We start from the raw sequence: 56420 nt of genomic DNA, 5'->3' as shown, positions 1-56420 counted from the left end.
TCATGGCGCCGCCAGTCACGCCCATCATACCGCGCATCATCTGTTCCTGAGCGCCTGCGCTTTGTTCCTTGAGCTGATTGATCTTACCCATGATCTTATTCACTGGGCCAGTAACCTTGTCGATCACCCCGATGGAATACATGAGTTTTTCCAATTTGCCTAATGCGCTCATGATGTCTCGTCTTGATTGAATGCCATACAAATGCCGTTATTCACGGCGGTTTGAAATTGCTCTTGCTCGCGCTGCTCAAGATAAAGCGCCTGCGCCATGGACTCATCCGTTGCGGGTTGTCCTGGGAACCACTTGGCATGAAAGGCCGCCAACTGCCCCAAAGGACTGCGCTTTATTTTTTGGGCGAGCCTTTCAATGGCTTTACCCGCAATTCAACATCCGGCAAGTATTCTTCGATAACCGCAGCCGTGATCGTCATTGGTACACTTGGTATTTGAAGCAAGGATTTCAGACTCTCTTGTTGTTCCGGCTTCACGGCTCCCATCAAGAAGTTCGTACATGCTTGTTTTAAGTTTGCGTTTGGCCGAGTCAATGTAGACTGATACTTGTCATACGCGGCTTGATTTACCTGGAAACAAAAATCCTGGTTATTCACTTCTAAATTGATTTCTTGTTCAAAGGCCATGATCTATTCCTTCAATTGCGCTTGGGTGAGTAAGGTGTAGGAAAATACATTTCCCCATTGCGCTGCACTGGTCAGGCACAGCCCCATGAGGCGTTGAAAGTCTTTCGGGTTGGCGAGTACCTGGCATCCAGCACTCCACCTATCCACGGTGTTTACGGTTTTATCCGCATGGGCGCGGTGGCAGTTGATCCCGAAAAACCCGCGTTGAATGGCGACATCCGTGTCGATGGCATCATCCTGATTGCCGTCCCTGTAGACGCTGACGGGTTTGTTTTGTACCAGCGCCTGGTATTTCCCTTGGTGATAACCAAAGGTCCATAAGCTACGATGCTGCATCGGCACCATCACTGCCGTGCCATCGACATTGAGCGGATGTTGACGGTAGTAGGTGCCGGGATCAGTGGTGCATGGGAACACTTCGAGCTGCCACTGTTCACCCTGTTGATACAGCACACAAAAATAGTCATTGAATGTGTTGGCTCGCGTATTTGCAGTGCGAACCCCAACTAAATTGAGATTCATTTCACCCTCAAACACTTGGTAGTGTTGCCGCTGGAGTGCATCAATCAATTGCTCTGCATGTAACTTCATTACAGATCTCGCACTTCGTCATCGGTGAGATACGGAATGCCGTTGATCTTCACAAAATCTGTCGAAGTCACCACGCCTTTCACCGTCGTTGTGTCTTCTTCGCCACCTTCGGCTTTGAAGTTCAAGACTTCTTCCAATTGCGGCAAGACCCCAAACACTTCGACGTTTTTAGAGCCTGCGGCAACCTCGGCTAAAAAGGAGATATCAAACGGCTCAATACCTTTCCAGCTGCCAGCCTTCTTTGCCACACCTTCAATCAGTAAAAAGTTCTCATGGTCGACTTTGAGTGAAACTTCTGCATCCACCGGACCATCAACAAACCCCTTAGTAATGCCGCGTACTTTTTTTGCTTTGCGACCATCAGTAATTTTGACGGATGCTTCAATCACATGGACCATGGTGTTTCCAATAAAAACATCAAAGTCCTTACCGCCGAGTGTTTTGACTGACATGTGCTATTCCTCTCTATCGAGCATGATCCCCACGAGGATCTCTTGGGGTGAATCAACAGGCTGTACTTTCATGATCACGTTAAGTCGTGTAGGGGTCATAAATGTGAGGCTAATTGCATCATCTTTGGGTTCGCGAATTTCACCAGGGAATTTATCCGAGCCGATATTCATTGACTTCGCCATTTCACGAAGGGGCTGCCCCAGAACGCGCTTGCCATAGGCAATGCCTGTTGGGGAGTTATTTAGACGGCGATTTTTGATTTGATAGATGGCACGAATGCGGACCTGTCTTGCGGCTTTATCAACAATGCGTCCATGTTCGATTTTCTGGAAGTCACCGCCCTCAGCATCCAGCATATTTACATCACCAAAGTAGATACCATCCAGGTCGGTATAAAACTGTGTGCAGGAAAAGCGCAGACTATCCAAGGCAGCCGTCACGGCATTGGTCAGGGGCGCACCTGATTTATCACTGGGGAGCGACATCAATGATAAAGCGCCTGTTTGTACACGCATAGGACTGTCAGCAATGGTCACCGAGCGTTTGCATAATCGACCTGTCACGCCGCCCAGCTCATCACCAAATAGAAGCGGGATCACGGCAACTCTATCGCCAACCACACCATCAATCAGCGATTGGATGGCTTCCCGGTGTTCAGCCCAGGTTTGTCCCGTGGCTTCATCCGCGTCACATCCTGGCGCTGCAACCAAAATTCGAATACGACGCGCATACTTAGACATGATCTCAAGGGCCTTGGCCTGATACGCTTCCACCTCCGCTTTACCTGTCACAGGTGTGGTCACCACAATCATTTCTGGACTTACATCCAAGTCCATTGCCTGGTCAATCGCTGCTAAAATATTATCCCCGGTATTGAGCGGCATCGCCCAGCCAGAGACTAAATCATCGCCATTACGAACCCAAGCAGATAGCTGGCTTTTAAGCGGTGAATCTTGCTCAGATATCAAATCCTCAAAATCCGATTGGGCATTGATGGCAACCACCTGACCAATATTGTGAACCCCAACACCGATAAATAGCGCAGAGCGTTCCACTTCCTTAAGTGCGCCGCTTCCGGTATTGATGGCGGTGACTGAAACTTTACCTTGTGCCATGGTTGATCATCCTCATTTTAAACGCATCGCCTCATCCAACATGTAATTGGTGAGCTGTCGGTGTTCGTTCTCATCCTGTCCCAAGAAAGCACGCTCCGGGATTGGAATGGTCCATTCTTTCTTGGGTGGCTCGTCTCGGATCATTCTTAAAATCAACCCCGCTTGCCGGAAATTTAAGTTGTTCTGTATCCAGCGTATGGTTGGGGTTTTCCAACCTTTACCGCGCTTTTTTCGAATTCTGTAACCCGCCCGGCGCAGTGAAATTGCCTGTGACCTTGTCGCTTGTTCAAGTTCCCCATTTTTGGGGTTGTAACGCTCCAATTGCGCGGCACTCATTTGTTGGTCCACACCTTCTTGATGCAGCCTTGCGACTTGTCCAACCCGGCGATTACCAAACGTGACATCCGCTTGGTTGGGCGTGGTATGCACTTGAATATGCTTACCCAGCTTTTTGAGCATCCGCTGTTTCTTACCATTACTTCGCGCTTGCCAAGCTGAGCCCGTTAGATCTCTCTGGCTGCGTAAGCGTTTTCGACTATCGCGTCGAACTTTACGACCTGCACCGCGCAATATTCGCCTACGCTTTCGAGGGTCCAGCAATAACAGTTCTAGCTGTTTGGTATGATCACCAGCGCTTAACTTAGACGTGATCATCTATGGTACCGATTAATTCAAACTGCTCAGCGATCCAAAGGCTTTGCTCACCAAAGTCATACCGAGTCTCATCCAAGACAAACGGGCCATGGTCATCCATGACCAATTCGATATCCTCCGAAAATTGACTGATCGTGAGTTCCAGCTCAACACTGTTGTCATCGTGTAAGTCCGCACTGAATTCCACATCCGGACTATCATCGCGACTGGCGTGTACTTGCAGCCAGAAACTCACCATCACAGCAACTAACTCAGCAGGCGCAAAGCAAGGGGCAATACTAATGACACCTGAGTAATAAAAGCGTGCAGCAATCAATCCATTTCCTTGGCTCTTTTTACTACATGGCGTAATGCGGCCACCTTCAATCCAAGCATCAAATTCGCCCGGCTTAGCTAATAGACGGCCTTTATACTGGCTCTGCATCAGATACGACGTGAGATGTTGTAACTTGTTTTGACTCATAGCAGCGACACCGTGAATGTGGGGCTGATCCCCTGTAACTTTCGGATCGCCAGCATGGAATTTTCTCGCCAATAAGGTTCGTTATCGCTGGCTTGTAATTGTTGGGCTGCCCGCTGGTCGCGATGGGTTGTCCCAAAGCGGCTGAAAAGAAGTTGCGCTTTTGCCAATGAGTACACCGCATGTTTATAAAGCAGTGGATTTAGCCAGTCTGTCTTATCACCCTGTTGCAGTCTGTATGCACGAAGCAGCTGATTCACATCATGGGTTGCCAGTGTGAGGTGATACACCAACATCTCATCCTTCATACTGAATTCCGTTTCAACCGCGTATTGTTGGATCAACTCTGCCGTATCCAAATCTGGATAAAACCCGTCATTGGTCACAATATGTGAATCAGGGCTTGCCTTTGGCATTGCAGTAAAATCCATCACAATCACCTCATTTAGGGGTGGGCATCAACAACAGCATCAGGCTAATATGCAATCTCTTTTTCCCGTGTGTTGTCGTGCCCACTGGCGGTTGAGTCGGTTAAATATCCAGTTCGATACCGCGTTTACTCGCAATATCTCGGGCGATCTTCTTTACACCAGCCCCTTCATTCAGTTGTTGTGCTTTGACAAAACAATCCAATGCATTGCCATCATTCAATACTGCGGCATGGAGCTTGCCTGCCATCGCATACAATTTGCCACCAACAACCGAGGCAACGCTCCAGCTGTGACTTTCAAACAAACTGATAAAGGTGCAAAAGTGTGACAAGATCCCACTGTGTAAAATGGCTTCACGACCTTGTTCTAATTGGGCATTGCCCGCATCATAAAGTTGGTCAATGACGAAGGTTGGCCAATCTTGCGTCGAGAACTTCGTGGGTAGCTTTTGCTTTTGCGAAACCATCAAGGGCAACCATTCAAAAGCGTCAGACCAACGCTGCAAATCAACCAGCCAGATAAAAACCCAAACCAGAATTGTATTTGGGTGGTCATGGCCTTCATCTCGATAAATGTTGAGATAATTCAGGTAACCGTTTTTCTCCAAGGCAGTGGCCTTGTAAGCGTGTTTTTTCTCCACTTCTGCAATCTGCTTTAAACTGCCCAAATCAGACTCAAGTGCAGCCTTCAACAAGTCATACTGATTCGATGTAGATGGCACTTCCGTGTGCCGCGGTGAAGCTGTATTTTTGGATTTGTCCTGCGCTGCCGTACTTTTCGTCTGACGCGCCTTTGCAATTTGTTGTCTGACTAAGCTCATGTCCATTCCCATTCATCGTCGGAGCCAGCTTTCAGCGTGCGAATTTTTACAGCATCGGACTCAAAGAAAGCGATTTTTTCCAGATCATTGACATAGAAGCAGTCGTTTCGAGATTGGTAATCCTCGACGCGCTTCTTCTTCGGATTGTCGATGATATGCATCCGAGTCGAACCGCTTTGGATCAAATGGCTCAAGTTATCAAAGGCGGTGACCATGATCCCGCGAGGTGGAAAGAAAGGAACTTGAAAAGACATGAGGCCACCATAGGTTTTGATGACCTGAGCCAATTCAATCTTCTCTTTCTCGCTGGGTGTTTCAGCCTGGGAGGCATAGTAGTTACCTTGAGCATGAGCAATCAATTCACTACCAATAATGGCAATCAATCCATCACGCTTGTGCAAAGGGATCGCTTGCTGTAAATCGAACACTGCTTGGTCGAGGTTGGCGTAATCACCACCCAAACCAATACGGATCTGGCTATCAACCTGCCCACTACGAATGGCTAACTCTGGCGCATCTCGGCGAACCAGCTGTAACCATCCAATGTTCAAATCTTCAAGCATGGGATTCGTAGCGAGGTCAGTTTTAGGTGCTGCCTTGATGCCATTCCAACCCACTTTGATGATATCCAGTGCATTGCGTTTTTTTACATGGTTGCGCCAACGCACATGAAAATCAGGATACTTGGCCCAATTATCCATTTGCTGCCATGTCATATGTACATCACATTCAACGGCATAACAGCGATATTCTCGTTCACCTAAACCTGATGGATCATGCGTACTTCGCTCAGCGTCATTATCAGACTCGACGCCAGCACGGCCCGTAATACTGTTATCAATACTCAGTGTGACATCCTTGCCCACCAGTTCATCCACCATTTGAGTGTTGATCCGACGAAGAAATTCTGATGTTTCATACACGCCGTCATAAAGCCTTTGTTCAATGGTTGGCTCGACATTAAACTGCTGGCGCACTGTCTGAACGTTATAACGCTGTGCCAGCCCTTGGGTGGCTGCGCGATATTTCTGTGTTGTTGCCTGTCTCATGCATCTATCCCAGAAAAAATTAAAGTGAATGTGACGAAGACTTAATAAAAGTCACTGCCAAAATCGTCGTGAATGTTTTCTTCTCCGGGAGTATTCCCTGCGCCTTCCTGCTTGGACATTTGGTCAAACTTTTCTGTGAGTGAGTCGAGTTTTTCACTCAGTGTTTTGATTTCTGTTGAGGCATCAAAACTATCGCTGTCCGCTTCTTCTTTGGGTTTGGATGGCGCGTTGATTTGTTGCGTCATTTTCTCAATCGCTTGGGTCATTTTGTCCATGGGTTTAGACAATGCGCTTGATACTGCTTCGGCGAATTCATCGGGTTTCATGTCGTTGTCCTTTTTATGAAAAAGGTTTTGAAAGAAAGAGGGCTTTTTGTGCGGGGTGTTTTTGAGTGTTTCGACTGCCAATTCCATGGGAAAAGAGACATCCGTGTCGTCTGAGGCTTCCGTGTCTCCCCCATCACTCGTAAACTGGGCTCGGGTTGTTCGTGTTGAAGCAGGGTAATCCGTCATGGCTAACCCGGTGAGATAAGTTTGACCCGTCTTCAAAAAGTCCCGGTCAATTTCAACACTGTAATAAACCGCCTGGTCTGCCTGGTTCAGTTTTAATAAAGAAGCATTTGGGCAAAGTACTGCATTGAGAACCGTTTGACCGTCTTTGGATTTCCCTTTAGATAGTGCAATCACATCACCCAACATAGAGCCTTCTAATTCAATACCGAGATCACGCGCTGCCCATGCGCCCCAATCGCCATAGTGGCTGAGGTTGATCCGCGCACCATAAATTGCAGGGTCGTAGGTTTCCACCATGTCGTCGATGTCTTGTTCTGTGATCTCACGCCCATCGACCGTCATCCCTGCCGATGCAATGGTTTGCGGTGTAGTGCGTAAGTCACTGGGCATGGTGTCATCCTTCGTTGAATATTGGTGTTTCGATGATTGCAGTCTGCACCTGTTTTTTTGTTCTCGCCAACGGTTTCATTCCGATAACGGACTAACGCTAAGTGATAGGAATACCTAGGAATTTTTATTCAAGAAATTGCTGGTTTTGCACCTTAAACTCGCAGTATCTGAGAAACCAAAGGTCCATTATGCGCGCACAACCCTATGACGATGATATCCATACCCGTGCCAGACATCTCTATGTTTTTGATGGGTATACCTTTGATGAAATCGCAGAAAAAGAGGGAATGCCAAGCGCAAGAACAATCCGCCGCTGGGCATACAACGGACAATGGGATACCCAATGCCCACTGGTGGATGCTGAGTTAAAGATAGCCAGGCGTATTTGTTTACTTGCAGATAAAGAAGATAAAACAGAGAAGGACTATCGCGAGCTAGATTTTTTAGTCAAACAGCAATGTAAGCTCAATCAATCCAGAAACACCCCGCAAGCAAAACCAGCGGCTCAACCTCACACTGAGCAAGCACAAGACCATTCGCAGAAGAAAAAACGTAAGAAAGCACCAAAGAATGATGTCTCCGGCATTACCAAAGATATGCTGGATGAACTGCGCGAAAATCTACTTTATCCCCATCAGCAGCACTGGTTTGAAAACCAAGACCACCGCACCCGGTTTATCCTCAAACCCCGGCAAATCGGGGCGACTTTCTATTTCTCATTCGAAGCGTTTTACGATGCCGTGGTCAATGGCCGGAACAAAATATTTATCTCCGCCTCCCGTGACCAGGCAGAGATATTCAAGGCAAATATCATCGCACTGTGCCGAGAACATTTTGGTGTTGAGCTGAAAGGATCACCACTTCAACTGAACAACAACGGCCAGACGGTCACACTGTACTTTAAATCCACCAATGCCCGGACAGCACAAAGCGCCAGTGGTGACTTATACATTGATGAGGTGTTTTGGATCCCAAAATACAAAGAGCTGCGCGGATTGGCTCAGGCCATGGCGACCCATCAACAATATCGTGTTACCTATTTTTCAACACCCAGTGTCACCAGTCATGAAGCATACGACCATTGGTGTGGACGCTGGTTTAGAAAAACCATGGCCTGTAATGATCCTGATTTTCAGGTGGATGTCACCCATGACAACCTCAAAGAAGGTAAGCTGTGTGATGATGGCATTTGGCGGCAAATGCTCACGGTTCATGATGTGGTGGACTCTGGCTTTGACCGGATCAGCACCAAGCAATTGCAATCGGAATACTCAGAGGAAGAGTTTAACAACCTCTTTATGGGGCTGTTTATTGATGATGCCCATAGCGCATTTGATATCAATGCACTGATGGAATGTGTCGGGGATGCCAGCCAATGGCGCAATTACGACCCGTTCGCAGAGCGGCCATTCGGGATGCTCCCGGTTGTGATTGGATTTGACCCAGCCAGAACCATTGATAAAGCCACCGTCACCGTGTTGAGTTGCCCCCTGAACTCCGATGATAAGTTCCGTCTACTCAAAACCCTCGACCTCTCTGGCAACAACTTCAAAGCCATGGCTGAAACCATCCGGCAGTTAACCATGCAATTTAACGTGCAGCATATTGGTGTAGATGTCACGGGTATTGGGGCAGGTGTGTTTGAACTGATTCAAGAGTTTTTCCCCAATACGATGCCCATTCACTATAACCCTGAGCTGAAAAACCGCCTGGTGATCAAAGCCCAGCAGGTGATCAATTCCGGTCGTTTTGAATTTGATAGTGACTCTGTGAATGTCTGCGCCAGCTTTATGAATATCCGTAAAAAAGTCCTTGGCGATAAAATCACATACGCGACCAACCGTACCGCCAGTACAGGCCATGCAGACATCGCTTGGTCCATTATGCACGCCATGATTTACGAACCCCTGTCCGGGGATACCACCAGTAAACGAACCACGATAGGGATCGCCGCATGAGCAAACCAAGATTTTCAGTGACCGCAGGGAGTACGCCAAATTACCAAACCATGTCAGGGATGAATGCATTTTCGTTTGGCGACCCAGAACCCTGCCTGGATAACCGATTGACGGAGTACATCGGTGTGTATTCTGATGGCAATGGAATTTATGAACCACCCATTAGCCTGCGGGGCCTCATCAAGTTATTAAGGGTGAACGCCCAGCATGGGCCCATTCTGTTTTTTAAACGCAATATGATATTGAAGTGGTTAGAGCCAAACGAATTGATCAGCCGCAGAACATGCAGTAAGTTCGCGCTTGATTACCTCTATAGCGCCAACGCTTACCTACAAAAAATCACGAATCCATTTGGGAAGATCATCAAGCTAAGACACTTGCCAGCAATCTCGATGCGTTACACCAATGAATCCGGGGTGTATGCCCAAGTGAAAAGCAACGGTGATATTTTGCGATTCAAAAAAGGGGAAGTCATTCATATCAAGGAGTATGACCCCGGTCAGGGAATTTATGGTGTGCCGCAATATTATGGTGGAATACAGTCAGCACTTTTGAGCGAAGATGCAACGCTGTTTCGTCGCAAGTATTACAAGAATGGGGCGCATATGGGCTACGTCTTCGCCATCTCAGACACCAATATGTCCCCAGAAGATGAAACTGAGCTTAAGCAAGCCATCTTAGAAAGCAAAGGCGCAGGCAACTTTCGAAGTCTTTTTATCAATAACCGAGGCGCCCAGGGTAACATCGAAAAATCACTAAAAATCCTACCCATCGGTGATATCGCCACCAAAGATGAGTTCGAGCGTATCCGAAAAATCACGCTGAATGACATGCTCAGTATGCACCGGGCGCAAGAAGCATTGAGTGGGCAAAGCTCTGGGGATAGCCCAGGGTTTGGTGACTTAGAAAAAATCACGAAGTCCTATTACAACAATGAAGTGGTCCCGCTCCAACAAGAGATCATGGGGATCAATGATGAGTTGCCGAGACAGCAGCATATTTCATTTCGACAAGCCCCCTATTCCGACTTACTTGATCCGGAAGAAACAACACAAGAGAACAGTATTTAAATTTAATATCGAAATTTTGATTCAAAAAAGGTGAATGTGATCAGCAGTTTGATTACACTGGTAGAAGACACAGGAGCCAAAATGAGTAGAGCACGTATTCATTGTAATGAGTGTGACAGTAAAGCAACTGTTACCTCAACAAATAAAATATCTAAATTGGTCACCCATCTGTATTGTCAGTGTACAAATGTGTACTGCGGACATACGTTCCGATTGTCTCAGTCATTTGATCACACCATTTCACCCCCGGCAGGAAAACACGAGCAATTGGTTCTGGGACTTCTTCAAGATTTACCCAGTGACAAACGCAAAGAGATCATTAATCAACTCGTCACATAACAGACGATAGGGTGAAACTATATGAGCTGGTTTGATACGCTTGATTGGCTCAAGCAATGTGGACGCTTATTGGTGATTTGTCTGATAGCAGCCGCTGTCCAAATGTACGTTTCAGATAAAAAGTTTACCTTTTTTCACTATCTCATGGGGGTGCTGATGGCAATATTTGGTGCCTACCTAGCAGCTGCATTCTGTGATTGGCGGGGCTTTAGCGAAGAGCTTAAAACAGGTGTCATTGGTGTTGCGGCTTATGCTGCCCCTCACCTCCTAGAAGCACTGAATAAAATCGCTGAAAATCCAAAGCAAGTGATCACCTGGCTTATGAAGGAGAAATGACATGGAATTCTTAATGGACCTATTCACCTCAAGTGGTGTCGGGGCAATCATCGGCACCGTAGGCAGCTGGCTCACCAAGCGAGAAGAGCGTGAATCACTCAAGCTGAAATTCCAACATCAATATAACATGGCCCAGCTCAATGCCAGTCATGCTCTGGAACAAGAAGCCAGCCAACGCGATACCCTACAAACACAAGGTAAAGTGGCCGTCCAAAATATCGAGGCCGAAGCATTCAAGCAAAGTATGCAAGCCTCTCTTGTGAATACTGGAAGCCAACTCGTTGATGGTATCCGAGGACTAATGCGCCCTGCCATAACCATATTTTTATTGGTGATGAGTACATTACTGGCTTTGAAGATCCACGCACTGATTAATGGGTTGGAGACGCTGGGAAATGATGCAATGTTTGAACTGTATCGCCACATCATCATGCAGCTTTTGTTTATGACCTCAACAGCGGTAACTTGGTGGTTTGGGTCGAGGCCAGGAAGAGGTAAAGCAACTTAGAACGTTGCTTTATCTAGAGTGTTTCCTGCAAATATTAGTCAATTAACTATCATTTTGATGAGTTGAAAATTTAATATCAAAATACTGCATAAAATCCATGCCTGGTATCTTCTGTGGATAGTATTCATGATGTAATGAAGATAGTTTTGTTTCTTCAATCAGCTTTTGATATAGAAAATCAACATCACTACAGTTGAAATTAATGTTGATTGACTCAACACCAAAGTCTTTCAGGGAGTGAATAATAAAAATTACAAGCTCCTCAAAAAATTGTCTTTGCTGGATCATGTAATTTTGTACATTGTGAACCGCAAGCCTATCTGGACTAGATAAAACTTCTACGGATTTTGAGAATTCACTAAGAAAAATCTCTTTCCTATCATGAGAAGCTCGTAAGTAGCAGTGCATTGATGCTCTATGATCCATCAAATCACCTACAGAAAATGGATCACCAGATACCTTAAGATAAACAAAATAGGAAGTTATCTGTTCACCAAGGCTAGGGTATAATCTTGCATTGAAATATAGCAACCACTCGATGAACTCTGTTTTTGAGGACTCAAACTCATCATTGTTACCTGGATCAATACACCAATTGCCACGATAAATAAATCTATCAAGCAAGTACAGCACAGATGACTGGTAAGAATAAAGCTCTTTTAAAGATACGTTTAAAAATGAAAATGTTTTAACAGGTATCTCTTCCATCATAGGTTCTTTATAAACTTTAAAAGCTCGCTTTGCTTCTTGTATGCCTTCATATATTTTCGATGCAAGCTTTCGATGTTTGATTGTTGCTGTTAGCTGTCTATTAAATTTATACCAACTCTCCATTTTAAATATACGTGCAACTACTTCTTGAGATTCTTTAGATGAAATATTGTGCAAGCTAGAAATAGAAGATACCAACTCATCGATGGATTCATGAGGATTTTGGAGTGCAACTAGCTCATTAAATGTTATGTAAGACATTAGAATTACTCTTATCGCAACAACTTAAACTTTAAACCGAAACATATATGGGTTGACGGAATCATCTAACTGACTAACTGGGTTATCTGGATTTCCTATTATTTCGTGCTCAAACCCTCTCAACTTTGTTTCCAAAATTAATTTCCTATAAAGGTCTTCAAAGCAATATCCATTTATAATCAATTCAAGCTCGCTCACTGACGTATTCTTTAGCCTTTCAATTACATTTACGAACACTCGTTCAAAAAGTAAGTTATTTTGTATTAAGAAATTTTGTACTTGTGGTTTTACAAAGAGATCCCTTGCCCGAGCAATTTCACTAATGCACAAAGTCGAACCATTTAATTGAATGTAGCTATGGAGGAGAGATTGATGATCAAGTAAATCCATACTTCTGGATATAAAATTTGATTCCAATTGATAAGAAGTAAACTTTACAATTTGATCTGACAAACTTGGCTGTACGATGACCTCCATTGATGAGCGCCAATATTCAATCATTCTTATTTCACTTTCTATGTCTATTTCATCTGAAAGTAGAGACTCTTGAATTTCATATCCAGACTTAGCGTTCTTGGCAAGCTCTTCTATGACATTTATTTTGTGTCGCTTTACTTGTTTTACATCTGAATTCATCAGGGAAATAAGGCGAGGACTCATTAAGCTTTTGCAGTAGCCTACCTTCTTCATCATGAGCTTAACTAGACGTATGTCTTCAAGCAATGTTGATGCCCATATATGGTGTCTTACCGACGCATCAAAATGGTTTTTAAACTTAAACCAGGAAGGATATTTATAAAATGAAGCAATCATCTTTTTTGCATCATTATCACAGACTTTCATTGAAGTAGCGACTTGCTTTATGCTCGCACTCAACAACTCAGCAGGGTTTTCTCTTGAAATCAGATCTTCAAAATTTATATTCATAACTCTTTCACTTTTTTGATAGTTGAGCTGGCTTAAAGAACCAGCTCAACTGCTTCCACCTAGAGGACGAAGACTAATTTCAAGAGTCCCCCTTTGGGCACACTAAAATTGTCAAAAAAGTGTTCGTGTTTAATCTCACCCAGTCTACTATTCAATACAACCTCATGGTAAAACCGCTCTGCATCGAAGCAATCAAAAGCAACATGAACAAAGTTAATTCCATAACTTTTTACTTTCAAAGTTACTTCAAAAATGAATCCCTCGATAAATTCGATATTCTGTGTCAGAAAGTTTTCAATATTTGCAGCTAAAGTACTTGCGCTCATTTCCATGAAAGAAGTAGAAGAAAAGTCAACATAGCCCCTTACCTTGTAGATCTCATCAATATACATTGCATCAGCATCTTTGGTATAACGAACATAACAATGAGTTGATGTCTTATGATCCATTAAGTCCCCAACTTCAAACCTCGTACCAGGGAGCTGCTTATATTCAACAAAACTAAAAACCTGGTCAGCTAATCTAGAGTTCATCCTAATATTTAGAGACTTCAATTTGAGCACAAATCTCAATAGGTAATCATCATGAAGATTTTCCCACTCTGACTTATCAAAATAACAAATACTATTTAATAAATTGAGAAGTGTTAGTTTCTCTTGGCCCAAAGACTGCTTACTTGCTTTTAAAAGTCTTTTTAGGTTTGTAGGAAGTTGTTCTGGCGGAAAACCAACTTTATCTATATAGCCACGTATTACATTTAAACTGTCATACAAGTCATCTACAACAAGCCTACGATAGTAGCTTGCTTCTAATTGGCATTGGAGTTTGTACCAACTGGGCATCTTATAAAGAGATGCAACTCGTTTACGAGCATCTAGTTCTGGTAGGCTGAAATTTTCAGAAAACGTGCTAACAATCTCATCAAGAAATTTTTGTGGATCGTCAAGACATACTAATTCATTAAATGATAAAAAAGACATAGTTTACCCCTTAAGTTCTTAGTGCTGTCCTCTGCCACAACACTCACAAGGTGCAAACTAAAAAGTAAGCTAATTCAAATACTTCTCAGAGGTTTCGCCATAGTAGCATATAAAACCTCTGTGTCAACATTTTAGGTTCAATAATATTTAGTAGAACTTTGAACATTTGCGTAAATTTATCGTAAGTGATTAATTTTGAAATAACACTTCCTAAAATTTTTATTTATGTCCTAGAGGGCTATTAAAATGGCACAGAATAAAAATCAGCATTTTGTTCCTAGGTGCTACCTAAAACAATTTTCAAAAAACTCCGAAGGCATTGGTATTAACCTATACAATATTGAAAGAAAAAAAGTTATTTGCTCTGCTTCTCTCAAAAATCAGTGTTCAAAAAATTATTTCTATGGAAAAGGCCCAGAGCTAGTAGTATTAGAGAACATGATACAATCTATTGAACAATCCTTTGCTTCCACAATAAAAGAAATAACCCTTTCATTAAAACTAACCGTAAAGAATGAGTTCTATCTTAAACGCTTTTGGTTGTTGCAGTATCTCAGGACTGAAGCTGCATCAGAGCGCACTGTTAAAATACAAATAGACATGGTCAAATTGGCTCGAGAAGATCCAAATTCACATGATATAAGTATAAAAAGTGCAGCTCTATTAGCTATGGAAATGTATAAACGGTCTCCATCAATGGTAGATGATATGGAAGTATGTTTGCTGCTTAATAAAACAAAGTTACCATTTATTACGTCTGACGACCCCGCAATTCTCTCAAATAGGTGGCATTTGTATGATACTCGAACCAAGAACTTACCTTATGGTTTATACTCTGCCGGGAACCTACTATTACTTCCAATTACCCCAAATATTTTCTGTTTAGGCTATGACAAAAGTGTGTACTTAGTTTCTCATAAAAATAAACTTTTAAATATTAACGATGAACGAGATGTTGAAGCGATCAATCAACATCAGGTTTTAAATTGCAAAGCAAATTTATATATAAAAGAAGATAGTCATATAGATTTATTAATGGACTCGATTATCAAAACGACTAAACAAAGACCTACTGAAAGGCATGAATCAAAATATGCTCTAATGAAACAGACAAACAATGGTCTTACTCAATATGAGTATGCAGATCCGAATAAAATTTCAGGTAGCCATGAAGCAATGATACAGGGGAGTATTTTAAAAATAGAACCCACATCATGGCCATCACTCTTAAAGCTCAGAGAAAGCGGTAGTGTTTTTACTGATGGTTCGACTGCTGGGTACTTAAGACCAAAACATATTCCTAGTGAAAGAAAGAAGTTTTTCTCTAAAGAAAACATAAAGCTAAAAAAAGCTAAACGACAAATTAGGCGGAACGCTAGAAAGTTCCTCCAAAACTAGGCTATTTATCAGCAGTAACTACCAGAAAAAGTAGAAGATATAGTTATATAATAAAGCCGAGTTATCCATGCTTGGCGGCTGATAACTCGGCCTGGTGCTGGCTTGCTAGCACTGGGTTCCCATTGAATAGAAAGTGTTATTCAGAGCGAAATCCCCCATTTCTGACAAAGCGCGTCACCGATATCCAGTTCTCCATTCTTATATGCCAAAGCAACAGCCTTGAGACTTGAAATAAACTGGATGGCAATATCACGGTCCAAACTGCTTTCCGGATCAAACGCTTCTCTGAATAACTTTTCAATGGGCTCTTTTCCTCGTTCATCATGTTCACAGTCAGAGCAAAGCAGATTGAATTTGCTTAAATGCCAGGTCACTACCAATCGGTTACTTGCACCACAAATCTGACATGTATTTTCGCAAGACTGTTCCTGCTGGGCAGATTGTATGGGTTTAAGCTGCATCGTCCTCTCCTTGACTGATCCGCACAAAAGCTTTGTTGATTTCCAAGTTACTCGATGCACTTCTGGCAAATCGTTCTTCGTGTCCTGGTAAACGCTTGATGACCTCCTGAGACTTCGCTTGAGAACCTGGAACAAACTTGATCACTTCACTCAATGCTCTGCGGCAGATAAATGCGCCCGCGACCTCTTGACCAGAAGCATGTAGCAAACAACCCGAGGAAAATGCTAAGCATATTGCAGGGCGATTCGTTTTTGGGATGATATCGCCATGGAATAAGTGGAATAACCATGAACTCAGTTCGTCAACACGTTTTGTTTCATTCTGCATGGTCACTCTCCTTTTGAGTTTGTCTGACTTTGGCGTCCATTTTGGCTAGAAGGATCACAGTTTCCTTTGTCTGTAATGGGTGAGCGTTGTAGTTGTGATGGTACAAATATGCATTTTCACAGTGACTCACCAGAAAAAGATTCTCGATATCACAGTTCAATCGGTCACCATCTTTGAAACGAACTAGGTCTCTTGATGAAATGTCACCATGATGTTGTCGCCAAACAACACGGTGTTTTAAGTCCCAATGATTTGGCTCTGCCACTTTCACCTCTCTATAGCCATCAACACTGACTCGTTCTGAGCCAACTGGCTTTTTATTCTTGGGAATATTCCCCTTTTGAAAAGTCCCTGAATTAGCTTTCAATAGACCTTTCTTTCCCGCCACCCAAGGTTGATGTCCTGTCATAAACCGACCTGTACGACCAGAACGGATCTTGTGATTCTTTAACGTCGAGCGGATTTGAGCATCCGTTTTATCTAGACCAAACTGAGCGTTAAACTTAATCGTTAATTCATCTACGCAAAGTTTCCGGTATTCCTTTTGTAAAAAGTCGAGTTGCTCTTGTGTGTATCTCATGATGACTTAACCTCCAGCATCACAGGTGCGCTTTCTATCATTCCTTCGTGATAACGTTGTTGAGCATCTAGTGCTAACTTGGCATTCGATACGATATTTTGAGCAACACCCGATATTGCTTTTGAACGAGCAATTTCCATTTGTAGTTCTTCATCGCTTAAATCCTCATCATTTAAGCGTTCCAGCTGAGCAAATAAGTGGTTATTCAAGTCAGTGAGTTTATTTTTCATTGGTATGTCCTCTTTGGTTAAAATCGAACCCATGCTGGTACTGGCTGCACTGGGTTTCCGACAAGCTTGTAATCATCTGTTGTGAAATAGCCTTTGATTTGGTGGCAGTATTCAATCTGGGTTTGTCGCCATTGGCCTTCAATAAAGACCTCAACCACATCACCGGAGTGAAACTCTGTGCCGTTACATTCGATTCGCCCAACTGCATTGATAAAGGCGTTTTTCGATCTCGCTTTTCTTGTCATCGTTATCTCCTCATCAAAAAATCTGGTGGGGGGTTGCGGAAAGAAGTGACAGCAGTAACACACCACATCAAACACACCCACAAGCCCCATATTTACTGGCCTCAGCTCTGTCACTTCAAAAGGTGACATTCAGTAACACAAAAAGTGACAAAACCAGTATTTCTATACTTTTCAGTAATTTATGAATTCACCCTTGTTACATCAAAAAGTGATTTATCTACTGAATTCATCACTTTTGTGTTACTTCTAAATCCCTTATTTGTTACTTTTTCAGTGATAGAAAAAGTCTTTATAAATCATGTGAATAAACTCTATTTTTAAACCCTGTCACTTTTGTTACTTCTTTCCGCAACCCCTCCCCGTTTTATTGTTCAATCTGAAATCAAGTCAAAAAAAACTCTAACTTTTCCTAAATACCCAACATCGCACTGTCTTTTCTAATATCTGGCTGCGCATGGATTTGTTCTGCTCAATGCACTTGTATCGCTTGCTCGTTGGAAGCAGCTTTTTCAGCTCTGATGGATTGATAGTTTCTGTTCGATTTTCCATACACACCTGGTAAAAGTGCGCCAGGTTAATTGCGATTTCTCCATCTGACTTGGAATGGTTCAAACGCTCAGTTGGGACTAAAGGATCTCGATAACCGCGTTGTGGTGGTGCTTCATTGAGTAATTCGTATATTTCCCAGAAACGGGCAATTAATGGATGGTCAGCCTGGAGTGATTGATGCCTTGCTAAGCAGCGGTCTTCAATATGTAATACAGTTTGTGTCAGCTGGTCTTCTGTCATACTTGGGAAGACCAAAGGCAAGCACATCGCAATGGCTATCAATTGTGCATGGTTCTTGATCAATCGTACATTGGTCAGCTTCGGGTTTGCCTTCAACCCTTTTAATGCGCTGTCATAATGCTTGTTCATTTGGGCAAGTATCTTTGACTCCAGCGATAAGGCACGATGCAAGAACCCGCCTAACTCCTTTGTTGTCATTTGTTCGAGTACTGGCGCAAGAAATGCTGTTTCCTGGGTAAAATGCGCCTGAGTAAAGTGAACATGAATGATCCGCTCCATCATGGCTGGACTGGCTTCAATCTGTGCGTTTTGTGCAAAGATTATGGATGCCCGAAATGGTGGTTCCTCTGTATCCGAGCCGCGATTCATTACCCCCATTGAACGAATAGCCCGACCGTTAAATGCGGTTTTCACTTCGTCATAATCAAAGCTAGCTCGCTTTGCATTGTCTTCCGATCGATCTCCTTCTATCAAAACAACAGGCATATTGCTTACCTGCATAAATGCCCTGGCTCTGGCTGCAAATGTCGCTTTGCTAGGGTCGATCCCTTCATGGTCGTTTCTGCCTAAACAACGCCATAGGAATTCAAGGACAGTTGATTTACCTGTTCCTGGTTCACCACTCATTTCTAAAAACGGCCAGCTCTTGTATTGGCTTCGGATCTGCTCTGCAAATAAACTGCCTAGCCAGTAAGCCAACACAGTCATACCATTGGCATGAAACACTTTGTGATACTTCGATAACCAGGTATCTTGGAAAGGATCCGACTCTTCAATACTGAGGCTACTGCTGACCGATTTAATGCTGCGTTTATCCAGGTTAAAAAAACCATGTTGGTTCACGTCAATTCGCTTTCCATTGCGATACGCAAAGTCATTAAAAATATACGCCTGGCATTCTTTGTAATATCCAGTAAAGCTAATTGTTTCGACCTGCTTCACTCGTTTACCAAACCATTTGCGAGTCAGATAATTAAACTCTCTGGACTTACCGATAAAGTTAGCGCCCGCAGCTTTAGCCAATAGCGCCTTATTAAATGATCCCGGTCCTTCAATAGCACTGCCTGGTAAACTGATTTGAACGGGGGAAGAACCATTGGCAAACGCCACCTGGAAGTCATAACTGATCTCACCTGTGTATTGCGCTACACGGCAATAGAGGAAATCGGGTAGAACATTGGATATTTGAGTGATCTTGGCATGGCGCATAAACAACGGTTTGGCATCATCAGTTCCCGGCTCAATACCTTCATGCTCCAAATCACGGCTAAGGTCTTTATTCACATCAATGCAGAAATACGCATGATTAAAGTCCAGTACAGTGAAGTACTGCTTGGTATGTTGATGCCAATACCAAGCTTTATCCATGACAGAGACCGCACCAAATAAGCGGCCACGATAACGGCATTCTTCAACAAACTTAGGCGTGATTTTATTTCGGCGATAAAGGTCATCCCAATCTAGATTACTACCGGTGAGTGCGAGGCCGCTTATCTCTTTTACATTGCGAAGTCGGTCGCGGTGCTTCAACATAAATTCGCGACCAGCCGGATCATCATCCAGCGCCCAAATCCAATGGATCTTTTTTCCGTAATGAGGTCGCATTGAGAGAAAAGGAAAGTTCCCTGCCATCAATGTGGCCGCAACCTTCAACCCACATGAGTGCAATGCAATGGCATGGAATATCCCTTCAACCAAAAAGACTTTATCCCGTGATCCAATTTCCTGTCCTGGGGGTGTCCACCACTCTCCCTTCACAAGGGTTCCGTGATATTCATCAAAGTGTTCATGACTTGAGTCAAAATGCTTTCTTCGACCGGCAATGTTATTTCGTTGCTTTGCCTGTTCCTTGGAAACATCAATCAACCGTTCCCAGTACCGTGTTTTTTCGTCATCGATATAAAAGCGAACCGTTGGAACCGTTCTCGATCTATCTGGCAACTCATAAAGCTCTTGCGTGTACCACCCTTCCATTGCTGTGATATCAAATTGACGGTTATGTTTTAAGTAAGCATCTGCGGTTGCATTTGGTGCAGACTCAGTTTTAGGGAATCGCTTTGTAAACTGGTTAAACAGTTCCGGGTATAACTCACGGACATGTTCAGAGAAGCCACAATTGTTGAGCCGATTACACTTCACGACTCTTGGGTCTTGCTTAGAAACAAACAACTCCTTCTTTCCACAAGATGGGCAGATCCCGTTTTGTAAGTACTTTCCTCGTTCCTTGAATGAAAATTGATGATCATCGAGAAGGCACTGCACAATTTCTTCTTCAAGGACATATTTAGCCATTGTTCGTCTCCCTTATTACCGCTCTGGCGCTTTTTGTGATCTCACAATCGAAATTTCGAAGGTCTGGATCGTACTTGCTCAACCAGCGGTTGATTTCAGAGACAACGTACATTTCACCAATGGGTGTTACATGTGGCTGGGGTGCGTCCGGGTCCATTTGCAGGTATTTGTTCAGTGTATTGCGACTGACACCACACTTTGCGATGAACTCCCTTTTGCTTATTAGTGCATCGTTAGCTATATCAAAAAGCATGTCCTAAACCTTGTTTTAGATTCTGAAAATTGTTATTAATCTAAATATTGATTTTTTGCGCGCCAATTGTCGCGCTTTCACATGATTGACATCGATATTTGAATCATTGATCGATATATCGAGCCTGTCAACGGTATTTTTTAATCTTGATGTCGAATATGGAATGAAATATGGCGGAACTATCTACAGAAAGTTTTTCAAATCAATCGGATAGATTGGACTTTGCATTCAACGAAACAAGAAAAAAAATTGACCCGGATGGAAAGATGACGGCGAAGCAGATGTATTCTTTTCTCGAACTCAGCCAATCAACTTTTTCTGCTTATCGCAATGGCTCAGAACCAAGCGCAACAGTACTTCGCAAACTATCAACGCCATGTGGATTCAATATTCATTGGCTAGCAACAGGTGAAGGTGAGATCTACACACACGAGGCGAATATCTTCGCAGAGAAAAAAGCCCTTGAAGCACTGGGTAAGATAAAACATATCACCGACGGCAAAAATCAAATTATGGTGAATCCCGAATTGTTAACGGGGATCGCACTTCATGACGGACTGAGATTTGATACTGTTTTAAATAATGATATGCCAACCGTTGCCAGTACCAACCACATGGTACTTGTTGATACAAACCAACAAACGGGTGAAGGGCTATTTATTATTGAGTACAAACATCAACGCTTACTACGCCGTATTCAAATCAACTCAGACCAGCAATACGTTTTAACCGCTGATGTGGGTGATACCATTGTCGCCTCACCGAATGACGTCAAAGTCTTGGGTAAAGTGATTTGGAGAGCTGGAGGGATTTAAGATGTCTAGGAAGCTGTTTTACAGGGATGAAAAGAGAGGTGTATACCTTGGGCAGTTTCCCCCTCCGGGGGGATGGAAAGCTGGTAGAAAAGGAGTTCGCCGAGTTCTTTGCCGGATAGAAGATATTTCTCATTTCTCTTTGGATGAGCAAACCAAGTTTCTCATTAACCTCTATGAGCAAAAGCAGTGGGAAATAAAGAATGCCGAGCAGTTAGTTGAACTAGAGAGAAAGCAGAAGAAAAAAGAAAAGAAATGTATGACAATGAAAGCCGCAGCAAAACTGTGGCTTGAAGAAGTTGAAGAGTTAAAAAGCCAAAGAACTTATCAAAGCTATTCCTCTACCATTTCATATTACTTCCAATGTACAGAAGATCACCCGCTCAAACACTTTGATCGAGATAAGAATATCGACTTCTATAAGTTTCTTGAGAAAGAAGCTAGATACAGAAATAAGCCCCTTTCCAAGTCAACACAAAACTACCACATGCGACAGTTGCAGGTCTTTCTTACATGGGCTCATGACAATGAAATGATAGAAAAACCAATCAAGTTGAAGAAAGCGAAAAAGCCCAAACCAGATATGGAAACCTATTCTGTCGAACATCTTCAACAACTCAAGAATCATATCCAAACTCAGCTTAAAACTGAGCAAAGACCTCGTGAACTTTTAAATTTACAAAATCTCATGAGAGCATTTGTAATGGCGACCAATACGTTAATGCGAATTGGGGCAATTGATGCAATGAAAATAGAGTGGATTGATATGAAACGAAGGGTCATTCGAGTAAGAGATAACCCTGAAAGAGGATTTACAAATAAGGGAATGAAGCACCCCAATAAACCAATCAATGACGAACTTTATAAGTTTCTAAAGGAAGATCTCAAACATAGGAAACCAGGTGAAGTTTATTTTCTTGATAATGGTAAAGGAAAGCCTTGGTATGCAGATAGATCAGGGCCTAGTAAATATGCTTCAAAGCAATGCCGAAAATGCGGACTCCCACCAATTAAACCTTATCACTGGGGAATGCGAGCATCAATGATCACTTGGCTTTTAAATAACGGGGCCACGATAACAGATGTGCAAGAACTTGCTGATCACGAGAATATCGAAACAACGATTTCTTATTTCAATACACGAACAGCCAAACAAAAAAGCGCTGTAGATGCCCTTCCAAAAATATAGGTAGTGTCACATTAGGGTCCTCAAAAGTGACATTTTTTAAAGGAGCCTTATAAACAAAGGGCTGGAGCTACCAAAAGCAATGAACTCATAATCGGTAGGTCCCCAGTTCAAGTCTGGGAGGGGCCACCATCTTTCCTTAGTATTCAAGGGCTTGAGCCTTTTCCAAATCAAAAATAAAAAGTGCCAAATCGGTGTTGGTGATTTATGGAATTTACTATTCAATTAACGTTAGATAATTGGAGGAAAGCCACAAATGTATGGTTATCTCTTCCAAACGAAAGCAGTTATAAACCACCTTCACTTACTTGTGTTTCATTCATAGTGATTCTCATGACTGCATTATTCATGATGTATTTCATCCAGAGTTTAAATACTCCTAACTGGGAATCCATCATCATTATTGGTGGTTACTTTTCTTCTCTGTACTGTATTGGTCAAATAACTTCATATAAGTTGAAGTTGAGTAACCTTGAAAAATGTCAGCCATCTGAGAATAGTAGTTACTGGGATAAGCAGCATATTTGCCTTACCGAGCAGCAAATCGTCTGTAAAAGAAGCTCTGGTGATGAGAACTATATTTGTTGGAATGAAGTGTTTGGTATTGTGGATGTTGATAACGTCATCTACATATTGTTAAAAAGCAAATACCATATTTATCTTCCCAAAATAAAGCTTGAAGACCCAGAAGCAGTTCTCCAAAAACTCAAGGAACTTCATACTCAATACAACCAAGATAGTCAGAAGTAGAATCAGTTATGCTTAGCCAGCAGGGTATTCATATCCTTCACCAGCCCAATCAGATCCAACAATACTTGCACAGTATTCACTTTCTCTGAACCCAACCAAACCATTGCGCCTTGTACTTTGGCAAGTACAATCGCTTTATCTGGATATCATTATTGCGTGTTTGTGGAATGCTCATCCCGCAGGGCAACAATGCCGTCATAACAGGGATTGAGTCCATACCATCAATGTATTGGATCAAGCTACACATCCCCGGTTGGGGGATGCTGGTATAGTCCATACTCATGGCCTTGGCCGATAAGCTTAAGTGAGGCGCAAAGCCACAATGTACCTACGCAACCTTTTGCTTCATCTCATTCTTTGCTTGACAACGCTTATCCTCCATTTCCCGCTGAATAATGAAGCAAAAAATAAGTAAATCATGCAAAGAATCGAACTCAACAGGAAAAATTTCACCACTACAGAGGTAGAGCTCGATATAAAATTTCTGATAGAAATCATATCCTTTATGCCCACCCTTGATGTATTTGTCGTGAAATTCCAAGAGAAACCCATTATGATACCTATCGTAGTAGGATCGGTTTGTTTCCTCTGTTTTAATTCTGACATTGGCTATTCGGTCATAAGGTATGTAAATTGTTGAAGTCAAAAAGTGCATCGTTCGTTCGAAAAAAACTGAATCCTCATCGAACAATATTTCCGCACCTTGATTTAGTTGATGAAACAATTTTTGGTACACCATACCTGCGAAAGATATCCCAATAGCAGTAGCAAGAATGAAATATAAACTGAGGTTAAATAGGTTATCCGCTGTTAGCTCATCAATCATCGCCGAAAGTTCTGCCTGATGATAGGCATAGATAGCATAAGCAGTCATCAAACAAAGTAAAACTGAAAGACAAAAAAGAATCAGCTTTTTATGAATGATGCCTGGTATATAGGCATCAAGTCGATGATTTAAGTTTGGCGTGACATTGACAGCTCGCTGGATAAATTCACTTAGAAGTCGTTCACTTTTGCTTGTGTAAGACAAGGGCAGCGTAAAAATACCCTTTCCCCATGTTACCAAATGAATCGATTCGAAGTTGTTATCAATTCGAAAACCAGAAATTGCGTCAAAGTCTACATGGAAATTACGAAAAGTTCTTCTTTGCATCGATGCATCAAATTCGGCTCGAATCTCTTTTTCATCCATTTCAACAATATACATATCAGATATACTAGGATCGTCTTCGCGACGAAATGTATCTTCTATACGAATTGGAGGATGCTGCATAGCGTAAGTCTTTTCTATTGAAAGCGATATATAAACTGTAGACTTTTTATTTAGACATAAAAAATCCCCGCTATATTTACGAGGATTTTTTATTCAATATGAAGTCGATATTTACTTCACAACGGTTAGGTGTGAGCGCTTCGAGGATTTTTTATTTCCTTCCTCTGGTTCATCGTCAGACGTATAATTTCCACCGCCATCGATTGCAGAAAAAGAAGGCTCTGTTGGCTCCACTGGAACATCATTTTCAAGCATTGACTCTTCCGGCTCATCAAAAGTCTCATCTGCTGAAAACATGGTTCCAGCACCATTTTCCTTTGCATAAATCGCCATTACAGCATAAATAGGCGCTACAACGCGCATCGGCTGTCCTCCAAATCGAGCATTAAACTCGATCCCATCATTTCCCATCTGTAATGAGGCAACAGCAGTTGGGTTGATATTCAACACGATTTGCCCATCTTGGACAAACTGCTGAGGGACAATGACACCCGGTTTCGTTGCATCAACAACAATATAAGGGGTACACTCATTGTCGACAATCCACTCGTAGAACGCACGGATCATATATGGGCGATTTGATGTCATCATGGTACTGATACTCCTAAAACTGAACGCCTTGCGTTTAACTACCTGCGCGAATTTCTCGCTCTGCATCGGTGAGAGATGCCAAGAAACTATCTCGTTCAAAAAGTCGAACCATATACGCTTTGAGTTCTTTTGTACCAGAGCCAGAAAGGTCAATGTCTAGCTGTGGCAAACGCCAAAGTAGAGGAGCAAGGTAGCAATCCACCAAGCTAAACTCTTCACTCATAAAGTATGGTGCTTCTGCAAAAATAGGTGCAACACTCATTAAGCCATCACGTAAATCTTCACGTGCCTTTGCAGAATCTGGCGCATTGTCATAGATTTTTTGAGCCAGTGTATACCAGTCTTTTTCAATACGATGCATCATCAGACGGCTTCTGCCTCTTGCTACGGGATAAACAGGCATCAAAGGAGGATGCGGAAAGCGCTCATCCAGATACTCTGTGATAATGTTCGCTTGATACAAACCAAGTTCTCTATCCACCAAAGTTGGAACACAGCCATAAGGGTTAACCTCATGTAATGCTTCCGGCAGATTTGAGGTATCCACTTGATGAATATCGACGCTCACCCCTTTTTCAGCGAGGACAATTCTGACTTGATGACTATACATGTCATTCTGGCCTGAAAAAAGCGTCATTACTGGACGTTTGTTTGCCGCCACAGCCATTCTAGCCTCCAATAAGTTTTCTATATGTTAAACGTAAAAAGGAGCAGAAATGATCTGCTCCATCTTTTATTGTCTCAATGTCTCTTCGGACTTAATGAACATCTCTCCAATATTCTTTCTTAAGCAGATAAGAGAATACAAGGAAAACAAGAAGGAAAACGATAACTTTATAACCAAGCGCTTCACGTTCAAGACGCATTGGTTCACCAACGTATGTCAGGAAATTCGTCAAATCAAGCGCCGCTTGGTTGTACTCATCTGGGCTCATTCTTCCTGTACCATCAGATTCCAAACCGATGAAGCGTTCTTTATTTTCACCGTCAACCAGGGCAGTTTCAAACTTCTTCGTTGGTAATCCTTGAAGTTCCTCAAGTACATGTGGCATCCCAACATTTGGGAAAACAAGGTTGTTGACCCCAAATGGACGAGATGGATCCTTATAAAATGAGATCAGGTAAGAATATACCCAATCAGGCCCTCTCAAGCGCGCTTCAAGTGTCAAATCCGGTGGTGGTGCACCAAACCACTTTGAAGCTTGCTTTGAGTCCATACCATTGGTGATATGGTTACCCACTTTCTCACCAGAAAAAATCAGGTTGTCTTTCCCAATTTCAACCGGAATATCAAGGTCGTTGAACGTTCTTTCATAACGTTGATATTGCATCTGGTGACAGCCGAGACAGTAGTTCATAAACAACTGCGCACCACGCTGTAAAGATGCTTTATCTGTTAAATCAATATCAGCATGAACAACATGTTCATTGTTGCCACCTGCCGCAAATGCAAACCCAGGAACAAGCGCAACGAGTAATAATAATAGCTTTTTCATTAGCGCGTTAACCTCTCAGGCAATGGTTTTGTATCTTCGTTTTTACTGTAAACAAACAATGCAAAGAAGAAGCCAAAATATGTCAGTGTAAATATCTGTGACATCAGCGTAAACATCGGCGTTGGTGCCTGTACACCAAGATAGCCAAGAATCACAAAGCTAATCACAAATTGTACAAGGTTTAACTTATGCAGGACTGAGCGATAGCGGATTGAACGAACCTTACCCCGATCAAACCACGGTAATAATGCGAGTACCGCGATTGCTGCAAACATCAATAATACACCTGCCAATTTGTCTGGGACTGCACGCAAGATCGCATAGAATGGCGTAAAGTACCAGACTGGTGCGATGTGCTCAGGTGTTTTCAGTGGGTTTGCCGCCTCAAAGTTAGGTTTTTCTAGGAAATAACCACCACCTTCTGGCATAAAGAATACGATGTAACAGAAGAAAATAAAGAAGATTGCAACCGCAACAATGTCCTTCACGATGTAATAAGGATAAAATGGGATCGCATCAATGATCGTTTTCCCCTTCTTGTAATAAGGGTGGAATGTAAACTGAGTTGTCTGTGCTTCCTTCGGAACGGTTCCTTCTTTTCGTTTAATCTCAATACCATCGGGGTTATTTGAACCGACTTCATGGAGTGCGATAATGTGTAAGAAAACTAAAATCACAAGTACAAGTGGTAGCGCAATGACATGTAAGGCAAAGAATCGGTTTAAGGTTGCACCTGAAACAACGTAGTCACCCCTGATCCAAAGTGTAATATCGTCCCCAAAGTATGGAATAGCACCAAACAAGGAGATGATCACCTGAGCCCCCCAGTAAGACATTTGTCCCCACGGAAGAAGGTACCCCATGAATGCCTCTGCCATCAGAACAAGATATATCAACATACCAAACAACCACAATAACTCTCGAGGCTTTTGGTATGAACCATACATCATCCCACGGAACATATGCAGGTAGACAACAACAAAAAATGCAGATGCACCTGTTGAGTGAAGATATCGAAGCAACCATCCGTAATCAACATCACGCATGATGTATTCGATAGAACGGAATGCACCATCACCAGATGGCTCATAGTTCATGGTGAGCCATATACCTGTTAATATCTGGTTCACGAGGACAAGGATAGCTAGGGCACCAAAAACATACCAACCATTAAAGTTTTTGGGCGCAGGGTATTGTGCAAGATGCTTGTTCCAAGTTTCTGTCATTGGAATGCGAGCATCAATCCAGTCAACTATTTTTTGAAACATCATGCAGTATCCTCAAGACCGATAACAATCGTGGTATCATTCAAGAATTTATAAGGAGGTATCACGAGATTTGTTGGGGCTGGAACACCTGCAAATACGCGGCCTGCCATATCAAACTTCGAACCATGACAAGGACAGAAGAACCCATCAGGGACTCCTTCCACCTGCTCTTCAAATGTGCCTGGGTAATAACCTGGCGAACAACCTAAATGTGTACAGATACCAACTGCAACAAAGATATCTTCTTTAATCGAACGACCGCGGTTTTTTGCCCAGCTTGGTTGTTGCTCAACTTCTGATGCCGGATCTCTCAGCTTATCTTCGTGCTTCGCTAACCCATCTATCATTTCTTTTGTTCTAGAAATGATCCATACAGGTTTACCTCGCCACTCTACTCGAATCATCTGCCCAGGTTCGATTTTACTGATGTCAGCTTCGACCGGTGCTCCCGCAGACTTTGCCTTTGCACTTGGCATCCAAGATGCAATGAAAGGCACGGCAGCTCCTACGGCACCAGCTCCACCAACTACCGCAGTCGTAACCGTCAAAAATCTGCGGCGGCTGTTATCAACAGGCGCATTGCTCATCCACTTTTCTCCACTTTTTACTTCGATGAAATTGCTTCCAAAGAAGAGTTTCTACAGATGTAGTTTTTGATTATAAAAATACCCGGGATCATAAAGAAAACCCATGACTAAAACAAGGATTTGACAGGGATAATGATCAATATATTTCAATATAAAAAAGAGTTGATACATCACAATAAGACTTATGCCATATATATGTTATAACATTGGTTTTTTTTCACACAAAAATATGAGCAAAATACAGCCAGATTGAATGCCCGGAATAAGTATAGGAAAGGGTATAGAAAACGAGTAAAAAGTCTTAAAGAGAAATAAAAATGCCTGCAAAAATTACAAATAAAGAAAAGCCCGGCGTATGCCAGGCTTCCCACGAATCCAAAAAGATTCTTAACGCTTTGAAAACTGTGGACGCTTACGTGCTTTATGAAGACCCACTTTCTTACGCTCAACGCGACGCGCATCACGCGTGACGTAACCTGCTTTACGCAGAGTTGGACGTAGTGACTCATCATATTGCATCAACGCACGCGTGATGCCGTGACGAATTGCGCCAGCTTGACCCGTTGTACCACCACCAGTAACAGTGATGTGAAGGTCAAACTTCTCAGCCATTTCAACAAGCTCTAATGGTTGACGAACAACCATACGTGCTGTTTCACGACCGAAGAACTCTTCAACAGAGCGATTGTTGATAACGATGTTACCGCTACCAGCTTTTAAGAAAACACGTGCCGTTGAGCTTTTGCGACGACCTGTTCCGTAGTATTGATTATCTGCCATTGTTACGCTCCTCTATTAAAGATCTAGGACTTGAGGTTGTTGAGCTGCATGGTTGTGCTCAGCACCTGCGTACACTTTAAGCTTACGGAACATTGCACGACCTAGAGGGCCTTTAGGCAACATACCTTTTACCGCTTTCTCAATGATCATCTCTGGCTTTTCAGCTTGAAGTGTCGCGAAGTTCGCTTCTTTCAAACCACCAGGATAACCTGAGTGCGAGTAATACATCTTATCGTTGTACTTGTTACCAGTCACTTTCACTTTTTCAGCGTTGATGATAACGATATGATCGCCAGTATCAACGTGAGGCGTGTATTCAGCCTTATGCTTACCACGAAGACGAAGCGCAACTTCTGTTGCAAGACGTCCTAAAGTTTTATCTGCCGCGTCAACGACGAACCAGTCACGTTTTACTGTTTCTGGCTTTGCTACAAACGTTTTCATTTGGAAACACCCAAAATATCTAAATATGTTACACAACGATCCACATAAGTGTAGATCCGTTCGCCATGCCAGTCCCCTTCGAGACAGAATGATGGTCATTCTTAAAGGCTCAAGAACCAACCACCGCATGATATGCAACCGGGGTAGCGCGAGAGTATATACGATGTCTGGTGAAAGATCACCCCTTATTCCGGGAAATGATGGTGTTTTTTACGCCTTTTTTTCTGCATAACAAAACACCATGTCATTGATAAGATCACGTTCAAATTTATGGTAAGTGTTCTCGCGCCAGATATTCGTGTGATTGCATCTCTTTTAACCGGCTGATACATCGATTAAATTCAAAGCTCAGTTGGCCTTGTGTATATAACGCTTCCAGCGGAACATCCGCAGAGAGAATAAGCTTGACGTGGCGTTCATAAAACTCATCAACAAGTGCAATAAATCGCCTTGCCGCATCATCATTTATTGCCCCCATTTGTTTCACATTCTGAATCAAAACAGTATGGTAACAACGGGAGAGCTCCATATAGTCCACTTGACTGCGAGCAGTCTCGCAAATATGAGAGAAATCGAAATAGACAACACCATCACCTGCCATCACCGTGTCAATCATCCGTCCTTCGATCTCAATTCCATGTGTTGTCGTCGTTGATTCAGGCGTGAGCTGTTTAAAATATGTGTGTAAATTATGAATGGCATCTTCATCAGATGGCGCATGAAAAATATCTGCCTTCTCCAATGTTCTCAGGCGGTAATCAATACCACTATCGACATTCACAACTTCTGTATATTTTAAGATAAGGTCGATTGCGGGTAAGAATCGAGCACGTTGAAGGCCATTTCGATAGAGATTTTCCGGCTCAATATTTGAAGTTGCAACAAGCGTGACACCTCTTTTGAACAATTCCTGCATAAGCGTACCAAGCAACATTGCATCAGTAATATCTGAAACAAAAAACTCATCGAAGCAAATGATGTCTGTCTCTTGAGCAAACTTTTCTGCAATCACAGGTAGCGGGTTTTTCTGCCCTTTTAAAGCTTTCATTTCATCATGAACACGATGCATAAAGCGATGGAAGTGAACCCGCATTTTTTTCTCTGTGGGCAAACAGTCATAGAAAGTATCCACGAGGTAAGTTTTTCCACGTCCAACACCGCCCCAAAAATAGAGTCCTTGTAAAGGTTCTTTCTGCTGCTCTTTCCAAAAGAATATCTTTTGAGTAAGTGAATGCTTACTTTCTTTGTTTGATTCTGCAACAAAATCATCGAATAGGCGTTGTAAGTGCTGGACGGCTAGCGCTTGTGCAGGATCGTGATTAAAGTCCTCACGCTGCAAATCTTCCTGATACTTTTCCCACGGAGTTTTGGCTGACATAGACCTTCAGGTAATACAAAATGCTGTAAATATTCCCAATACTAACATGGGTTAGGCAACAGAGCATAAATTCGTTGATCACATTCGCCTAAATTCGTTGTATGATGCAGTCGATATACAATTAAATACATTTTGAATGAAATTAGGAAAAAGGCATGATAGAAGCTCTATATTTTCTTGCGGGGACGCTGATTGGTGTTGTTATCACCGCTATCTACTATGCGCGTTTTCATCAGCAAGCTCAACAACAGACTCAGTTGAAAGAGCAGTTTGAGCAGACCCAAAATGAATTACATGGTTATCGTTCTGATGTCGAAAAGCACCTCCAAGAAACGACCGATTTAATTAAAGAGTTGCAAGGCAACTTTATTGAAGTGACAAAACGCATTGAAGAAACGAAGCAACGTTTGGCATCTCCACCGAAGGTAGAAGATGTTTCCATGTTTTCTCAAGAAGCGGACGAGCTCCTCAAAACACAGCTCTCTAAAAAAGATGCGCCACGTCAATCTCGTCCAAAGCCAGAGACTCAGCCAATCGATTATTCTGCGAATGGTGACAATGAATCAAAAGATGAGCAGTCAGACTTAAAAGTTGAGAAAGAAACGGAACTTTCTTAAATCTTCGTCAGTCTCTTGAAAAACACTGTATGGTTTTAAAAAAGGGAACCGACGAATATGAAAAAACAAGTCAATATCCTTGCGAGCAGCATCCTGAGTGCTGCTTTACTCCTTTCTCCCGCGGTTAGCCATGCGAAGCTCCCCTTTTCATTTGGAAGTTCGGATGAAGTACCTAGCTTGGCACCGATGTTGGAAAAAACAACGCCTGCTGTCGTCAATATCTCTGTCGCAGGTAGCCGAGAAGTCAAACAGAATGTTCCTGACGCATTTCGTTACTTTTTTGGTCCGAGAACACCGCGCCAATATAAACAAGAACAGCCTTTTAAAGGATTAGGTAGTGGTGTCATTATTGATGCTGATGAAGGCTACGTTGTCACAAACAACCACGTTGTCGATGAGGCAGATGAAATTCTAATCACCCTCAAAGACGGTCGTCGTTTTCCAGCGAAGAAACTTGGCAGCGATAAGGAAAGCGATATTGCATTGCTCCAAATTGAAGCCGACAACTTAACCGAAGTGAGGTTAGCAGACTCCGATCAACTTCGCGTTGGCGACTTTGCTGTTGCCATTGGTAATCCATTCGGGCTCGGACAAACGGTCACATCCGGTATCATCAGCGCCCTTGGCCGGAGTGGACTGAATATTGAAGGCTATGAAGATTTTATTCAAACGGATGCCGCGATTAACCGAGGAAACTCAGGTGGTGCACTTGTTGACTTAAAAGGCCAGTTGATTGGCATCAATACAGCAATTATTGGACCTGGTGGCGGTAACGTCGGGATTGGCTTCGCGATACCAGCGAACATGATGAAAAACCTTGTGGATCAGATTATCCAATATGGCGAAGTGAAACGAGGCCACTTAGGGATCACCGGCCAGCCAATCACGCCTGATCTCAAAAAAGCAATGAAGCTCGAAACCAATAAGGGTGCTTTCATTCAGCAAGTCATGAAAGACTCTGCTGCTGAAGAGGCAGGACTAAAACCTGGTGATGTCATCACATCCATCAACGGGAAGAAAATCAACTCGTTCTTCGAACTACGTGCAAAAATCGGTACCATAGGTGCAGGAAAAACGTTAAAGATTGGTATCATCCGTGATGGCGATGAAAAGACCGTCACCGCAACTTTGAAAGAGCCGCAAGGTGGTGCCATGAGCGCAAAACACCTTCACCCAGCATTTGAAGGTGTTCAACTCGATAATGGGAAGACTGGTGATGGCGATAAAGGAATTGAAGTTGTGGATATCAATAAGCGCTCTATCGCTGCGCGTTACGGATTACAAGAGGGAGATGTCATTGTTGCAGTGAACAGAACCCGCGTTACGGATCTCAAAGAGCTTCGCAAAGTTCTTCGTAACACCAAGGGGTTACTGGTATTGAATATCATACGTGAAAACACTGCGTTATTCATTCAACTCCGTTAAAAAGCCTTACCAACCAAATAAGGGCAGCCATGCTGCCCTTCCGCCGAGATCGAAGATTTGATATCCTTAGGCATATTCAATTTTTTGACCCAAATTCATTGTGAAAACGTTTGTTCAGTACCTTCTCCGACCAACAGTATATGGCTTAGCCATCGCCTTTCTGGTACTTGTTTTAGCGCCACAATTTAAGCACCTGAATTTCCTAGAAACAAATCAACATGAACACGATAATCGTCCTTTGTCATTTGCTCACGCGGTCCGACAAGCAGCCCCTGCTGTAGTGAATATTTATACAACCAGCTCAGATACGATCCCTGGTTTTATTCGTCCTGTTCGTCGACAGCGTCAGGAACTTGGTTCCGGTGTCATCATGAGCGAAAATGGCTACATTCTGACCAACCATCATGTTGTGGATAATGCCGATTCAATCAATGTCTATTTGCAAGATGGTCGTCATTTAAATGCAGAAGTCATCGGGACGGATCGACTCACCGACCTAGCTGTATTAAAAGTTGACGCAAATAACCTACCTGTTATCCCTCAAAAAAAGAGGCTTCCACCACAGGTCGGCGACATTGTTCTCGCTATTGGAAACCCATTGAATCTTGGTCAAGCGATCACGCAAGGGATCATCAGTGCAACAGGCCGAAGCAGCCTCAACCCAGATGGGCTTGCAAACTTTATCCAAATGGATGCAGCAATTAACGAAGGTAATTCTGGTGGTGCCTTAATTGATTCAGAAGGTAACCTCGTCGGGATCAATGTCTCAGCATATCAGGATCGTTATCGTGATATTCAAGGTATTTTCTTTGCTGTGCCTTACGAGCTTGCTTCAAAAGTCATGCATAAACTAATTCGATATGGTCGAGTCAGACGAGGATATTTGGGTATGGAGGGGATCCCAATTGATGCTCAGGGACGTGATGCCTTATCCAGTATTACGCAAATTGCTGGGATCCAGGTCAAATTAGTCGAGCGGAACGGTCCTGCTGCTCAAGCTGGTGTGCAAAGCAACGATATTTTACTCAAACTCAATGGCACTCAGATCACATCGCTCACAGAATTTCGTGATACGATTGCCGAAACGCTACCAGATGATAAAGTAACTTTAACAGTGTTGCGAGCAGGAAATTTGATTGAAATAACGGTAATTGTTGGAGAAAGAAGAAGTTAAGTTCTCGGGATACTTATTATCGCTCAATTTAAAATATGAAGCTTGGTGTGTTTGAGTCCACACACCAAACCGAATGGCAAAGTTAGTGTGTATCTCTTCTTAAAATCGACACACCCAATTTCGTCAACTTTTCTTCAATATGTGAATAACCACGATCGATATGATAAATACGATCAACGATTGTCTCACCTTCAGCCAATACACCCGCAATCACGAGACTTGCTGAAGCACGTAAATCTGTCGCCATGACCTGTGCACCAGATAACGGGTGTGGGTCACCACAAATCGCGGTATTGCCTTCCAGGCGAATATTCGCTCCCATTCTCTGAAGCTCCGGCACATGCATGAAGCGATTTTCGAAGATATTTTCGGTAATTGTCGCAACGCCTTGTGCAACAGTATTCAATACTGTGAACTGCGCCTGCATATCCGTTGGAAAGCCAGGGTGTGGTGATGTTTTGATATCCACAGAGTGTAATTCGCGATGATGCATCGAAAGGTGAATATGATCGGCCGAATATTCAACCTGTGCACCAGCTTGAATCAGCTTATCTAACACTGCATCCATGATCACAGCATTCGCACGATGACAAACGATTTCACCATGTGTTGCTGCAGCGGCCACGAGGAATGTTCCGGTTTCAATTCTATCAGGAAGGACACTATGATCAGCACCTGATAGACGCTCAACACCATAAATATGAATGGTGTCTGTACCTGCTCCTTCGATCTTTGCACCCATTCCAATCAAACAGTTGGCGAGGTCGACGACTTCTGGCTCACGGGCGGCGTTTTCAATCACCGTTTCCCCTTCTGCCAAACAAGCAGCCATCATTAAATTTTCTGTCGCACCAACACTCACAATATCCATAAATAAATGAGCACCTTGAAGGCGACCTTGAACAGAGCCCTTTACATAGCCATTTTCAACGGTAATTTGTGCGCCCATTTTTTGCAGCCCTTCAATGTGCAAATTGACAGGTCTTGCGCCTATCGCACAACCACCAGGGAGTGATACTTCTGCATCACCATGTTTAGTAAGCAACGGGCCGAGTACAAGAATGGAAGCCCGCATAGTTTTGACAAGCTCATATGGTGCTTTATGGGTCAATGATGGGCCAGGCTTTAAAATCACTTCTTCCTGTTCAAAAGTGGAACTTATCCCAAGCCCCTCAAGCACAGATAAGCTGGTATCAATGTCTTTCAACATTGGTACATTCGTGATGCGTGATATATCATCGCTCAAGATTGCAGCCATAAGAATCGGGAGTGCAGCATTTTTTGCGCCAGCAATATTCACTTCGCCACGAATTGCTCCACCACCTTGAATCACAAACTGTTGCATAAATGAAGATACCTAATCAGGAAGGAAACATGAGCTTTTTATCACGAGCCCATTGTTCTGGTGTGTAAGTTTTAATACTAACGGCATGCATCGTTCCATCTGCGATTGACTCCATCAATGGCCCGTAAACCAGTTGTTGTTTCTTCACTGGAGAAAGTGACTCGAAGCACTGACCAACAGCGATGATCTCGAAATGACTTCCGTCAGCTTTGATATGAACTTCATCAAGTTCAAGTTTGCCCATCAAGATCTGTTTAATTTCATCAATTTGCATATATCTACCTATCTACTCCGCTAGGGATAACAACACGCTGATCCCACTGACTTCTGCAAGAGATTGAAGCTGCTCAGAAGGATGAAGTAACGTCAATGTTGCGTCTTGTTTTTCACAAACAGAGCTAACATGAACAAACCAGGCAATCCCAGCTGTATCCACATGCGTCAGCTCCGAGATATCCATCACAACGTGACTAACACCATTTTTAAAAGGCGTTAACGCAGGCACTTTGTCCCGCGTTAATTTCCCTGATAATTTATACTGACCAGGTTCATTCTCTATCATAGAGAAATCACTCATCACGCTTTGCTTTCCTCTTTTTTGCTTTGAACAGGTGCTTCTGCTTTTTTCCGAAGTAATGCAATCACACTGTCAATCCCTTTTTGACGGATCAATGTACTCAATTCAGCACGTTTACTATCGAGCAAACTAATCCCTTCAGCAACCATATCAAAGGCTTTCCATTCGCCACTCTTTTTATTCTTGCGAACTTTAAAGTCGATGTTGATATCAGGGCGCCCCTTTTCAACGATCTTGGTCTTAATCGTCACCATTCGCTTGCCTTCAACCGATCGCGTTGGTTCAAATTCAACTTTCTGATCTTTATATTGAGTTAGAACACTTGCATAGGTCGTCACCAAATAATCTTTAAAGACTTTGACAAACTCTGAGCGTTGCTCCTTTGAAGTCTTACTGAGATTTTTTCCGATCACTTTCAGTGCCGCGTATCGGTAATCAACATAAGGAAGAAGCTCTTCTTGGACAATCACACGCATGTAGTTCATGTCTTGACTGATCTTATCCTGCTCTTTTGAAATTCGAGTAAAAGTGTTATCCGCAACGACTCTGACAATATCATACGGATTTTCAGGTGGCTTATTCTCTGAGGCTTGAAGCGAGAGTGACATCAAGCTAAGTACCAAGGCGCTTGCGAAAAACTTTACATACTTTTGCATCTTACTTATCTTCTTTTAAACTAAATAAAAATTGACCAATGAGCTCTTCTAAAACGAGTGCTGATTTCGTATCTTCAATCATGTCACCAGCAGCTAGAATCTCAATATCCTCATCAATAAAACCAGGTTGCAAACCAAGGTATTGCTCTCCAAGAAGCCCGGCGGTGAGAATTGATAAAGAGCTCGTTTCTGGAAACTGGTTGTAAGCTTGGTTGATTTCCATACTGACGACTGGGGAAAAGTCTGACGGATCCAGCTCGATACTTGATACACGACCGACAACAACGCCACCAACTTTCACAGGAGAACGAACTTTTAAACCACCAATATTATCGAACTTTGCTTTAAGAATATAAGTTTCGCCATTTCCTGCCCCGCCGGCATCGGCAACTTGCAGTGCAAGCATGACCATTGCGGCAATCCCCAATGAAACAAATGCACCGACTAAAATTTCTATCCTTTTTGAAGTCATGTTAGGCCCCAAACATAATTGCTGTTAATACAAAATCAAAACCAAGGATTGCTAAAGATGAGTGCACAACCGTTTCTGTTGTTGCACGACTAATCCCCTCCGAAGTCGGAATGGAGTCATAACCCTTATAGAGTGCAATCCAAGTCACGACCAATGCGAAGACAATGCTCTTAATTAGTCCATTCCAAATATCTTCCAAATCGACTGCAGCTTGCATAATTGACCAGAAGCTACCGTCATCAACACCGAGCCATTTTACACCAACGAGGTATCCACCAATAATGCCAACCGCTGAAAAAATAGTCGCCAATAAAGGCATACTGATCACACCAGCCCAAAATCTCGGTGCAATAATCCGTTTTAGTGGGTCAATCGCCATCATTTCCAATGATGACAGCTGTTCTGTTGCTTTCATCAAACCGATTTCTGCTGTTAATGCAGAGCCTGCGCGACCAGCAAATAACAGGCCCGTGACGACTGGCCCTAACTCTCGAAGGAGTGATAATGCAACAAGCGGGCCTAAACTGCTCTCGGCACCAAAATCAACAAGGATTGTATATCCTTGTAAGCCAAGTACCATCCCAATAAACAAGCCAGAAACAACAACAATGATTAACGACAAAAAGCCGACCATGTAAATTTGCTTCATCAACAACGGAAATGACTTGATTGGTGTCGGTTTTGAAACAAGCGCACCGATTAACATAAAGGTCGCACGTCCGACAGAGCCCAGGTTATCCAGTGAATTTGCACCCACTTTCTGGAAAAATGAAATCATGAACGCGCATACTCCAAAAGTTCAGAACTATATTCAGCTGCTGGATAATGAAATGGTACTGGACCATCCGCTTGTCCTTGAAGAAACTGTTGGACAAGTGGGGATTCTTGCTGGCGCAACTCTTCTGGTGTCCCCTGCCCGATAACTTGTTGATTCGCAATGACATAAATATAGTCTGCAATGCTCATCACTTCTTGAACATCGTGTGAGACGACAACAGATGTCAAACCAAGCGCTTGATTGAGTGATTGAATGAGGCGCACAATCACTCCCATAGAAATTGGATCTTGCCCAGCAAATGGCTCATCGTAAAGTATGAGTTCTGGATCAAGGGCAATAGCCCGAGCGAGTGCCGCTCGACGAGCCATCCCGCCTGATAACTCACTGGGCATCAAATCCTTTGCACCGCGTAAGCCGACAGCTTCTAGTTTCATGAGGACCATCGTACGAATGATTTCTTTTGGTAACTTTGTGTGTTCACGAATTGGAAACGCAACATTATCAAAAACGGTCATATCCGTAAACAATGCACCGCTTTGGAAAAGCATACTCATTTTATGGCGAACTTTGTAAAGTTCTGAACGTGCTAGCTCTGGGATATTTTGGCCTTCGAAGCAGATAGTCCCAGAATCTGGACGCAACTGCCCACCGATCAATCGTAATAATGTTGTCTTACCGATACCACTCGGTCCCATAATCGCTGTCACTTTTCCACGAGGGATTTGAAAAGAAACGTTGTTATATATCGTTCTTTCTCCTCGTTTAAAGGTCATATTTTCTATTTCGACGATAGATGTACTTGCCAAAATGTGTTCCTTAAGGAGTACGAATTCGTTCAATTTTCTGCATTTGAACCAATTCGAGTCTATATAATCCTAGTTCAATCAATCGACCGTCATTGGACGACAAAATTACCAATAAGTTTAAGCAGATCTAAAACTTTTGCTTTCTTGGCAAGAAATGCGAAAATACCGCGACTCTAAAGACCAGAAGATGAATATGTTAATTCCTAGCCTAACTCTAATTCTTTCATTTGCTGTACTTATTTGGTGTGCTGATCGCTTTGTATTTGGAGCTTCTGCTCTAGCGAAAAACCTAGGCGCACCACCAATTCTCATTGGTTTAACAATCGTCGCAATGGGTTCGTCCGCACCAGAAATGCTTGTATCAGGTAATGCAGCACTATTGAATAAAACAGATACAGCCGTCGGAAATGCGCTTGGCTCAAATATTACCAATATCCTACTCGTACTTGGATGTACTGCTTTAATTCGCCCTTTGACGATTTCATCCGATTCCCTAAAACGCGAGATGCCAATTTTAATGTTTATCACTGCAATTGCAAGCGTCTTGCTATTTGATGGTGAGTTATCTCGATTTGATGCTGGTGTTTTAGTTTTCCTTTTTCTTCTTTTTACAGTTTATCTATACAGATTATCACGGGCTGGTACACCGGATCCAATGACATCAGAACTCGAAGAAGAGATACCATCCAATGTCAAAACATCTACAGCAGTCATGTGGGTAATTGCCGGTTTAATATTGCTCCCCGCAAGTTCGCACTTTCTTGTGAATTCTGCGGTTGAAATCGCAAAGTTCTTTGGCATGTCAGACTTAGTTATTGGACTGACGATTATCGCCATTGGAACCAGCTTACCTGAATTGGCTGCTTCCATCGCAGGTGCCTTAAAAGGTGAAGATGATATGGCGATTGGAAACATTATTGGTTCAAATATATTTAACCTGCTTGTTGTCCTAGCGATCGGTGGTATGATCACACCATCACCGCTGGACCCAGCAGTCAATCGTGACATTGGCGTGATGATTGCTGCAACTATTTTCATGTTTGTATTGTCCATAGGGATCCGAAACAAAGCAAAGCTCACTCGATTTAACGGCGGATTGTTTTTAGCTGGATTCATTGCATACCAGGCCGTCATTTTAATGAGTATTTAAGCCTAAGCGGAGATCCACCGGAGCTGATTTATGACCACTGAAGATTCTTTTATTACACTCGGCAAAGCCGTTTTAGAAATTGAAAAACAAGCTCTTGAAGAGCTACAGTCTCAAATAAACGACCAATTTGCACAAGCCTGTCAGCTCATTTTTGATTGTCCTTCTCGACTCATTGTTACGGGTGTCGGCAAGTCTGGGCATATTGGTCGCAAAATCGCAGCGACATTCGCCAGTACGGGTACACCTTCTTTTTTCGTGCATTCAGCAGAAGCCAGTCATGGTGATCTCGGTATGATCACTGAAGATGATGTTGTCCTTGCAATCTCTAACTCCGGCGAAACAGCTGAGGTCGTGACGATTATTCCTATCCTCAAACGGCTTGGAACAAAACTGATCTCCATGACTGGGGAACCTGATTCAACACTCGCAAAATCAGCTGATTTTCATATCAATATCAGTGTCAGCAAAGAAGCTTGCCCTCTTGGACTTGCACCAACAGCATCCACTACAGCCACGTTAGCTATGGGTGATGCGATGGCTGTGGCTTTGTTAGAGAAACGAGGTTTTTCACAAGACGATTTTGCGCGCTCTCATCCTGGGGGCAGCTTAGGGAAAAGACTTCTTCTTCGTCTGGAAGATATGATGCACACTGGTTGCGGTGTACCAAAAGTCACAGAGTCCGTCACAATCAAAGATGCTTTATTAGAAATCTCATCGAAAGGCCTCGGGATGACGTCTATTGTTGATGATAAAGGACATCTACTCGGACTTTTTACGGATGGGGACTTGCGTCGCATTCTAGATAAAAGAATTAATATTCATGAAACCCCCATTCGTGATGTCATGACGAAGCAGTGCACAACAGCATCTCCCGATATGCTGGCAGCAGAAGCACTAAAGCTCATGGAAGAAAAGTCGATTAACGGGTTGATTGTCACGATGGAAAATAAACCGATTGGAGCCATGAATATGCAGGACTTGCTCAAAGCTGGAGTGATTTGATGCGATTTTTATTCGAAGAGATGTACCAAAATATATCGGATGAAGTTTGGCACAAAGCGCAGCAAATTCGCCTGTTAATCTGTGATGTGGATGGTGTTTTTTCTGATGGCCTTATATTTTTAGGGAATCAAGGCGAAGAATACAAAGCATTTAATACCAAAGATGGACTCGGGGTAAAGTCGCTCATTCATTCTGGTATTGAAGTTGCCATTATTACAGGCAGGCGCTCAACCATTGTGGAAAAGCGCATGACAACACTTGGTGTTCAACATATCTATCAAGGACAGGAGAACAAACTGGAAGCGTATCAAGATCTATTGCAAAAGTTATCTCTATCTCATGAAAGTATTGCCTACATTGGGGATGACACCGCGGACCTTCCTGTAATGCAAAACGTTGGATTAAGCGTTGCGGTCAATGACGCACACCCTTATGTGAAGATGAAAGCTGATTTCACCACACATTGCAAAGGCGGTTATGGCGCGGTGAGGGAGCTATCAGACCTCCTTCTTTGCACTCAGGATAAATTTGAAATTTATCAGGGCAGCAGTACATGAAGCGTATCATTGGAATTTGCGTTCTTGTTGCACTCATTATCGGCGGCATTTGGTTCTTCGGTTTTAACTTACAATGGGTGAAATCCGATGTGACCAAAGAAGCAAATACGACCATGGAAAAACGCCCTGACTTCGTTGCTGAAGACTTATCCAGTACGATATACAATGTGAAAGGACTGCCCGTGCACAAGGTCAAAGCACAGAGAATGGAACACTACGGTCGCTCAGGTTTTACGATGTTCTATAAGCCTGAGCACACCATTTTCCCGACGAATAAAAAGGTCCCCTGGACCATTCAAGCAGAAGAAGCCACATATTATCCGAATGAGAAAATCACTTTGGAGAAAAACGTCGTGATAGAGACACTTGATCGAGATAAACGAACCACCACGATCAAAACAAATTATCTTGAGATATCTCTTAAAAATAATACGATGTCATCCACTGATAAGGTGGTGATCCAAGGCAGTCAATTTAGAATCTCCGGTAAAGGTTTTTTCGCGAATATTGAAAAAGAATCCATGGAAATACACAAACATGCTAAAACAGTTTATTTCACAAACCGCTCTTAGAAGATTACTTCTCAGTTTGATTTTGACCACTTCGGGATACAGCACAATCGTTCATGCTGAATTCACTGATGATATTAAAATCAATTCATCGAAGCAGTTTATGGATATTAAAAATAACACGCTTGTTTTTCAGGACAATGTTGTTGTTTTACTTGGAAGTATGCAGATTAATGCCGACGTGATGAGAATCAAAAAAACCAAAGATGGCAGAAATGAAGTAATCGTTGCGAAAGGCAACCCAGCAAAATATAAGCAAACGCTCGAAGATGGCAAAGAAGTCATTGCTGCTGCACAAGAAATTTATTATATGGTCAGTAAAAAAACCATTGTTCTCAAGAAAAATGCCTATCTCCAACAAAGTGGTTCCCATGTAAAAAGTGAGCAGATCACCTACAACCTGGAAACTCAGCTGTTATCCGCTGAAGGTAGTGAAAACAAAACTGGGCGTGTCACAACAATCATCTCTACCAATCAAAATAAGCCAAACGTTGTTGAAACGAAGCCAGAAAATCAAGCCCCAGCACAGACAGATGAACAGGATGAACCGACACCATGAGTCAGCTATCTGCAACAAATCTTGCAAAGCGCTATAAAGATCGTCAAGTTGTGCAAGATGTGAGTATTACCGTCAATTCAGGGGAAGTCGTTGGTTTGCTCGGTCCAAATGGTGCAGGTAAAACAACAACGTTTTATATGATTGTTGGCTTAGTTGCGAATGATAAAGGCAAAATCATTCTTGATGGCAAAGACGTCACCCATGCACCCATGCATGTTCGAGCCCGCAGAGGCATTGGTTATTTGCCACAAGAATCATCCATTTTCAGAAAACTAACTGTCTATGAAAACATCATGGCAGTCTTGCAACTGAGAAAAAACCTTAAATCAGCCCAACGGGAAGAGATTTTAGATAATCTTTTGGAAGAGTTTAACATCGGACACATCAAAAACAGCCGTGGGATGGCATTATCTGGTGGCGAAAGAAGGCGCGTTGAAATCGCAAGAGCTTTAGCGGCGGAACCGAAATTTATTCTATTGGATGAGCCATTCGCAGGTGTAGATCCCATTTCTGTGATCGATATCAAAAAAATCATTGAACATCTGAAAGATAGAGGCATCGGGGTCTTGATTACAGACCACCATGTAAGAGAAACTCTAGATGTGTGTGAAGTTGCGAATATTGTCAGTCACGGCAATCTGATTTTCTCCGGTTCACCAGAAGACGCTTTGACAAGTAAACATGTCAGAGAGGTATACTTGGGAGACCAATTCACGCTATAGTTTAGTTATCTTGCATCAGGAATAACGAAAGGATATTGATTATCCATGAAGCCAGCATTACAGCTTCGTTTCAGTCAGCAATTGACAATGACACCGCAGCTGCAACAAGCTATCAAATTGTTGCAGCTCTCGACTCTCGACCTCCAACAGGAAATACTCAACGCCGTCGAAGAAAATCCACTTCTTGAGTTGGAAGAGTTCGAAGCCGCACACCAGGATGAAACCCCAGAAAAAATATCTCTTGAAAGCGAAACTGCACCAGAGGAACTCACAACCGATCAAGCATTTGATCGCGATCATATTGGTGAAGATCTTCCCACTGATTCAAAATGGGATGACTATTTAAGTAATGGCCCAACGACTATTTCACATCATCAACAAGATGACGATACACCGATGTACCAGGGAAAAACCGATGATAATATTCGGGATTACCTGCTTTGGCAGATGAACCTCACGCCATTCTCCGAAGCCGATCAAGCGATTGCAACAGCGATTATCGAAGCCATTGATGATGCCGGTTTCCTTACTGTAAGCACGGAAGAAATCCTACAAAGCCTCGGACATGAGGACATTGAACTCGAAGAAGTCGAAGCCGTTTTAAAGCGTATCCAACATTTTGATCCGATTGGTATTGCTGCTCGTTCACTGCAAGAGTGTTTATTGATCCAACTTCATAGAAATTTTACGGGTTGTCCTCTTGAAAACACCGCAATCGACCTTATAGAAAATCATATGGACCTGTTGGCAATCCGTGATTATCGCGGATTGATGAAAAAGACCAAGTTAAAAGAAGAAATGATAAAAGAGTCACTGGCCATCATTCAAAGTTTGATCCCACAGCCGGCAACAACGGTTATCAGTAGCCAAGATGACTATGTGATCCCTGATTTAATCGTCAAAAAAATTAAAGGTCATTGGGAAGTGGCTTTAAACCCTGAAGCACTTCCGAAGGTCAGGGTAAATCAGTATTATGCAAGTTATGCAAAGACAAGCTCTACGGCCGACTCACAATTTATCAAGAGCCATTTACAGGAAGCAAAATGGTTTTTAAAGAGCTTAGATAGCAGAAATGACACATTACTCAAAGTGGGCGCATCAATAGTTCAAAAGCAGCAGGCGTTCTTCGAGTATGGAGATGAGGCCATGAAGCCTCTTGTACTCAACGATGTTGCGGAAATGGTTGATATGCATGAATCCACCATATCACGTGTCACTACACAAAAGTTTATTCACTCTCCCAAGGGTATATTTGAATTAAAATATTTCTTTTCAAGCCATGTGAATACTGAGAATGGCGGGGAATGCTCCTCAACAGCGATACGTGCACTGATTAAAAAACTTGTCGCTGCCGAAAATTCAGCTAAACCTCTTAGTGATAGTAAGATGGCGGAATTATTGGCAGACCAAGGAATCAAAGTTGCCCGGAGAACCATCGCAAAATACCGTGAGTCTCTGGCAATTCCACCCTCGAATCAACGAAAAAGCTTAATTTAAGCTGGGAAAATAAGGAAGGTGCTTATGCAAATTAATCTAACTGGTCGTCATGTAGAAATTACGACTGCACTCAGAGATTATGTCAGTAATAAATTTGCAAAGCTGGAAAGACATTTTGATCACATCAATAATGTCCATGTTATTCTCAATGTAGAAAAACTACAGCAAAAAGCAGAAGCGACACTCCATCTCAACGGGGGAGAAGTTTTTGCAACGTCAGAGCATCAAGATATGTATGCCGCCATTGACTCTTTAATTGATAAACTTGACCGTCAAGTCATTAAACATAAAGAAAAAATGACCAAACACTAACATGGACATCTCAAATATATTGACCGAGGACTGCACAAAACGTGCAGTCCTGCTCCATAGCAAAAAACGCGTCTTGGAATATATCAGTCAATTATTCTCACACCACTGCAACAGCCTTCTTGCAGAAGACATTCTAAAAAACATTCAAGCCAGAGAAATTTTGGGTAGTACAGGGATTGGACACGGGATTGCTATTCCACATTGTCGACTGCCGAATATCCAAGATGTTCATGGCGTGCTCATCGTTACGGAACAAGCCATCGACTTTGATGCGATTGATAATCGACCAGTGGATATCTTTTTTGCTCTATTATTGCCTGAAGAAGACGATAATCAGCATCTCACAACTTTGTCATCCATCGCAAAATTATTAGGCAATAAAAAACTCTGCCGCGCTATCCGTCACGCAAGCAGCGACTTAAACATATACGAAACTATCTTAGGTCATGAACTTAACCATCATTAGTGGCCGATCTGGCTCAGGAAAATCAGTTGCCCTCCGGGTTTTAGAGGACCTTGGATATTATTGTATTGATAATATTCCCCTGTCATTACTGATGTCCCTTACATCAGATTTATTCGGGGATATTTCCCAGGCAGCAATTAGCCTTGATGCTCGAAATATGCCCGACGGAGAAGAAGCACTTTCAGAAACGTTAGATTATCTGAGTCAACACTTTGATGTAAGTGTCATTTATTTAGATGCAGACTCAAATAGCCTCTTGAAACGTTTCTCTGAAACAAGACGCCTTCATCCTTTGACCAAAGGCTCAATGTCACTTGAAGAAGCAATTAAAGCTGAAAAAAATGTGCTCAGTTTAATACGCAATCGGGCAGACTTGCATATTGATACCACCCGATTAAACGTACATGAGCTTTCTGAGCTGATTAAACAAAGAGTTTTAGGGAAAAAAGCACATAGTTTAGTGATTGTTTTCGAATCATTTGGATTTAAATATGGGTTACCGAAAGACGCAGATTACATTTTTGATGCCCGGTTTCTTCCAAATCCACATTGGGAACCAGAGCTCAAACCATTAACAGGCCTCGATCACCCTGTACAGCAATTTTTTTTAGGGCAACCACTTGTCACTAAGTTCATTTGGCAAATTGATAATTTTATTCGCACCTGGCTGCCACACATCGAACGAAATCACCGGAGCTATCTCACAATTGCAATTGGTTGCACTGGCGGGCAACATCGCTCTGTCTATATCAGTGAAAAACTTGCTGAGAGCTTCCGTAGACAAATTCCAGAAGTTCAGCTTCGACATCGAGAACTCCAACGACATGACACACATCATCTGCCGTCAAGTCATCATCAAGAATAAACTCGGCCTGCATGCCCGAGCTGCTACAAAACTTGTTCAACTCAATCAAGAATTTACTTCTCATGTTATATTGAAACAAGGAGAAAAAACGGCTTCTGCTGATAGTGTACTCGGGCTATTGTTATTAGAAAGCGCAAAAGGAAAGACGATTGATATCGAAATCGAAGGCGAAGATGCCGAAGATGCTGCTGAAGCATTTGTTGCACTCTTCGAACGTCGATTTGATGAAGAAGAGTGATCGGATCTCTGATATTCCCAAAGAATTAAGCCTAAGATCTAGCTGATTATTCTTATCAGTTAAGTTAGACTATGTTGGGCAAAAATTGAGGTCATGCAGCATGCCTGAAACCATTGAACAACAAACAGCCAAAGCACAAATTAGAGAAATCGCGGCCGCGTTAGACAGCGGTATGTTCGTTCACGTGCGACGAATGTTGTTCAATATGCCTGCCTGTGACATTGCACTACTGCTTGAGTCCTCTCCCCCAAAGTCCAGAATGATCCTATGGCAACTCGTTGATCATGACTTTTACGGCGAAATCCTTGAAGAACTTTCTGAAGAAGTAAGAAACGGCATTATTGCGCAAATGGGACCTGAAAAAGTCGCACTTGCGACTGAAAGTATGGATGATGATGATTTAGCTGAAGTCTTACGCTCCCTGCCTGATAGTGTTTATCAAGAAGTCATTCGCTCCATGGACGTACAGGATCGAAATCGAGCGGAGCAAGCACTCTCCTACATGGAAGAAACTGCCGGTTCAATTATGAATACGGATACGATCACGATTCGCCCTGATGTTTCCGTCGACGTGATCCTCCGCTACCTCCGCTTAAAAGGAGAGCTACCCGAAGGTACAGATCAACTGTTTGTCGTAGATAAGCACGATATGCTGATGGGGGTCATCCCACTGAGCTTATTGGTGACTTCAATCCCAAATAAAAGTGTCCGCGAGGTCATGGAGACAGACCTTGAAGCAATTCATGTCAATATGGGTGAAGCCGAAGTCGCACAACTGTTTGAGCGTCATAATTGGATATCTGCACCAGTGATTGATGATGAAAACCAGCTACTGGGTCGGATCACAATTGATGATGTCGTCGATATTATCCGCGAAGAAGCAGAACACTCGATGATGAGCATGGCAGGTCTTGATGATGAACATGATACCTTCGCACCTGTCAAAAAGAGCATTCAGGGCCGTTCTATCTGGCTGGGTGTTAATCTGCTAACAGTTTTGTTCGCTGCATTTGTAATGAACTTTTTCGAACCGACTTTCGAAGCATTAGCAGTCCTTGCCATCCTGAATAATATCGTGCCAAGTATGGGTGGTGTTGCAGGGAATCAAACCCTCACCCTCGTGATCCGGGGTCTTGCTGTCGGCCATATCACGTCAAGTAACTCCCGATGGTTGCTTGGAAAAGAATTCGCTATCGGGATGCTCAATGGCTTAATTTGGGCCATTCTCATCTCAGGGGTTGTTGCGATTTGGAAAAATGACATCAAACTGGGTGCAGTTCTCGCTTTTGCAATGATGGTCAACCTCGTTGCCGCTGCTGTATCGGGCGTCTTGATCCCACTCGTACTCAAACGTATGAACATCGATCCAGCATTGGCTGGTGGTGTCGTCCTTACAACAATTACCGACATTGTGGGTGCAATAGCATTTCTTGGAACAGCAACGTTGTTTCTAATTTAAGCTCTAATCTATTACTCTTTCTCATCTCGAAGATTATCAAAACAAGCTACATTGTTTATTGGGGCTTACTTTGGATCTCGAAAACTGATGTAAAAATTAAAAAGAGCGCTTATCTACCAGGTCGCTGTGTTTATCCCATTGACGGCAATAGCAGAAGTTTCTGCCAATAAACTAACTGAAGAGTTGGCTGAACTGAGTTTAGAAGAGTTACTGGATGTTGAAGTCTACTCACGATTACCTCAGGAACAAACGATTACTCCACATTCAGTCACCACCATCCATAAAGATTCCATTGAAAAGCAGAGACTCATATCGAATGATCTTGGGTTCATCTTAAGTCATTACGTACCCAGTATGCCTGCATCAACGATGACCGCCACAAACCGTTCAACAACAATTCGCGGCCGAAGGATGGCCGTACTCATCAACGGTGTCCCAATCGGGACACCACTTCGCAATGGTGATCAGGAATTAAGATCATTGGATGCATCTATTCTTCAATCAGTCGAAGTCATGAATGGTGCAAATGCATTGTATGGTGTCGGTAGTTCTGGTGGGACGATTAACTACATCACCAAAAGTCCAACAATGAACCAGGCAATGGGGTTTGAAACAGAAATAAACTCTCGTACTTCACTCACACATATTGGTGGGAGCGGCCATCGTTTTCTCAACCAATCCATGTGGGGTAGCAACGGTCAGTTCAGCTATTACAACCAAGGCTCAATCGAATCTGTTCATGGGTTATTTTATGCAGATGGTGACCGAGTACCGTCAAAAGCTGCCGGTAACTCATCAATTGGTCTTCCTGAATCTCAAAATATCAACCTCTACTCACACATGACATACCGCTGGGGAAAAATGCAACTATCCTTCAATGGACTTTACTACAAACATGCCATGGACGATATTTATGAAACCACTGGTGGGAATGCCATCAGTCGAACAAAAACAAGCGTTGAAGATGTTAAAGCAAGAGCCAATACAGAAGATCCTGGCACACAAAACATTGTACTTAACCTGACCTATAAACACTTAGATATGCTTGGGAGTAAACTCAATACCCAAATTTATTATCAAGATTACGACAATATATTTGGGTCTTTTCAAGAGGACTCTCCACTTGTAAGAGCAAGTGACAAGGTCGGTCAGTCCACGATTACCGCGAAAAAGCACGGACTACGATTTGATTTGAAGACCCCAACAGAGCAATTTCTCAACTTGGATGGAAACATTATCTGGGGAGCTGATTTATTACAAGATAAAACAGGACAAACATTACTCAAAGGAAGTTTGGGTGGTGACATTTGGACCCCTTTTATGACAATGAAGCAAGTCGCACCATTTGTTCAATTCCAAACCCAGCTCTATGCTTCACTCAGCGCAGAGTTTGGTATTCGTCATGAAAAAACCAGTATTCATGTAGATGATTTTAATACTGTATTTGGTGGAAGTATTCAAGGTGGAAGCATTTCATTTTCAAAAACCTCGTATAACTTTGGTATTGTTTATCAACTCACGGAGCATACCGATATCTATTCCAACTTATCTGAAGGGTATGATGTTCCTGAATTAGGAAGAGTTTTGAGAAACGTACGTGATAGTTTTCAGTTACAAGATGCAAATATTGATGCCGTTGATAACCGCAGTACTGAGGCTGGATTTCGTTATGATGACGACGACACTCTATTCTCTCTGGCCTTCTTCCGAAGTACATCTGATTTAGGATTACAACTCACCGCGGTCCCAAATACAGATTTATTAACCCCAGAGCAATCCGCAGAAGTTATCGAAGGGTTCGAAATATCTTTGAACACTCATCTCAATCAGCAGTGGTCCGCAGGAGGAACTTTCGCGTGGCTTGAAGGACAACGTGATTCCACAACTGGAAGAGAGTATTTATCAGGACAGCGTATTCCACCAGCAAAAGTAACAACATATTTAGAATATACACCAAAAGAAAGGTTACAATTTCGAATACAATCGCTCTATTCTGGCGATAGAAATCGGTTTCCAGAGTCAATTGGCTCAAGACAACAGTTTAAGGGAGATGTACGCGCTTACTCAGTCTATGACTTCTTCACTAAGCTACACTTTGGACAATCTGACTTTGTCTTTTCTATCCATAACCTGTTCAATAAAGACTACTATTCTGTTTTTGCCCAATCTTCAAACTTGGATAGACGCATGGTGAAATCCCCAGGAAGAACACTCACGCTCTCTTACCGCTTAAAATATTAATGTTGATGTATGAAACTCATCCAAAAGTTTCGTATGGAAGGTCGTCGCCTTGTCGATTTGTTCGGCAATATCCCCACTTCAATCGAATCCATGCTAGAATCCGCGCAATTTTAGATACTGGTTTAAAAAAAGCGAATCAATTATGCCTTGGATCCAACTCCGTATCCCCAGCACCGCAGAAAACGCAGATGCGATCAGTGATCATATGATGGCTGTCGGCGCACAAGCCATCACTTTCATGGATACGCAAGATACCCCTATTTACGAGCCAAAACCTGGTGAAGTCCTGTTTTGGGCAGAGACAACCGTCATTGGGTTATTTGATGCTGAAGTTGATATGGATATCGTCACGACCTATCTCAGACATATGCCTGAGACTGATGCGGACAACTTTACCTACAAAGTCGAAGCTGTTGAGGATAAAGACTGGGAACGTGAATGGATGGAAAATTTCCACCCAATCCAGTTTGGCAAGCGCTTATGGATCTGTCCATCTTGGCGTGATATTCCAGATCCTGATGCCGTCAATGTGATGTTGGATCCTGGGCTTGCTTTTGGAACGGGAACACACCCAACAACTGCACTTTGCCTGTCTTGGCTAGATGGGTTGGATTTTACAGGGAAAACAGTGATCGATTACGGCTGTGGCTCTGGTATTCTCGCCATTGCAGCCCTCAAGCTTGGCGCAGAAAAAGCAATTGGCATTGATATTGATCCACAAGCACTACAAGCATCACAAGCAAATGCTGAGCGCAACCAGGTCAGTGATAAACTCTCGCTGTATTTACCTGAAGATGCGCCAGATACACAAGGCGATATTGTCGTTGCGAATATTCTTGCAGGTCCACTCAAAGAGCTGGCTCCAGGTATCATTTCACGCGTTAAAGAGGACGGACTTCTTGCCCTTTCTGGTCTATTAGAAAGTCAAATGCGAGAAGTTGCTACCTATTATCAGGAACATATTTCGTTAAATGACCCGATTGTGAAGGATGAATGGGCAAGAATTGACGGTCAACGAAAAAAATAATTTGCTTTTTGATCTATTTTTTTTGTATAACATTTGAACAAAGTCAGGCTTTATTCCTCAAACGAACGTGTGGTGAGAGTATTTTTTACCCATTTTCGGAATGTCAAGAGGGATAGCGCAAAAAAAAATCAAATTTGTTTAAATTATAACCTTTGCAAATGGCAAAAAAATCCGTAAACTAGCGCCTCCTTGGATGTGACCAATTTTAGAGAAGTTGTGAAAATCGGGCCATACCACCTAGACAACAATGTCATATGCGCCCCAATGGCGGGAGTAACAGATCGTCCTTTCAGACACCTATGCACACAGCTAGGTGCCTCGCTGGCTGTCTCCGAAATGCTATCTTCCAATCCGAAGGTTTGGAAGACAGACAAATCACAACTTCGAATGGATCATCACGGAGAATCAGGCATTCGTGCAGTTCAGATTGCTGGTGCTGATCCTGATCTCATGGCCGAGGCAGCACGCTTTAATGAAGCGAATGGTGCTCAAATTATTGACATCAATATGGGCTGCCCCGCCAAGAAGGTAAACAAAAAACTTGCGGGCTCGGCGCTCTTACAGTTTCCGGAGCAGGTTGAACAGATCGTCAAGGCAGTGGTAAATGCCGTTGATATTCCTGTGACCTTAAAAATCCGAACAGGATGGAACCCGGACAACCGTAATGGTGTCGATATTGCAAAGATCGCAGAGACCAACGGTATACAAAGTCTCGCTGTACACGGGCGAACACGTCAATGTATGTACAAGGGCACCGCTGAGTACAACACGATCCGTGCGATTAAAGGTGCTGTTAATATTCCGGTTGTTGCCAACGGGGATATCGACTCACCGCACAAAGCAAAATTTGTGTTGGAATATACTGGCGCAGATGCAGTAATGATTGGCCGTGCCGCTCAAGGCCGACCATGGATTTTTCGAGAAATTGACCATTTTTTGAAAACGGGCGAAGAACTAGCCCCCCCTTCCCTAACGGAAGTGAAGGAAATTATGCTGGTTCACGTACAGAAGCTCCACGATTTTTACGGTGAGGTCATGGGACCACGAATCGCCAGAAAACACGTAGGCTGGTACTTACAAGCGCACGACCCGGAAGGTCAATTTCGCAAAGTGTTTAATACCATCGATGCTGCCGAAATGCAGATTGATGCGCTATTGAGTTATTTTAAGTCGTTAACAATCTAGGAATTAAGAGAAAATACCAATGTTTGATCAAAACATCACTTCTCCGTTCATTACCAATGCGCACACTCAGACTCAAGAGAAGCCGCAGCCGCTTCGTGATTCTGTAAAAAAAGCAGTCCACAACTATCTTCAACAGCTTAATGGCCAAGATGTGAATGACGTGTACGAGCTTGTGCTTTCTGAAATCGAAGCGCCGCTTCTCGAAGAAATCATGACCTATACGCGCGGTAACCAGACAAGAGCCGCGATTCTTCTGGGAATCAACCGCGGCACACTCCGTAAGAAATTAAAAAAATACGGAATGAACTAAGATTGACGCAGGGACTACCCTGCTGAAAAGCACCGAAAGGTGCTTTTTTTATTTCTATACTCCAAAACCATCTAAGATTAACATCCAAATTGTAAAAAGGCTTTGAAAAACATGGATACCCTACGCCCGATCCGCCGCGCTCTACTCAGTGTCTCCGATAAAACTGGTATTGTGGAATTCGCCCGCGCTCTCCATGATTTGAACATCGAACTCCTCTCCACAGGTGGAACCGCAAAACTGCTCAAAGAAGCAGAACTCCCCGTAAAAGATGTCTCTGAACACACGGGGCACCCAGAAATTATGTCTGGCCGTGTCAAAACCCTACACCCAAAAGTCCATGGTGGTATCCTTGCTCGCCGTGGCACCGATGAAGCGACGCTTGAAGCTCATGACATTGCTCCCATTGATCTCGTCGTCGTCAACCTTTACCCATTTGCAGAGACCGTTGCAAAACCAGGTTGTACTCTAGAAGATGCAATTGAGAACATCGATATCGGTGGACCAACCATGCTTCGTGCCGCAGCAAAGAACAACAAAGATGTAACCGTGGTTGTCAAAAGCCAGGACTACACGCGTGTTTTAGAACAAATGCATCAGCACAGCGGCTCTACAACCCAAGCCCTTCGCTTGGACTTAGCAGTTGCTGCTTTTGAGCACACGGCAAAGTATGATGGCATGATTGCGAACTACTTCGGTATCATGGTCCCAGATTACAATGAGACCGAAGCAGAAAAAGTCTCCGAATTCCCAAGGACCTTTCATTCGCAACTGATCAAAAAGCAAGACTTACGCTATGGCGAAAATAGTCACCAAAAAGCTGCATTTTATGTTGAAGAGAACCTTCAAGAGGCATCTGTATCAAGTGCAAAACAGCTACAAGGTAAAGCGCTTTCCTTTAACAATATTGCAGACACTGACGCGGCTTTAGAGTGCGTCAAGTCATTCGACGGCCCTGCTTGTGTGATCGTCAAACATGCCAACCCTTGTGGTGTAGCATTAGGCGATAATATTCTGCATGCATATGAGCGCGCTTTCAAAACCGATCCAACTTCAGCATTTGGCGGGATCATCGCGTTTAACCGTCCATTGGACAAAGAAACGGCACAAGCAATTATTTCTCGCCAATTTGTCGAAGTGATCATCGCGCCTTCGATCGACGAAGATGCCATCCAAGTTATCGCAGAAAAAAAGAACGTGCGCTTACTTGCTTGTGGCCAATGGGAAGAAGCAACTAAGCAGTTTGACTTTAAACGCGTCAATGGTGGCTTGCTGATTCAAGACAACGATATGGGACGTGTCACACTGGACGACTTGAAGATTGTCTCTGAGCGCCAACCAAGCGCAGAAGAACTCCAAGACTTATTGTTTACATGGAACGTCGCGAAGTTTGTGAAGTCCAATGCCATTGTCTACGGAAAAGACGGAATGACCATCGGTGTCGGTGCCGGGCAAATGAGCCGGGTGTATAGCGCCAAAATTGCAGGGATCAAGGCAGCTGACGAGAACCTTGAAGTCAAAGGCAGTGTCATGGCTTCTGATGCGTTCTTCCCTTTTAGAGATGGCATCGATGCCGCTGCTGAAGCTGGAATCAAAGCAATCATTCAACCAGGTGGCTCCATTCGAGATGAGGAGATCATTGCAGCAGCGAATGAACATGGTATTGCCATGGTCTTCACTGGAATGCGTCATTTCAGACACTAATCTGTACACAACGGAAAGAAAGAACGTCCTTTGACGTTCTTTTCTCAAATCAGACAATAACAACTGTTTTGAAAAAGCCGGAGTATCCAATCATGATCAAAAAAACAAAAAAAGCGCTCATTTTTCCTCTCACAGCACTTGCTCTATCGCTTTCATCGCAAGCCTTTGCGACAGATGAAACATCCCCTATAGAAACAACAGCAATATCAGAAGTTGAATTGGCCTTATCTGGTCCACAACGGAGTGAAGCGAATAAGCAACGAGATATCTTTCGTCATCCAAAAGAGACTCTTGAGTTCTTTGGTTTAAAAGCGCATATGACAGTGGTAGAGATTTGGCCAGGTGGCGGTTGGTACACAGAAGTACTTGCGCCCATTTTAAAAGAGAACGGAACACTCTATGCAGCTCACTTCAGCAAGGACTCTCCGAGTGAGTACTTTCGCAAATCTCGAGCACGCTTTGAAAATAAAATGCAAGACCCTGTTTACTCAGCTGTCAAAATCACCGAGTTTTATCCTGGGAGCCAACACAAAATTGCTCCGAAAAATTCTGCTGATATGGTCTTAACCTTCAGAAACCTGCATAACTGGTACATGCAAAAGGACACAGATGGTATCGAAAATGCACTGAAAGCATTTTATGACGCCCTCAAACCAGGCGGTATTTTAGGGATTGTTGATCATCGATTACCGGAGAACATGGATCAGGCAGAAAAGAAAATGTCCGGCTATCTCAAACAAAGCTGGGTGATCCAAAAAGCCAAAGAAGCTGGATTTGAGCTGGAAGCGCTCAGTGAAATTAATGCGAATCCAAAAGACACCGCTGATTATCTAAAAGGTGTCTGGGCATTGCCCCCTCGTTTGGCAAATGGCGAACAACAAAAAGAAAAATACCTCGCGATCGGCGAAAGTGATCGCATGACCTTAAAGTTTGTAAAAACAATCACTGAAAATACTCAACATCAGGAGAAAACCCCACAATGAACGTCCTTATCATTGGATCAGGAGGCCGCGAGCATGCGTTAGCCTGGAAAGCAGCGCAATCCCCACTTGCAGAATCAGTTTTTGTGGCCCCGGGCAATGCAGGCACAGCTCTGGAAACCAATTTGACCAACATTGATATTTCTGGTGATGATATCCCGGCGTTGATCCAATTTGCCAAAGACAATCAAGTTGGTTTAACCATTGTCGGCCCAGAAGCCCCCCTTGTGGTTGGCATTGTGGATCAATTTCAAGCTGCCGGGTTAAAGATCTTCGGACCTTCCGCATATTGTGCGCAGCTTGAGGGTTCAAAGGCATTCAGTAAGGACTTTTTCACACGTTACAACATCCCAACTGCGGCTTATCAAACGTTCACTGATGCCCAA

The 56420-nt window shown here is 43.0% G+C and carries 69 protein-coding genes (2 of these 69 running past the window's edge); 31 read left to right on the top strand and 38 right to left on the bottom strand.

Annotated features, from left to right (window positions below):
* The 12 genes from C505_RS0110230 to C505_RS22015 all read right to left on the bottom strand — a co-directional run.
* On the bottom strand, positions 1 to 172 hold the 5' end (the start) of the coding sequence (locus tag C505_RS0110230; RefSeq protein WP_018692522.1) for a phage tail tape measure protein. It extends 1877 nt beyond the left edge of the window; only the first 172 of its 2049 coding nucleotides appear in the window; its start codon is at positions 170 to 172; its stop codon lies off the left edge, out of view.
* Entirely contained in the window at positions 169 to 333 is a 165-nt protein-coding gene (locus C505_RS24305) for a DUF6890 family protein (protein WP_018692521.1), read from the bottom strand. Before C505_RS24305 ends, C505_RS0110230 begins: the two co-directional genes overlap by 4 nt.
* Before the next feature lie 11 nt (positions 334 to 344).
* A complete protein-coding gene (locus tag C505_RS0110220; RefSeq protein WP_018692520.1) occupies positions 345 to 638 on the bottom strand; it encodes a putative phage tail assembly chaperone in 294 nt (97 codons plus the stop codon).
* A 3-nt stretch (positions 639 to 641) separates the two neighbouring features.
* On the bottom strand, positions 642 to 1229 hold the full coding sequence (locus tag C505_RS0110215; RefSeq protein WP_018692519.1) for a hypothetical protein: 588 nt from the start codon (positions 1227 to 1229) through the stop codon (positions 642 to 644).
* Entirely contained in the window at positions 1229 to 1681 is a 453-nt protein-coding gene (locus tag C505_RS0110210) for a phage protein (RefSeq protein ID WP_018692518.1), read from the bottom strand. Before C505_RS0110210 ends, C505_RS0110215 begins: the two co-directional genes overlap by 1 nt.
* A 3-nt stretch (positions 1682 to 1684) precedes the next feature.
* A complete protein-coding gene (locus C505_RS0110205; RefSeq protein WP_018692517.1) occupies positions 1685 to 2797 on the bottom strand; it encodes a DUF2586 domain-containing protein in 1113 nt (370 codons plus the stop codon).
* 12 nt (positions 2798 to 2809) lie between these two features.
* A complete protein-coding gene (locus C505_RS0110200) occupies positions 2810 to 3451 on the bottom strand; it encodes a phage virion morphogenesis protein (protein WP_018692516.1) in 642 nt (213 codons plus the stop codon).
* Entirely contained in the window at positions 3438 to 3914 is a 477-nt protein-coding gene (locus C505_RS0110195) for a phage tail protein (protein WP_018692515.1), read from the bottom strand. Before C505_RS0110195 ends, C505_RS0110200 begins: the two co-directional genes overlap by 14 nt.
* The gene (locus C505_RS0110190; protein WP_018692514.1) at positions 3911 to 4342 is read right to left on the bottom strand and encodes a head completion/stabilization protein; all 432 of its coding nucleotides are present in this window, start codon (positions 4340 to 4342) and stop codon (positions 3911 to 3913) included. The genes C505_RS0110195 and C505_RS0110190 overlap by 4 nt, the downstream gene beginning before the upstream one ends.
* A gap of 100 nt (positions 4343 to 4442) precedes the next feature.
* Positions 4443 to 5162, bottom strand: coding sequence for a phage terminase small subunit (gene gpM / locus C505_RS0110185; RefSeq protein ID WP_018692513.1), 720 nt, complete (start codon positions 5160 to 5162; stop codon positions 4443 to 4445).
* Entirely contained in the window at positions 5159 to 6211 is a 1053-nt protein-coding gene (locus C505_RS0110180) for a phage major capsid protein, P2 family (RefSeq protein WP_018692512.1), read from the bottom strand. The genes gpM and C505_RS0110180 overlap by 4 nt, the downstream gene beginning before the upstream one ends.
* A gap of 41 nt (positions 6212 to 6252) precedes the next feature.
* Positions 6253 to 7113, bottom strand: coding sequence for a GPO family capsid scaffolding protein (locus C505_RS22015; RefSeq protein ID WP_018692511.1), 861 nt, complete (start codon positions 7111 to 7113; stop codon positions 6253 to 6255).
* 188 nt (positions 7114 to 7301) lie between these two features.
* Here C505_RS22015 and C505_RS0110170 point away from each other — a divergent pair, with 188 nt between their 5' ends.
* The 5 genes from C505_RS0110170 (at position 7302) to C505_RS24660 (ending at position 11324) form a co-directional block, all read left to right on the top strand.
* The gene (locus tag C505_RS0110170; protein WP_018692510.1) at positions 7302 to 9071 is read left to right on the top strand and encodes a terminase large subunit domain-containing protein; all 1770 of its coding nucleotides are present in this window, start codon (positions 7302 to 7304) and stop codon (positions 9069 to 9071) included.
* Positions 9068 to 10141 carry a phage portal protein gene (locus tag C505_RS22010; protein WP_018692509.1) on the top strand — a complete coding sequence of 358 codons (1074 nt, stop codon included), beginning with the start codon at positions 9068 to 9070 and terminating at the stop codon, positions 10139 to 10141. Before C505_RS0110170 ends, C505_RS22010 begins: the two co-directional genes overlap by 4 nt.
* An 81-nt stretch (positions 10142 to 10222) precedes the next feature.
* On the top strand, positions 10223 to 10480 hold the full coding sequence (locus tag C505_RS24050) for an ogr/Delta-like zinc finger family protein (protein ID WP_157368956.1): 258 nt from the start codon (positions 10223 to 10225) through the stop codon (positions 10478 to 10480).
* Positions 10481 to 10501: 21 nt separating this feature from the next.
* On the top strand, positions 10502 to 10816 hold the full coding sequence (locus C505_RS0110155; RefSeq protein ID WP_018692507.1) for a phage holin family protein: 315 nt from the start codon (positions 10502 to 10504) through the stop codon (positions 10814 to 10816).
* Between the two features lies 1 nt (position 10817).
* Positions 10818 to 11324, top strand: a complete 507-nt coding sequence (locus tag C505_RS24660; RefSeq protein WP_018692506.1) for a hypothetical protein — start codon at positions 10818 to 10820, stop codon at positions 11322 to 11324.
* 42 nt (positions 11325 to 11366) lie between these two features.
* On the opposite strand, the gene C505_RS0110145 is transcribed toward C505_RS24660, so the two are convergent.
* The 3 genes from C505_RS0110145 to C505_RS0110135 are packed head-to-tail and all read right to left on the bottom strand — an operon-like array spanning position 11367 to position 14203.
* Complete coding sequence (locus tag C505_RS0110145) at positions 11367 to 12296, bottom strand: hypothetical protein (protein WP_018692505.1); 930 nt, start codon at positions 12294 to 12296, stop codon at positions 11367 to 11369.
* A gap of 24 nt (positions 12297 to 12320) precedes the next feature.
* Positions 12321 to 13223 carry a hypothetical protein gene (locus tag C505_RS0110140; protein WP_018692504.1) on the bottom strand — a complete coding sequence of 301 codons (903 nt, stop codon included), beginning with the start codon at positions 13221 to 13223 and terminating at the stop codon, positions 12321 to 12323.
* Between the two features lie 59 nt (positions 13224 to 13282).
* Positions 13283 to 14203: a hypothetical protein gene (locus tag C505_RS0110135; RefSeq protein WP_018692503.1), complete on the bottom strand. Its 921-nt coding sequence runs from the start codon at positions 14201 to 14203 to the stop codon at positions 13283 to 13285.
* Between the two features lie 246 nt (positions 14204 to 14449).
* On the opposite strand from C505_RS0110135, the gene C505_RS0110130 reads away from it, so the two are divergent.
* On the top strand, positions 14450 to 15601 hold the full coding sequence (locus C505_RS0110130) for a DUF4238 domain-containing protein (RefSeq protein WP_018692502.1): 1152 nt from the start codon (positions 14450 to 14452) through the stop codon (positions 15599 to 15601).
* A 140-nt stretch (positions 15602 to 15741) separates the two neighbouring features.
* Here the strand turns inward: C505_RS0110130 and C505_RS0110125 are convergent, their stop codons facing one another.
* The 6 genes from C505_RS0110125 to C505_RS0110100 form a co-directional block, all read right to left on the bottom strand.
* Positions 15742 to 16062: a hypothetical protein gene (locus C505_RS0110125; protein ID WP_018692501.1), complete on the bottom strand. Its 321-nt coding sequence runs from the start codon at positions 16060 to 16062 to the stop codon at positions 15742 to 15744.
* On the bottom strand, positions 16052 to 16390 hold the full coding sequence (locus tag C505_RS0110120) for a hypothetical protein (RefSeq protein ID WP_018692500.1): 339 nt from the start codon (positions 16388 to 16390) through the stop codon (positions 16052 to 16054). The genes C505_RS0110125 and C505_RS0110120 overlap by 11 nt, the downstream gene beginning before the upstream one ends.
* Positions 16380 to 16970: an HNH endonuclease signature motif containing protein gene (locus C505_RS22005; protein ID WP_018692499.1), complete on the bottom strand. Its 591-nt coding sequence runs from the start codon at positions 16968 to 16970 to the stop codon at positions 16380 to 16382. Before C505_RS22005 ends, C505_RS0110120 begins: the two co-directional genes overlap by 11 nt.
* Positions 16967 to 17200, bottom strand: coding sequence for a hypothetical protein (locus tag C505_RS0110110; protein ID WP_018692498.1), 234 nt, complete (start codon positions 17198 to 17200; stop codon positions 16967 to 16969). The genes C505_RS22005 and C505_RS0110110 overlap by 4 nt, the downstream gene beginning before the upstream one ends.
* A gap of 17 nt (positions 17201 to 17217) precedes the next feature.
* Positions 17218 to 17445: a DUF5348 domain-containing protein gene (locus tag C505_RS0110105; RefSeq protein ID WP_018692497.1), complete on the bottom strand. Its 228-nt coding sequence runs from the start codon at positions 17443 to 17445 to the stop codon at positions 17218 to 17220.
* A 399-nt stretch (positions 17446 to 17844) separates the two neighbouring features.
* On the bottom strand, positions 17845 to 20526 hold the full coding sequence (locus C505_RS0110100; protein ID WP_018692496.1) for a toprim domain-containing protein: 2682 nt from the start codon (positions 20524 to 20526) through the stop codon (positions 17845 to 17847).
* A gap of 423 nt (positions 20527 to 20949) precedes the next feature.
* Here C505_RS0110100 and C505_RS0110090 point away from each other — a divergent pair, with 423 nt between their 5' ends.
* The 3 genes from C505_RS0110090 (at position 20950) to C505_RS21995 (ending at position 23527) form a co-directional block, all read left to right on the top strand.
* A complete protein-coding gene (locus C505_RS0110090) occupies positions 20950 to 21594 on the top strand; it encodes a transcriptional regulator (protein WP_018692494.1) in 645 nt (214 codons plus the stop codon).
* A gap of 1 nt (position 21595) precedes the next feature.
* Positions 21596 to 22780 carry a tyrosine-type recombinase/integrase gene (locus C505_RS0110085; protein ID WP_018692493.1) on the top strand — a complete coding sequence of 395 codons (1185 nt, stop codon included), beginning with the start codon at positions 21596 to 21598 and terminating at the stop codon, positions 22778 to 22780.
* 330 nt (positions 22781 to 23110) lie between these two features.
* Complete coding sequence (locus C505_RS21995) at positions 23111 to 23527, top strand: hypothetical protein (RefSeq protein ID WP_157368954.1); 417 nt, start codon at positions 23111 to 23113, stop codon at positions 23525 to 23527.
* Positions 23528 to 23603: 76 nt separating this feature from the next.
* On the opposite strand, the gene C505_RS24300 is transcribed toward C505_RS21995, so the two are convergent.
* The 10 genes from C505_RS24300 to zapE all read right to left on the bottom strand — a co-directional run bounded on the left by C505_RS24300 (position 23604) and on the right by zapE (position 31344).
* A complete protein-coding gene (locus C505_RS24300; RefSeq protein WP_018692491.1) occupies positions 23604 to 23804 on the bottom strand; it encodes a protein-tyrosine phosphatase family protein in 201 nt (66 codons plus the stop codon).
* Between the two features lie 51 nt (positions 23805 to 23855).
* A complete protein-coding gene (locus tag C505_RS0110075; RefSeq protein ID WP_018692490.1) occupies positions 23856 to 24800 on the bottom strand; it encodes a hypothetical protein in 945 nt (314 codons plus the stop codon).
* Between the two features lie 111 nt (positions 24801 to 24911).
* The gene (locus tag C505_RS0110070; RefSeq protein ID WP_026317877.1) at positions 24912 to 25388 is read right to left on the bottom strand and encodes a ClpXP protease specificity-enhancing factor; all 477 of its coding nucleotides are present in this window, start codon (positions 25386 to 25388) and stop codon (positions 24912 to 24914) included.
* A 37-nt stretch (positions 25389 to 25425) separates the two neighbouring features.
* Positions 25426 to 26058: a stringent starvation protein SspA gene (gene sspA / locus C505_RS0110065; protein WP_018692488.1), complete on the bottom strand. Its 633-nt coding sequence runs from the start codon at positions 26056 to 26058 to the stop codon at positions 25426 to 25428.
* A gap of 91 nt (positions 26059 to 26149) precedes the next feature.
* Entirely contained in the window at positions 26150 to 26887 is a 738-nt protein-coding gene (locus tag C505_RS0110060) for a cytochrome c1 (protein ID WP_018692487.1), read from the bottom strand.
* On the bottom strand, positions 26887 to 28155 hold the full coding sequence (locus C505_RS0110055) for a cytochrome b (protein WP_026317876.1): 1269 nt from the start codon (positions 28153 to 28155) through the stop codon (positions 26887 to 26889). Before C505_RS0110055 ends, C505_RS0110060 begins: the two co-directional genes overlap by 1 nt.
* Positions 28155 to 28742, bottom strand: a complete 588-nt coding sequence (gene petA / locus C505_RS0110050) for a ubiquinol-cytochrome c reductase iron-sulfur subunit (protein WP_018692485.1) — start codon at positions 28740 to 28742, stop codon at positions 28155 to 28157. Before petA ends, C505_RS0110055 begins: the two co-directional genes overlap by 1 nt.
* 387 nt (positions 28743 to 29129) lie before the next feature.
* Positions 29130 to 29522, bottom strand: a complete 393-nt coding sequence (gene rpsI, locus C505_RS0110045) for a 30S ribosomal protein S9 (RefSeq protein WP_018692484.1) — start codon at positions 29520 to 29522, stop codon at positions 29130 to 29132.
* A 15-nt stretch (positions 29523 to 29537) separates the two neighbouring features.
* On the bottom strand, positions 29538 to 29966 hold the full coding sequence (gene rplM, locus C505_RS0110040) for a 50S ribosomal protein L13 (protein ID WP_018692483.1): 429 nt from the start codon (positions 29964 to 29966) through the stop codon (positions 29538 to 29540).
* 268 nt (positions 29967 to 30234) lie between these two features.
* Complete coding sequence (gene zapE / locus C505_RS0110035; protein ID WP_018692482.1) at positions 30235 to 31344, bottom strand: cell division protein ZapE; 1110 nt, start codon at positions 31342 to 31344, stop codon at positions 30235 to 30237.
* A gap of 155 nt (positions 31345 to 31499) precedes the next feature.
* Between zapE and C505_RS0110030 the strand changes: the two genes are divergently transcribed.
* The 3 genes from C505_RS0110030 (at position 31500) to C505_RS0110020 (ending at position 34560) form a co-directional block, all read left to right on the top strand.
* A complete protein-coding gene (locus C505_RS0110030; protein ID WP_018692481.1) occupies positions 31500 to 31961 on the top strand; it encodes a ZapG family protein in 462 nt (153 codons plus the stop codon).
* 57 nt (positions 31962 to 32018) lie between these two features.
* Positions 32019 to 33386, top strand: coding sequence for a DegQ family serine endoprotease (locus C505_RS0110025; protein WP_018692480.1), 1368 nt, complete (start codon positions 32019 to 32021; stop codon positions 33384 to 33386).
* 100 nt (positions 33387 to 33486) lie between these two features.
* Positions 33487 to 34560 (top strand): trypsin-like peptidase domain-containing protein, encoded by a 1074-nt coding sequence (locus tag C505_RS0110020; RefSeq protein WP_018692479.1) that lies wholly within the window; start codon positions 33487 to 33489, stop codon positions 34558 to 34560.
* Between the two features lie 82 nt (positions 34561 to 34642).
* Here the strand turns inward: C505_RS0110020 and murA are convergent, their stop codons facing one another.
* Genes murA through mlaF form a run of 7 tightly spaced genes read right to left on the bottom strand, consistent with a single transcriptional unit; the run spans position 34643 to position 39194 of the window.
* Positions 34643 to 35905, bottom strand: a complete 1263-nt coding sequence (gene murA / locus C505_RS0110015; protein WP_018692478.1) for a UDP-N-acetylglucosamine 1-carboxyvinyltransferase — start codon at positions 35903 to 35905, stop codon at positions 34643 to 34645.
* A gap of 16 nt (positions 35906 to 35921) precedes the next feature.
* Positions 35922 to 36179: a BolA family protein gene (locus C505_RS0110010; protein ID WP_018692477.1), complete on the bottom strand. Its 258-nt coding sequence runs from the start codon at positions 36177 to 36179 to the stop codon at positions 35922 to 35924.
* A 12-nt stretch (positions 36180 to 36191) separates the two neighbouring features.
* Positions 36192 to 36482, bottom strand: a complete 291-nt coding sequence (locus C505_RS0110005) for an STAS domain-containing protein (RefSeq protein ID WP_018692476.1) — start codon at positions 36480 to 36482, stop codon at positions 36192 to 36194.
* A complete protein-coding gene (locus C505_RS0110000; RefSeq protein WP_018692475.1) occupies positions 36482 to 37138 on the bottom strand; it encodes an MlaC/ttg2D family ABC transporter substrate-binding protein in 657 nt (218 codons plus the stop codon). Before C505_RS0110000 ends, C505_RS0110005 begins: the two co-directional genes overlap by 1 nt.
* Before the next feature lies 1 nt (position 37139).
* Positions 37140 to 37610, bottom strand: coding sequence for an outer membrane lipid asymmetry maintenance protein MlaD (gene mlaD, locus C505_RS0109995; protein WP_018692474.1), 471 nt, complete (start codon positions 37608 to 37610; stop codon positions 37140 to 37142).
* Between the two features lies 1 nt (position 37611).
* Positions 37612 to 38388, bottom strand: a complete 777-nt coding sequence (gene mlaE / locus C505_RS0109990) for a lipid asymmetry maintenance ABC transporter permease subunit MlaE (RefSeq protein ID WP_018692473.1) — start codon at positions 38386 to 38388, stop codon at positions 37612 to 37614.
* Positions 38385 to 39194, bottom strand: coding sequence for a phospholipid ABC transporter ATP-binding protein MlaF (gene mlaF / locus C505_RS0109985; protein WP_026317874.1), 810 nt, complete (start codon positions 39192 to 39194; stop codon positions 38385 to 38387). Before mlaF ends, mlaE begins: the two co-directional genes overlap by 4 nt.
* A 193-nt stretch (positions 39195 to 39387) precedes the next feature.
* Here mlaF and C505_RS0109980 point away from each other — a divergent pair, with 193 nt between their 5' ends.
* The 19 genes from C505_RS0109980 to purD all read left to right on the top strand — a co-directional run.
* Positions 39388 to 40344: a calcium/sodium antiporter gene (locus C505_RS0109980; RefSeq protein WP_026317873.1), complete on the top strand. Its 957-nt coding sequence runs from the start codon at positions 39388 to 39390 to the stop codon at positions 40342 to 40344.
* A 30-nt stretch (positions 40345 to 40374) separates the two neighbouring features.
* Positions 40375 to 41346 carry a KpsF/GutQ family sugar-phosphate isomerase gene (locus C505_RS0109975; RefSeq protein WP_018692470.1) on the top strand — a complete coding sequence of 324 codons (972 nt, stop codon included), beginning with the start codon at positions 40375 to 40377 and terminating at the stop codon, positions 41344 to 41346.
* A complete protein-coding gene (gene kdsC, locus C505_RS0109970; protein ID WP_018692469.1) occupies positions 41346 to 41903 on the top strand; it encodes a 3-deoxy-manno-octulosonate-8-phosphatase KdsC in 558 nt (185 codons plus the stop codon). Before C505_RS0109975 ends, kdsC begins: the two co-directional genes overlap by 1 nt.
* The gene (gene lptC, locus C505_RS0109965; protein ID WP_018692468.1) at positions 41900 to 42475 is read left to right on the top strand and encodes an LPS export ABC transporter periplasmic protein LptC; all 576 of its coding nucleotides are present in this window, start codon (positions 41900 to 41902) and stop codon (positions 42473 to 42475) included. The genes kdsC and lptC overlap by 4 nt, the downstream gene beginning before the upstream one ends.
* On the top strand, positions 42441 to 43031 hold the full coding sequence (gene lptA, locus C505_RS21990; RefSeq protein WP_018692467.1) for a lipopolysaccharide transport periplasmic protein LptA: 591 nt from the start codon (positions 42441 to 42443) through the stop codon (positions 43029 to 43031). The genes lptC and lptA overlap by 35 nt, the downstream gene beginning before the upstream one ends.
* Positions 43028 to 43753, top strand: a complete 726-nt coding sequence (lptB, locus tag C505_RS0109955; protein ID WP_018692466.1) for an LPS export ABC transporter ATP-binding protein — start codon at positions 43028 to 43030, stop codon at positions 43751 to 43753. Before lptA ends, lptB begins: the two co-directional genes overlap by 4 nt.
* A gap of 45 nt (positions 43754 to 43798) precedes the next feature.
* Complete coding sequence (locus tag C505_RS0109950) at positions 43799 to 45250, top strand: RNA polymerase factor sigma-54 (protein WP_018692465.1); 1452 nt, start codon at positions 43799 to 43801, stop codon at positions 45248 to 45250.
* A gap of 24 nt (positions 45251 to 45274) precedes the next feature.
* Entirely contained in the window at positions 45275 to 45562 is a 288-nt protein-coding gene (gene hpf / locus C505_RS0109945) for a ribosome hibernation promoting factor (protein WP_018692464.1), read from the top strand.
* Between the two features lies 1 nt (position 45563).
* Complete coding sequence (locus tag C505_RS0109940; protein WP_018692463.1) at positions 45564 to 46028, top strand: PTS sugar transporter subunit IIA; 465 nt, start codon at positions 45564 to 45566, stop codon at positions 46026 to 46028.
* Complete coding sequence (rapZ, locus tag C505_RS0109935) at positions 46009 to 46893, top strand: RNase adapter RapZ (RefSeq protein WP_018692462.1); 885 nt, start codon at positions 46009 to 46011, stop codon at positions 46891 to 46893. Before C505_RS0109940 ends, rapZ begins: the two co-directional genes overlap by 20 nt.
* The gene (locus C505_RS0109930; RefSeq protein ID WP_018692461.1) at positions 46853 to 47131 is read left to right on the top strand and encodes an HPr family phosphocarrier protein; all 279 of its coding nucleotides are present in this window, start codon (positions 46853 to 46855) and stop codon (positions 47129 to 47131) included. The genes rapZ and C505_RS0109930 overlap by 41 nt, the downstream gene beginning before the upstream one ends.
* Before the next feature lie 100 nt (positions 47132 to 47231).
* Positions 47232 to 48590, top strand: a complete 1359-nt coding sequence (mgtE, locus tag C505_RS0109925) for a magnesium transporter (protein WP_018692460.1) — start codon at positions 47232 to 47234, stop codon at positions 48588 to 48590.
* A gap of 126 nt (positions 48591 to 48716) precedes the next feature.
* Positions 48717 to 50831, top strand: a complete 2115-nt coding sequence (locus C505_RS0109920; RefSeq protein WP_018692459.1) for a TonB-dependent receptor — start codon at positions 48717 to 48719, stop codon at positions 50829 to 50831.
* 142 nt (positions 50832 to 50973) lie between these two features.
* On the top strand, positions 50974 to 51858 hold the full coding sequence (gene prmA / locus C505_RS0109915) for a 50S ribosomal protein L11 methyltransferase (protein WP_018692458.1): 885 nt from the start codon (positions 50974 to 50976) through the stop codon (positions 51856 to 51858).
* 216 nt (positions 51859 to 52074) lie between these two features.
* A complete protein-coding gene (gene dusB / locus C505_RS0109910) occupies positions 52075 to 53043 on the top strand; it encodes a tRNA dihydrouridine synthase DusB (protein ID WP_026317872.1) in 969 nt (322 codons plus the stop codon).
* 19 nt (positions 53044 to 53062) lie between these two features.
* Positions 53063 to 53353, top strand: a complete 291-nt coding sequence (fis, locus tag C505_RS0109905) for a DNA-binding transcriptional regulator Fis (RefSeq protein ID WP_018692456.1) — start codon at positions 53063 to 53065, stop codon at positions 53351 to 53353.
* Between the two features lie 111 nt (positions 53354 to 53464).
* Positions 53465 to 55054, top strand: coding sequence for a bifunctional phosphoribosylaminoimidazolecarboxamide formyltransferase/IMP cyclohydrolase (gene purH, locus C505_RS0109900; protein ID WP_018692455.1), 1590 nt, complete (start codon positions 53465 to 53467; stop codon positions 55052 to 55054).
* Between the two features lie 92 nt (positions 55055 to 55146).
* Positions 55147 to 56037 carry a class I SAM-dependent methyltransferase gene (locus tag C505_RS0109895; RefSeq protein ID WP_018692454.1) on the top strand — a complete coding sequence of 297 codons (891 nt, stop codon included), beginning with the start codon at positions 55147 to 55149 and terminating at the stop codon, positions 56035 to 56037.
* Positions 56034 to 56420, top strand: the start of a protein-coding gene (gene purD / locus C505_RS0109890; RefSeq protein ID WP_018692453.1) for a phosphoribosylamine--glycine ligase. The gene runs 894 nt beyond the window's last position; 387 of the gene's 1281 nt are visible here — the first part of the coding sequence; its start codon is at positions 56034 to 56036; its stop codon lies beyond the right edge, outside the window. The genes C505_RS0109895 and purD overlap by 4 nt, the downstream gene beginning before the upstream one ends.

Source organism: Algicola sagamiensis DSM 14643 (genome assembly GCF_000374485.1).
GTDB classification, from domain to species: Bacteria; Pseudomonadota; Gammaproteobacteria; order Enterobacterales; family Alteromonadaceae; genus Algicola; species Algicola sagamiensis.
This window is presented reverse-complemented; position numbering and strand designations above follow the sequence as displayed.

Bases quoted from the DNA above. Each gene is read 5' to 3' on its own strand.
- C505_RS0110220 (WP_018692520.1), bottom strand. From the start codon at position 638: ATGGCCTTTGAACAAGAAATCAATTTAGAAGTGAATAACCAGGATTTT.
- C505_RS0110215 (WP_018692519.1), bottom strand. From the start codon at position 1,229: ATGAAGTTACATGCAGAGCAATTGATTGATGCACTCCAGCGGCAACAC.
- C505_RS0110210 (WP_018692518.1), bottom strand. From the start codon at position 1,681: ATGTCAGTCAAAACACTCGGCGGTAAGGACTTTGATGTTTTTATTGGA.
- C505_RS0110205 (WP_018692517.1), bottom strand. From the start codon at position 2,797: ATGGCACAAGGTAAAGTTTCAGTCACCGCCATCAATACCGGAAGCGGC.
- C505_RS0110200 (WP_018692516.1), bottom strand. From the start codon at position 3,451: ATGATCACGTCTAAGTTAAGCGCTGGTGATCATACCAAACAGCTAGAA.
- C505_RS0110195 (WP_018692515.1), bottom strand. From the start codon at position 3,914: ATGAGTCAAAACAAGTTACAACATCTCACGTCGTATCTGATGCAGAGC.
- C505_RS0110190 (WP_018692514.1), bottom strand. From the start codon at position 4,342: ATGGATTTTACTGCAATGCCAAAGGCAAGCCCTGATTCACATATTGTG.
- gpM (WP_018692513.1), bottom strand. From the start codon at position 5,162: ATGAGCTTAGTCAGACAACAAATTGCAAAGGCGCGTCAGACGAAAAGT.
- C505_RS0110180 (WP_018692512.1), bottom strand. From the start codon at position 6,211: ATGAGACAGGCAACAACACAGAAATATCGCGCAGCCACCCAAGGGCTG.
- C505_RS22015 (WP_018692511.1), bottom strand. From the start codon at position 7,113: ATGCCCAGTGACTTACGCACTACACCGCAAACCATTGCATCGGCAGGG.
- C505_RS0110170 (WP_018692510.1), top strand. From the start codon at position 7,302: ATGCGCGCACAACCCTATGACGATGATATCCATACCCGTGCCAGACAT.
- C505_RS22010 (WP_018692509.1), top strand. From the start codon at position 9,068: ATGAGCAAACCAAGATTTTCAGTGACCGCAGGGAGTACGCCAAATTAC.
- C505_RS24050 (WP_157368956.1), top strand. From the start codon at position 10,223: ATGAGTAGAGCACGTATTCATTGTAATGAGTGTGACAGTAAAGCAACT.
- C505_RS0110155 (WP_018692507.1), top strand. From the start codon at position 10,502: ATGAGCTGGTTTGATACGCTTGATTGGCTCAAGCAATGTGGACGCTTA.
- C505_RS24660 (WP_018692506.1), top strand. From the start codon at position 10,818: ATGGAATTCTTAATGGACCTATTCACCTCAAGTGGTGTCGGGGCAATC.
- C505_RS0110145 (WP_018692505.1), bottom strand. From the start codon at position 12,296: ATGTCTTACATAACATTTAATGAGCTAGTTGCACTCCAAAATCCTCAT.
- C505_RS0110140 (WP_018692504.1), bottom strand. From the start codon at position 13,223: ATGAATATAAATTTTGAAGATCTGATTTCAAGAGAAAACCCTGCTGAG.
- C505_RS0110135 (WP_018692503.1), bottom strand. From the start codon at position 14,203: ATGTCTTTTTTATCATTTAATGAATTAGTATGTCTTGACGATCCACAA.
- C505_RS0110130 (WP_018692502.1), top strand. From the start codon at position 14,450: ATGGCACAGAATAAAAATCAGCATTTTGTTCCTAGGTGCTACCTAAAA.
- C505_RS0110125 (WP_018692501.1), bottom strand. From the start codon at position 16,062: ATGCAGCTTAAACCCATACAATCTGCCCAGCAGGAACAGTCTTGCGAA.
- C505_RS0110120 (WP_018692500.1), bottom strand. From the start codon at position 16,390: ATGCAGAATGAAACAAAACGTGTTGACGAACTGAGTTCATGGTTATTC.
- C505_RS22005 (WP_018692499.1), bottom strand. From the start codon at position 16,970: ATGAGATACACACAAGAGCAACTCGACTTTTTACAAAAGGAATACCGG.
- C505_RS0110110 (WP_018692498.1), bottom strand. From the start codon at position 17,200: ATGAAAAATAAACTCACTGACTTGAATAACCACTTATTTGCTCAGCTG.
- C505_RS0110105 (WP_018692497.1), bottom strand. From the start codon at position 17,445: ATGACAAGAAAAGCGAGATCGAAAAACGCCTTTATCAATGCAGTTGGG.
- C505_RS0110100 (WP_018692496.1), bottom strand. From the start codon at position 20,526: ATGGCTAAATATGTCCTTGAAGAAGAAATTGTGCAGTGCCTTCTCGAT.
- C505_RS0110090 (WP_018692494.1), top strand. From the start codon at position 20,950: ATGGCGGAACTATCTACAGAAAGTTTTTCAAATCAATCGGATAGATTG.
- C505_RS0110085 (WP_018692493.1), top strand. From the start codon at position 21,596: ATGTCTAGGAAGCTGTTTTACAGGGATGAAAAGAGAGGTGTATACCTT.
- C505_RS21995 (WP_157368954.1), top strand. From the start codon at position 23,111: ATGACTGCATTATTCATGATGTATTTCATCCAGAGTTTAAATACTCCT.
- C505_RS24300 (WP_018692491.1), bottom strand. From the start codon at position 23,804: ATGGACTATACCAGCATCCCCCAACCGGGGATGTGTAGCTTGATCCAA.
- C505_RS0110075 (WP_018692490.1), bottom strand. From the start codon at position 24,800: ATGCAGCATCCTCCAATTCGTATAGAAGATACATTTCGTCGCGAAGAC.
- C505_RS0110070 (WP_026317877.1), bottom strand. From the start codon at position 25,388: ATGACATCAAATCGCCCATATATGATCCGTGCGTTCTACGAGTGGATT.
- sspA (WP_018692488.1), bottom strand. From the start codon at position 26,058: ATGGCTGTGGCGGCAAACAAACGTCCAGTAATGACGCTTTTTTCAGGC.
- C505_RS0110060 (WP_018692487.1), bottom strand. From the start codon at position 26,887: ATGAAAAAGCTATTATTATTACTCGTTGCGCTTGTTCCTGGGTTTGCA.
- C505_RS0110055 (WP_026317876.1), bottom strand. From the start codon at position 28,155: ATGTTTCAAAAAATAGTTGACTGGATTGATGCTCGCATTCCAATGACA.
- petA (WP_018692485.1), bottom strand. From the start codon at position 28,742: ATGAGCAATGCGCCTGTTGATAACAGCCGCCGCAGATTTTTGACGGTT.
- rpsI (WP_018692484.1), bottom strand. From the start codon at position 29,522: ATGGCAGATAATCAATACTACGGAACAGGTCGTCGCAAAAGCTCAACG.
- rplM (WP_018692483.1), bottom strand. From the start codon at position 29,966: ATGAAAACGTTTGTAGCAAAGCCAGAAACAGTAAAACGTGACTGGTTC.
- zapE (WP_018692482.1), bottom strand. From the start codon at position 31,344: ATGTCAGCCAAAACTCCGTGGGAAAAGTATCAGGAAGATTTGCAGCGT.
- C505_RS0110030 (WP_018692481.1), top strand. From the start codon at position 31,500: ATGATAGAAGCTCTATATTTTCTTGCGGGGACGCTGATTGGTGTTGTT.
- C505_RS0110025 (WP_018692480.1), top strand. From the start codon at position 32,019: ATGAAAAAACAAGTCAATATCCTTGCGAGCAGCATCCTGAGTGCTGCT.
- murA (WP_018692478.1), bottom strand. From the start codon at position 35,905: ATGCAACAGTTTGTGATTCAAGGTGGTGGAGCAATTCGTGGCGAAGTG.
- C505_RS0110010 (WP_018692477.1), bottom strand. From the start codon at position 36,179: ATGCAAATTGATGAAATTAAACAGATCTTGATGGGCAAACTTGAACTT.
- C505_RS0110005 (WP_018692476.1), bottom strand. From the start codon at position 36,482: ATGAGTGATTTCTCTATGATAGAGAATGAACCTGGTCAGTATAAATTA.
- C505_RS0110000 (WP_018692475.1), bottom strand. From the start codon at position 37,138: ATGCAAAAGTATGTAAAGTTTTTCGCAAGCGCCTTGGTACTTAGCTTG.
- mlaD (WP_018692474.1), bottom strand. From the start codon at position 37,610: ATGACTTCAAAAAGGATAGAAATTTTAGTCGGTGCATTTGTTTCATTG.
- mlaE (WP_018692473.1), bottom strand. From the start codon at position 38,388: ATGATTTCATTTTTCCAGAAAGTGGGTGCAAATTCACTGGATAACCTG.
- C505_RS0109980 (WP_026317873.1), top strand. From the start codon at position 39,388: ATGTTAATTCCTAGCCTAACTCTAATTCTTTCATTTGCTGTACTTATT.
- C505_RS0109975 (WP_018692470.1), top strand. From the start codon at position 40,375: ATGACCACTGAAGATTCTTTTATTACACTCGGCAAAGCCGTTTTAGAA.
- kdsC (WP_018692469.1), top strand. From the start codon at position 41,346: ATGCGATTTTTATTCGAAGAGATGTACCAAAATATATCGGATGAAGTT.
- lptC (WP_018692468.1), top strand. From the start codon at position 41,900: ATGAAGCGTATCATTGGAATTTGCGTTCTTGTTGCACTCATTATCGGC.
- lptA (WP_018692467.1), top strand. From the start codon at position 42,441: ATGCTAAAACAGTTTATTTCACAAACCGCTCTTAGAAGATTACTTCTC.
- lptB (WP_018692466.1), top strand. From the start codon at position 43,028: ATGAGTCAGCTATCTGCAACAAATCTTGCAAAGCGCTATAAAGATCGT.
- C505_RS0109950 (WP_018692465.1), top strand. From the start codon at position 43,799: ATGAAGCCAGCATTACAGCTTCGTTTCAGTCAGCAATTGACAATGACA.
- hpf (WP_018692464.1), top strand. From the start codon at position 45,275: ATGCAAATTAATCTAACTGGTCGTCATGTAGAAATTACGACTGCACTC.
- C505_RS0109940 (WP_018692463.1), top strand. From the start codon at position 45,564: ATGGACATCTCAAATATATTGACCGAGGACTGCACAAAACGTGCAGTC.
- rapZ (WP_018692462.1), top strand. From the start codon at position 46,009: ATGAACTTAACCATCATTAGTGGCCGATCTGGCTCAGGAAAATCAGTT.
- C505_RS0109930 (WP_018692461.1), top strand. From the start codon at position 46,853: ATGACACACATCATCTGCCGTCAAGTCATCATCAAGAATAAACTCGGC.
- mgtE (WP_018692460.1), top strand. From the start codon at position 47,232: ATGCCTGAAACCATTGAACAACAAACAGCCAAAGCACAAATTAGAGAA.
- prmA (WP_018692458.1), top strand. From the start codon at position 50,974: ATGCCTTGGATCCAACTCCGTATCCCCAGCACCGCAGAAAACGCAGAT.
- fis (WP_018692456.1), top strand. From the start codon at position 53,063: ATGTTTGATCAAAACATCACTTCTCCGTTCATTACCAATGCGCACACT.
- purH (WP_018692455.1), top strand. From the start codon at position 53,465: ATGGATACCCTACGCCCGATCCGCCGCGCTCTACTCAGTGTCTCCGAT.
- C505_RS0109895 (WP_018692454.1), top strand. From the start codon at position 55,147: ATGATCAAAAAAACAAAAAAAGCGCTCATTTTTCCTCTCACAGCACTT.